We start from the raw sequence: 57,671 nt of genomic DNA, 5'->3' as shown, positions 1-57,671 counted from the left end.
GAATTTTTTTCATTGCACCAATAAGTTTTGCAGGACCTGCCGCATAACCAATACGCCAACCTGTCATCGCATAGGCTTTAGATACACCATTTAGAACAATCGTGCGGTCATACAAATCTGGAGCAACAGTTGCGATATTGTAGAATTCATCTTCCCAACGAATAGGTTCATACATGTCGTCAGATGCAATATAAACTTGTGGGTGTTTACGCAACACATCAGCCAACGCTTCGAGTTCAGCTTTTGTATAAATCATGCCTGTTGGGTTAGAAGGGCTATTGAGTACTAATAAACGTGTATTCGGTGTAATAGCAGCTTCTAATTGTTCAGGTGTAATTTTGAAACGTTGGTCTTCACCACATTTCACAATAACCGGTGTCCCTTCAGCGATAATCACCATATCTGGATAACTTACCCAGTAAGGTGCGGGAATAATCACTTCGTCACCTTTATTTAACAATGCTAATGCAAGGTTGAAAAATGACTGTTTACCGCCACAAGATACTAAAATCTGGTTGGCTTGATAATCAAGATTATTGTCGCGTTTAAATTTTGCAATGATTGCTTTTTTTAGGCCTGGCGTACCATCAACCGCTGTATATTTAGTAAAACCATTATTAATGGCTTCAATAGCAGCATCTTTGATGTGTTGCGGGGTATCAAAATCTGGTTCACCTGCACCCAAACCAATCACATTTTTACCCGCTGCTTTAAGTTCAGCAGCTTTATTGGTAACAGCAAGAGTAGGGGACGGTTTGATAGCATTTACACGATCAGACAGACGTACGTCCACGGCAGCATTCCTTCTTATGGGATTAAAAAAATAAAAGCATACTATCTTAGCCCAAAATCGTTGACACGTGTTTTATTATCAAAACAAATTTATAAAAAACCTAAAATCAATGTCGGTGAAATAATCAAATTGTAAGTTGCAGTGTTATTTTTAAGGGCATCTCGGGACAAAATCATTTAAGATATGCAAAGATCACCCAATTTAAGTGAACATCATGAGTGAACAAAAGCCCAAAGCAAAAAAGGCTGTGGTGAAATTACCTTTTCCAATGCCTAAAGCGACTGATTGCGATGACGAAGATGCCGTGCATAATCAGGTTCGTCCTAAGCCTGAACAGTATGCAGATCGGACTTGGATGCCACCACGTGGTACGCGTAGATCGATGGGAAAACGTTAATTTTATTTGTTTTACCTCAGCTATGAATTGAAAAGCCCCTTTATAAAGTAAGGGGCTTTTTCATAAATAATGCTTATCTTTTGCTTGACTAATTTCTACAAAGTAGTTATTGTTATATTATAACATTATCAATAAATGGGATTATTCTATGCAAGTTCTCTCTTCTCTTAAAAGTGCAAAAAAGCGCTCACCTGATTGTCAAATCGTTCGTCGTCGTGGCAAGCTTTATGTGATTTGTAAATCCAATCCACGTTTTAAAGCAAGACAAGGTTAAAACAGGCTTTTGCCTGTTTTTCAAATTGCTTCTTTATCCTGATAAAAATGTTTTTTGCGCTGATACATTTGCTGATCAGCTCGTTTGAGCATAGATTCGATACTTTCATTTTCAAGCGTGGTTGCAGAACCCAAGGACATGCTAATAGGTTGACTTGAATAATATTGGTTATCGATATTAAACAATTCCTGAATGGTTTGTAACATGACTAAAACGGCTGTTTCATCTGTTCCCGGCATGAGAATGACAAATTCATCACCGCCGATACGTGAAGCTGTATACGTTGTATTTTGAATAGCCTGAGTCAAAACACTACCAACACGGCGTAATAATCCATCGCCCACATCATGCCCGAGTTGATCATTGATTTCTTTCAAGCCATTCATATCCAGAAAAATACAGGATACTGGCCGTAAAATGCTACGTTCAAGCCGATTGAGTTCTTCTGTAAAAAAAGAACGGTTATAAAGTTTGGTGAGCACATCATGCTTACCTAGATATTCCAGATAATTTTCAGCCTTTTTCCGTGCAGTAATATCTGTTAATGCAACCTGTACCAATCCCCAATCTTCTTCATAACCGGGAAAAACGGTAAATTGCAACAGTACATTTCGAATGCTGCCATCTAACGCATAATTTACGGCCTCACGCTGGTGATGAATGTTACCTTTCCATAACTCAATCAGTTGTTCACGGAAGGTACTGAGCATTTCATTGGCAAATACTTTATGAATATTTTTTAGTAGAGTTTGTTTATCTGAGGCCTGAAATAAATCCAATGTGGCCTGATTAATATCAAGTATTAAAATATCCTCGATGCATTGATTAACAAATTCAGGATGTACATCTAGAAAGGTACGAAAATCATCAATTCCCATTTGTTTTAATTGATCGATTCGAACTTTAACCCGGCTGAAATCTTCCACCCAGAGCGAAGCGGGTGAATATACAAATCTTGCTTCTGCCAGTCGACGGTTTTTTTCTTCCTGTCTGCGGGCATTTTGATAAGATGTTACATCCTCAGTCGTCACAAGAACTTGTGCAAAAGACTGTTCGTAACCCGGTAAAATTGCGCCACGTAATTGAATATCAAGACGTTTACCAGATAAGCTGTAATTAACCGCAACACTGGAAAAATGTGTTTTACCCTCCCATAAATCGACTAACTCGTACAGATGCGATTTGAACATATCTTCCTGAAAAATACGATCCAGATTGCCACATAAATGTTCCTGCGAATCAGCTTCAAATAAATTAAGAGTTTGTTGATTGACTGAAATAATTTTTATTCTATGCGCACATTGGCGAACTCGATCAAGATCTTCATTCAAGAAAGTATATAGATCTTGAATGCCCTGAGCACGCCATGCATTAAACTGGTTTTTTATATCGCTATAATCTTCCAGCCACATTGGAATAGGTGCAAGGTCAAAAATAGATGAATCTAAAGTCGGCATTTAGGCAAATTCCAATGAATTATTTAATTTTTAAAGGAGTATAAAACCAACGCTTATACTTGGAAATAGAAAGGTGTAAAAAATAGACAATTTAAGTGAAGTATTTAGAAATACTAGAATATAATTTTAATGCATACCTGATTATTTTGCTCCTTTAGTGGTATAAAAGAGCAAACAGCAAACTATTTTATGATTTTACCCGATTAATGGGGTGCTGGATGGTAATGTCTCCACGCCACAATTTGATAAAGTCTTGTTCATCAATATCATAAAGTTCCATAAGGGCTACGATAACCCCCACAAAAATCATAGCACCTTCGCTATTACCATGAAAATTAAAAATCTTGCCATTTAGCTTACTGAGAATATCTTCAAGTTCACGCTCACGACCACGACCATAGCGGTCACGGGGGTACATTTCTTCATTTAAAACAATTAAGGCGATGGCCTTTTCGGCATCACTTAATGCAGTTTTATTCAATGCTTCTTCAAAAGAGTCACTACCATGATCAAAATAGAAAATTACATCGTCATTAATAAAGGCATGTACTGTGTTTGAAGTTAAATCGGGGAACTGAGAAATAGCATTTTCATCAATATAGGGCTTAAATGATTCAGGTAAAATCACATTGGAATGAATACCTTTAAATAAAGGTGCAATTTCTGAAACTTTATAGCCCGCGATACCACAACCCAAAGCAGTGATGAAATATTTTATTTTGGGATGATGTTGGACATAGGTTTTAAAATCATTCACATAATGCTCAATTTGAGACAAGGGCATTCGTTGTAAATGTTCATTTAAAGTTGGAATAGCAAAACTTTGACCAGCCCAACCACGACCGACATTATTTACGGCACCAAAATGCTGTGCGGCAACACGAGCTGCACCATGTGTATGCTGTCCAGCCATATTACTGCCAAAGACAAAAACCGTATCTTCAGGAAGTTCAGTGACAATGCTTTCGTCGTGATAATGGTATGCCATGTCGTTTCAGTTCTGATCTTGATTTCCTCCATGTTGCAGAGGAAAAGGGGATGGGTCAAGTACAATATGTAGAAATTAAATTTACAGGAAAAGCCTTTAAATTGAGGGGGAATTACCCCATAAAGGGCTTAGTGAAATGAAATTTAGAAAAAGAGAGCGTGTGCGTGAGCGATAAACAACCCTTTGAATTAGTCACTAGTTACCAGCCCGCAGGTGATCAACCACAGGCGATTGAAAAGCTGGTGCATGGTGTTGAAAGTGGTTATCGCAATCAGTTGCTATTGGGGGTCACTGGTTCAGGTAAAACTTATACCATGGCCAATGTGATTGCACAGACTCAGCGACCAACTATTGTTATGGCACACAATAAAACTCTAGCGGCACAGCTTTATGGAGAGTTTAAGGCGTTTTTTCCCAACAACGCAGTAGAATATTTTGTCAGTTATTATGACTATTATCAGCCTGAAGCTTATGTGCCTTCGTCCGATACTTTTATTGAAAAAGATGCCGCGATTAATGATCATATTGACCAGATGCGCTTATCGGCAACTCGTGCTTTATTGGAGCGTCGTGACGCGATTATTGTAGCTTCGGTTTCTGCAATTTATGGTTTGGGTGATCCCGAAGCCTATATGAAAATGTTGCTGCACGTGGTTGAGGGCGATCGGGTTAATCGTGATGACCTGATTCGTCGGTTGGTTGAAATGCAATATACCCGTAATGAACTGGAATTTTTACGCGGTACGTATCGCATTCGTGGTGAAATTTTGGATGTATTTCCTGCCGAATCTGATCAAAATGCAATTCGTATCGAGCTGTTTGATGATGAAGTTGAATCTATTCGCTGGTTTGATCCATTGACTGGTAAAATGTTGCGTAAAGTACCGCGCGTGACGATTTACCCTAAAAGTCATTACGTCACGCCAAAAGACAATTTATCGCGCGCGATTGATACCATTAAGGTTGAGTTACAGGATCAACTTAAATTTTTCCGTGAACATGACAAACTGATCGAAGCACAGCGCATTGAACAACGTACCCGTTATGATCTAGAAATGATGCAGCAATTGGGCTACACCAATGGTATCGAAAACTATTCACGTCACTTGTCTGGTCGTCCATCGGGGGAAGCACCACCGACTCTGTTTGATTACGTACCTGATGATGCGTTACTGATTATTGATGAATCACATGTCACAGTTCCGCAAATTGGTGCAATGTATAAAGGTGATCGTTCGCGCAAGGAAAATCTGGTCAATTATGGTTTCCGTTTACCAAGTGCACTTGATAACCGTCCTATGAAATTTGAAGAATGGGAGCGAATTGTTCCGACTACGATTTATGTCAGTGCAACACCAGCCAAGTACGAACTAGAACGATCAGATCAGATCGTAGAACAAGTGGTACGTCCGACAGGTTTAGTTGATCCCGAAATTGAAATTCGTCCGGTATTGACACAAGTTGATGATGTTCTTTCTGAAATTAATCTTCGTAAAGATCTGGATGAGCGTGTTTTAGTGACCACCTTGACTAAACGTATGGCGGAAGATCTTACCTCTTATTTAAAAGAATATGGGGTGAAAGTAGCCTATCTGCATTCCGATATCGATACTGTCGAACGAGTCAAGATTATTCATGAACTACGCACTGGGGTTCATGATGTGCTGATCGGTATTAACTTGCTGCGTGAAGGTCTAGATATGCCAGAGGTGTCTCTGGTCGCAATTCTGGATGCAGACAAAGAAGGGTTTCTGCGTTCGGAACGTTCACTTATTCAAACCATCGGGCGTGCCGCACGTAATCTAAAAGGTAAAGCAATCTTATATGCAGACCGTATCACGGACTCTATGCAAAAAGCCATAGATGAAACAGAGCGTCGTCGTGCCAAACAGATTGAGTTTAATGAAGAGCATGGCATTACTCCACGTAGTGCGGTACGACAAAAAATCAAGGAAATTGATACCGGTGAAGTTTTTAATGACGATGAGATTGATGCCAAAGTTTCTGCTCAGGCGAAAGCACTTTCAGCAGATGAACGGCACATTCTTGCGGATCCAAAACTCTTTACCAAGCATATTTCTAAACTGGAAAAAGAGATGATCAAGGCATCCAAAGAATTGCAGTTTGAACAAGCTGCACGTTTACGTGATGAAATTGTGCGATTAAAAGCACAGATGCTGCAATAAACTCATAAACTATTTACTCTGTAAATTGCTACATATTTATACATAATTTGCATATAAAACAAGCTAATGTGAGTATTGTTTATAAATTGATGATGAATAAATCAGGCAATTGACAGGGGAATACAAATGTCATTAAAACAGAATCTCCCAAAAGCCAGTTGGAGACTGACCAAAATTGCAGTGGGTGGAATTGTATTGACAGGTTTGGCAGTCGCAACGGTTGCTTATGCACAAAATAAGCCTTTACCTACAGTTGAACGAGTAGAGCTAGATAAGTACTTGGGTGTTTGGTACGAAATTGCGCGTAAACCGATGTTTTTTGAAAACCAATGTGTCAAAGATATTACTGCGACGTATACCTTAAATGAAAATGGTAATGTGGTCGTGGATAATCGTTGCTACAGTAAAGACGGCTTGCTGAAACAATCAATCGGTGAGGCTTTTGTTGAAAACCCACCTTTTAATACCAAACTAAAAGTAAGTTTTTTACCAGAAGCGGTGCGCTGGATTCCTGTGGCCCGTGGAGATTACTGGATACTTAAACTCGATGAAAATTATCAAACTGTGCTAGTGGGTGAACCTTCACGTAAATATCTTTGGGTTTTGTCCAGAACACCAGAACTTTCTGAAGATGTAGTCAATGAATATTTGAACTATGCAAAATCCTTAGGTTATGAACTCAATGATATTATTCGCCCTCAACATACCTTAAAATAAACGTTATCATTGTAATAGAAGGCCATGCTGATGCATGGTTTTTTATTTTTTAATAGATGATTATTCAAGTTTTTCCAATTTTGCAATCACGAGTTCAAGATGTTTAAAGGCATTATACTGTCAGTCATCGCATCGGTTACCTTTGGTGTGCTGTATTTTTATACCAAGCTATTAACTGGTCTGGATAGTGAGCAGACTTTTGGCTGGCGTATGGTGGCGACGTTGCCTTTTCTCACCCTATTGATGTGGCTACTGGGTGATTTAAATCATATTAAAACGATTTATCAGCGAATTATTGCTCAACCTGCATTTTTCTTACTTCTGATTTTATCTTCTATTTTAACATCGGTTCAGCTTTGGCTCTTTTTATGGGGTCCCATGAATGGGCGTGGTTTACAGGTTTCATTGGGTTATTTTTTATTACCACTGGTTTTAGTCTTGAGTGGCAGTTTATTGTATGGTGAAAAGCTTTCTAAATTTCAGATCGCCGCTGTTGTTCTGGCAGTAATAGGTGTCAGTCACGAAATCTTTCGTTTAGGTTCTATCGCGTGGGAAACTGCCTTGGTAGCGTTTGGATATTCGGCCTATTTTTTATTGCGTAAAAAAATTGGTACCGATAATTTAGGCGGTTTTTGGTGGGATATCGTTATTATCTTACCTATTGCGTTGTACTTCATTCAAAGCGGCAAGGGAAGTCTGGTTGTGTTGCAGCAACAGCCCCTTATGTTATTGGTGGTGCTTGGATTAGGGGTATTAAGTGCGATTGGTTTGGGAAGCTATATTCTAGCGAGTCGTTTTTTGCCCATGATTCTTTTTGGTTTGCTTAGTTATTTGGAGCCTATTTTATTAGCACTTGCATCTTTGGCACTGGGTGAAAAAATTACATCAGAAGAATGGTACACCTATATTCCAATTTGGTGTGCGGTATTATTGCTGGTGATTGAAGGAAGTTGGCATCTTTATCAGCAACGTAAAAATAAAGTGGCTTTTGAACGAAATATAGAGGTTTATCAGAAACGTTTGAAAAATGGAGAATGAGTAAAATATCAGCAGGATTTTATAATTCATCCTGTTGAGGAAGCTCGTGGATTGAAATACTTCGATATAAAAGTTAAACATCAACACCCTTTTACTAAAAATTAAAATAAAAAATCATAAGTATTTTATAAATTTATAGTGAATATCACTGAAAATATCATCGACATCAACAGCTTTTGATTCAATCTTGATGATAATTCCTTTACAATTATGGGGTTTTGAAATTCACGCCTAGAAATTATTCATTAGAGGACGTATTTGTGAGCAAAGACACTATCATCGCCCTACACGCGGAACACCAGGGTCGTTGGAAAAACCGCGAAGAAATTGCGGAACATATGATTGCGCTAATTGGCCAGTTATACCGCGAAAAAAATATTGTCGTTTCTGTTTACGGTCGTTCTTTAATCAACCGCTCTGTGATTCAGATTTTAAAAACGCATCGTCGCACTCGTGTAGTGGACGTAGAGCTTTCTGTTGTTAATACTTTTCCGATTTTAGAAGCGTTGGCAAAAGTTGAAAATATTGGCTCAGCTGAAGTTGATATCGGTAAGCTTGCTGTTGAATACAAAGAAAAAGGCGGCGATATCGATGCTTTTGTTGCTCAAGCGGTTGAGTCAATCAAAGGCAATGCAACCTCTGAACAACCTAAAGATGTAGTGTTATACGGTTTTGGTCGTATTGGTCGTATTTTGGCACGTTTGATTATTAGTCAATCTGGTTTGGGTCGTGGTTTAAGCCTTAAAGCAATCGTTGTGCGTAAATCTTCTGATGGCGACTTGGCAAAACGTGCGTCTTTGTTACGTCGTGACTCTATTCACGGTACTTTTGCAGGTACAATCGCTGTTGATGAAGAAAACGAAGCAATTATCGCCAATGGTAATTACATCAAAGTGATTTATGCGTCTAATCCAAGTGAAGTGGATTATACCCAATATGGTATTAACAATGCGCTTTTGATTGATAACACCGGTAAATGGCGTGATGTTGATGGTTTAAGCCAACATCTTAACTGCGCTGGTGTTGCCCGTGTTGTGTTGACTGCACCGGGTAAAGGCGACATGAAAAATGTGGTATTTGGTGTAAACCAAGCTGACATTTTAGATGAAGACAAAATTATTTCTGCTGCAAGCTGTACCACTAATGCAATCACTCCAATCTTAAAAGTATTGGATGAAAAATATCATGTGTTAAATGGTCACGTTGAAACTGTTCACTCATTTACCAATGATCAAAATCTGATTGATAATTATCACAAGGCAGATCGTCGTGGTCGTGCGGCAACCTTGAACATGGTGATTACAGAAACAGGCGCTGCTAAAGCTGTTGCTAAAGCATTGCCACAGTTGAAAGGTAAATTAACAGGTAACTCTGTTCGTGTACCAACGCCAAACGTTTCTCTTGCAATCTTGAATTTGACGTTAGATAAAGAAGTTGATCGTGATGAAGTGAATGAATATATTCGTCAGATTTCAATTAATTCTAACCTGCAAGGTCAAATTGGTTATACCAACTCAACTGAAGTGGTTTCAAGTGATTTTATCGGTTCGCGTACTGCGGGCGTATTTGATGCTCAGGCAACCATTACTTCAGGTAATCGTTTAACTGCGTATGTCTGGTATGACAACGAAGTCGGTTATAGCTGCCAAGTATTGCGTATCGCTGAACAAATGTGTGGCGTAAGTTATCCAAAAGTTCCTGCTGGAACTGATGCATAATTTATTACTTCATGTTTGTTTTAAAAAGCTCAGTTTCGACTGAGCTTTTTTTATGTCGATCTGTTTTATAAAGACTAACAGCATTTCACAGATACAAAATCGATGCTGAATGTTTCTATTAAATCGTAAACACTGTGCTTTCAAAGAAATAAAAGAATTTGTAATTTAAGGATAGAACATTGCAAGTGAGAAATGTGCTGAGTGGATTAGCATTGATTGCATTGGCGACCCTAATAGGTGTTGGCATTGCTATCTGGGTTTTTAAATATTTCAATATTTATATTCCCTTGAAAAATCAAGCGGTGAATATTGATTTACAAGAGCCTTTGCAGGCCAAAGTCAAAATTCAGGATGCACTGGATGTGGATGTTACGGGTCGTGTGAATGCTGCGATTCCTATTCGGGAAAATCTCAATATTCCTTTAACCCAAACTCTGACGCCGCGTGTTTATTTTGATAATCAGGTGCCCATTAAAACGACCATTCCTGTAAAGGAAACGTTGAAGGTTAATCAAAACTTACCCATTGATACGAACGTTCAAGTCAAGGTATTGGGTAAGGATATTACTTTGCCGTTGAAAGGAACTATTCCAATTAAATTGGATGTGCCGATTGATATACAAGTTCCGCTTGAGCAAAACGTCCATTTAAAGTTTGATGCACCAGTGCGCACAGTACTAAAAGAAAATTTAAATATTCCATTAGATACCACCCTAAAAACTAATATTCCTATTAGTGGTCATTTGAATGTTCCCATTGAAACAGCTTTAGCTGCTTCGGTAGATGTGCAAAATACTTTACCGATCAAAATTCAGCAGGGGGAGTTGAAAATTCCATTGTCGAGCATGCGCATTCAAAAAGTGGGTGATTCGCCACCTACTTCGAAAATAGCAACGCCTGTTCCTTCACCACACAAGGAATAGCAATTAATGTGGTTCTTTAGCTCCTTAAAACGTACTTTACTGATTTTTATCAGCATCGTGAGTCTAGTCGCAGTTTTATTTTGGCTTTATTTGAATATTCAGGCATCTGTTTCTGTGTCTTCTCATCATGCTCAAATTCATTTACCCGAATCACTTCCTACAAAAATCCATGTCGGAAATTATTTGCAAACTCGGTCGATAGGTAAACTTGATACCAGCATTGATATTAATCGACAATTAGATTTACCGCTACGTGGTAAATATCTAGCAGAATTGAGTTTTGAGGTGGAAACTCCGATTACAGTGAATATTGATTATTCCACGATGCTAAAAATCGATGAAACTATGCCACTTGAAACCACAACCGATCTGATCTATCAAAATAAGTTATTGCCACAGTTTCCTTTAAAACTGGATATTCCCATCCAGTTGGATGTACCGTTTCAGCTTAAACGCAGTTATACCTTACCTGTCAAAATTTCATTTAGTGGGCCCGTATATTTTGAGTTTAATGAGCCTGTACGCCTTAATGTGCGGCATCAGTTTAATCCCACTCTAAATATCAATGATCCGATGACAATGCGCAAAATTGCGACTTTCAATGCCATTATGTATAACTCCGTACAAACGACTCAGGCAAACCTCGATATGCAGATGAATCTCCCTTTGAAAAATATTCATCCTTAAAAATTGACCTTCATTTTTAATCTTTAAATTCTCAGTTTTTACAGCACCTTTAGGCTTTTTCATGAAACTGGGAATTTGCTTGCATTTTCTATTCGAGAATTTTAGTAAAATATGGCAGAATAGGCGGTTTTTAGAGATTTCAGAGGATTGGCACATGCGCTTTGTTGATGAAGCAGTCATTACCGTAGAGGCTGGCGACGGTGGCAATGGCGTAGCCAGTTTTCGCCGTGAAAAATTTGTACCGTTTGGTGGACCTGATGGCGGCGATGGTGGTCGTGGGGGTAGCGTGTATATTCAGGCTGATGATGATACCGGTACACTGGTCGACTTTCGTTATACTCGAAAATTCCGTGCAGAGCGTGGAAAGAATGGTTCAGGTGCGAACTGCTCAGGCCGTGGCGGTGACGATGTTATTTTAAAGGTTCCCGTAGGTACCACGATTGTCGATACAGATTCAGGCGATATTATTGGCGATCTGGTCAAAGATGGTCAGCGTGTTTTGGTGGCACATGGGGGTGATGGTGGTTTGGGTAACACCCATTTTAAATCATCGACTAACCGTGCACCTCGTAAATTCACTACGGGTGTAAAAGGCGAATTCCGTGAAATTCGTTTAGAGTTAAAAGTACTGGCTGATGTTGGTTTGCTAGGCATGCCAAATGCAGGTAAATCGACCTTTATTCGTGCCGTAAGTGCAGCCAAACCGAAAGTGGCTGATTATCCGTTTACGACTATGGTGCCAAATTTAGGTGTGGTCGATGCCGATCGTCATCGTTCTTTTGTCATGGCCGATATTCCAGGTTTGATTGAAGGCGCAGCAGAAGGGGCTGGGCTCGGCATTCGCTTTCTAAAACACTTGGCACGTACACGTATTTTGTTGCATATCGTGGATGTACAACCGATCGATGGTTCAGACCCTGCGCATAATGCCAGAGCAATTATCGCAGAGTTGGAGAAATTTTCTCCGACACTGGCGAAACTACCGATCGTATTGGTTCTTAATAAACTCGATCAATTGGATGAAGACAGCCGTGATGAATGGTGTCAGCACATTATTGATGAGTTGCAGTGGACAGGGCCGGTCTTTAAAACCTCTGGCTTATTGGAAGAAGGCACTAAACCTGTAGTGTATTACCTCATGGATCAAATTGAGCAACAACGCGAGCGTGAAGTTGAAGATCCAGAGTACGCAGCAGAAGTTAAAGCATTCCGTGAACAGCTTGAGGCTGAAACACGTGAACAAACTATCGCGGCAAAAGAAGCATATCGTGCCATGCGCCGAGCCCAGCGTCTGGAAGGCTTACTGGCTGGTGAAGACGATGATGACTTCGATGACGAAGATGATGATAACGATGTAGAAAGTATCTACGTGCGTGATTAGACTTTTCACAACCCCTTTCATTCCTCCTGTGAGGTGATGTGGCTTCGCAAGATGGAAAGCAATTTGAGGAAAACATGATAGAAGTGGTGGATGGGCAACGTCAGCTCAATGAGTGTAAACGAATCGTTGTTAAAATCGGATCCTCTCTACTCACAGCAAATGGGCAAGGTTTAGATTTAGATGCAATTTCGCATTGGGCAACTCAAATTGCCAATCTACATACTGCTGGACATGAAATTATTTTAGTGTCCTCTGGTGCTGTGGCTGAAGGGATGGTGCGCATGAAGCTGTCGAGTCGACCCACCGATCTACCCAGTCTGCAAGCTTGTGCAGCTATTGGCCAAATGGGCTTGATCCATACGTGGTCGAGTGTGCTGGAAAAACATAGCATTCAAACTGCACAAGTTCTTCTGACTCATGATGATCTGGCAGATCGTCGGCGTTATCTTAACTCTTGTGATGCATTACAAAATTTGATTGACTGGCGTGTGATTCCCGTCATCAATGAAAATGATACGGTTTCAACCGATGAAATTCGTTTTGGTGATAATGATACGTTGGCGGCAATGGTTGCGGGGCAAGTACATGCGGATTTGTTGATTATATTAACGGATCAGCAAGGTATGTTTGATTCTGATCCACGTAGTAACCCTGACGCGAAATTATTGACTGAAGTTCGTGCTTTAGATGATAGTTTGTTCGAAATGGCGGGCGGTGGCGGCGTACTAGGACGAGGAGGCATGGTCACTAAAGTTCGTGCTGCGCGCCTTGCGGCTAAATCGGGCTGTCCAACGCTCATTGCTAGTGGTGAAAGTGATCATGTTTTGTCGCGTTTAATGGCAGGTGAAATGCTCGGCACTTTATTCAGTACGGATAAAGATCGTATGACGGCGCATCAACAGTGGTTAGCGGCACATTTACAAACTGCAGGCCGTTTGATTATTGATGATGGTGCTGTAGACGCAATTAAAGAACGTCATCGTAGTTTATTGCCTGTTGGTGTCAAAACTGTTGAAGGGCATTTTGATCGTGGTGATGTCGTTGAATGTGTCGATAAGTCTGGAAAGCGGATTGCGGTAGGGCGGGTAAATTTTAGTTCGCAATCGGCCGATATTATCAAAGGATTAGCATCTGATAAGGTTTATCAAGTTTTAGGCGAAGCGCGTTCACTGGAAATGATTCATCGCAACCATATGGCGATTTACTAAGGTTAAAAAATAAAAAACTCGCTTAGGCGAGTTTTTTTACATCTGCGAGTCGAGGTAGCTGTTGATCTTCTCCGACCATATAACAGCTATCTGCCAAGCTAAACATTTCTAAATCTTCATAGCTGTTGCCATAAGCGTATACATGGGCGTAATCATTGAGATGATAAGCGTTATGAATTCTGATTTTTTTCTGTTCAGAACTACAGTCGGGTGTAGAATATTCGCCCGTAATTATTCCATTAAGGATCTCAACTTGTGTACAGATCAGATCGATATTGAGAAGTTCACAAACTGGTTTTAAATATAAATCGATCGAAGCAGAAACCAAAACCACTTTATCGCCTTGTGACTGATGCTGTAATAGGCGCTGTAGCAATTGTGAATCTAGGCTTTTAAGCAAAGTCTTGGCATAGTCCTGCCCCAATTGTTGTAATTGTTCTGCTGAATTGCCTTTAAACATCGTGGTAAAAAGCTTGGCGCGCATGGCATCAGCGGGATAAAGTTTTAAATAATAGGCCTGAATCCACGGAAGAATCTTCAGACCCTTACGCATGATATGCCTTTTAGATAAAGTATAAAAAATAAAACCAGTGAAACTATCTTTAGTACAGAGTGTTCCATCAAAATCAAACAGGGCGAGATTTATATTTTTATTCGTTTCGCTCGTTGCATACATGTTTCATATCTTCCATTGACTCGGGAGGCAAACCAGTTGGTGTTGTAATCTCGACTTAATTTTGGTCCAGAAATAATGACTTGCGGCATGATGGCATAAATTGGTTCTTTACCAGTTTTTGCCTTATACAATTTTTTAACCGCTATATAAGTTTGGGTATCTTCAAAAGATTTCTCTTTCTCTTTTTTCAGGTCTGAGCGAATTTGCCGAGGTGTAACTAACACGTTATTTTGCGCAAAGACAGAGATAAGTTCTTTCTCAGATTGACTGAGTACAGCGCGGGGACTACCATCTTTATTGTAAAGCAGTAAATCGCCATCCAAATCCAGTTCTTTTGGTGTTAAATCATTTAGCATACTTTGAAAAGCCGCATTACGGCTAGAATACATACCAGAATTATAATCAGCAAATCGATAAATCGACTTATCATAATCGGCAGGATACATCATCAAACGATGGATACCGTAATATAAACCACCATATTGTGTATATAAATCGTCACGCAATTCATTGGTATTCATACGAGAACGTTTGTGATCCTGTGCGTAAGTAATCAAGACTTGCATAGAACCTAACGTAGTAATTGGATTCATTTTTTCGCCAATATCTTGCCCTACTAATTTGGCCGCTCCAGTTAAAGCACTGACATGATAATGACTCGCCATAAAATCAAAAATTTGACGATAAAGTAAATCCAGATCACGCTCCGTGCGGACTTTACGCATTTGGCTCATATAATTATTATCTGGAGACGGCTGATTTTTAAGGACATCCTCAAAATAACCTGCCACTTGACCGCCAATAGTGGTTCCTAATTTTTCTTCAAACTTTTCATTTAGACGTGTATTGACTTCCTTAACTGCTTTTTCACCTAGCCCAGGAACGACTGGGTCTGCAACGAAATTAGACTCTTGATCAACCACAGCAATAATGCTGCATACATTCTCTTTAGTTTTGGGAATACCTAATTTTCCCATAATATCATCGATATCATTTGCCCATGATTCACGGCCACTCACACGCGTAGGAATCACACGTTTAATTTGCTCAGCTTTAAATTCAGGTTCATCCTTATGCGACCACCAATTACCATCACCACATCCAGCCAACACCAGACTTAATACAATCGTGCTGAATGACTTTAGGTATAAACCAGATTTAAAGGGGGTATTCATGCAAACAAAGCACCCTGATAAAAAGATGAGCAATAAAACAGATGCAGTATACTATGTTGATCGAAAAATGCATGAATATTATGCATGTGGTGTTTTCTGATTTTAAATCAGCATTGTTTACTTTTTGAGTAATTAATTGATTTGAAATAGTTTTATTAAAGTTATTCAAATGCGTTGTTAAGGCTCTTTGTGTTTACATCTTCAATTTTGATCCTATTTAAGCCTTCATTTACTTTATTTAGCAGATGTATGAGCGTTACTGCATCATCAAAAGCAATTCCGTCCATGGCCTGATGATAAAAACTAAAAATTTGTTCCTGCAAATTTTCCCAGTTCTTATGTCCTAATGCGGTAAGTGCTACATTTTTTGCACGTCGATCCTGATGATCAATTAAGCGTTCAACAAAGCCATCACGTTCAAGACGTTTTAAGATAAGCGTCAAATTTTGACGACTTACCCCAAGATATTCAGTTAAATCGGAAAAGGACATTCCTGTTTTAGCATGAGGGCGTGATAAAGCACCGAGTACCGACCAGTGTACCGGCGAAATTCCAAGCTGGTTAAAACATTGTCGATCCAGAGAGTTTCCTACTTGGAATAACCTAAAAAACAATCGGTTATGAATTGAATATAAAGCTGGATCATACATTTTTTCTTGTGTGTTATTCATTCGCATCTCAAAGATCCTTACTTAGAGCATCATACCTGAATTAAAAGTGGGAATTCAAAAGATTCATGTGTGGGGCCTTTAAATCAAATTTTATAGAAAAATACTTACCGTCCGTCAGAGTTTTCCTAGATTTCAGAAACGTCAATTTCATTCCCTCGTAGTCACATGTTTATTTAACTGAATCAGTTGAATCTTATCCAATGGTATTTTTGACTAATCAAAAATATAAGTATTTTGGGATATTATGTAAATATGATGATTTAAAATAATTGATTATAATTTTAAATTCAATATCTTAAAATTTAATATATGTAAATGTATTGACATAAATCCGCCGAATAATTATGCTGAATTTATAACAAGGACAAAGGAAAGAAGATGAAAGGACTAAAAGACAAAGTCATTATCGTGACGGGTGGTGCAGGTGGAATTGGATCTGCTACATGTAAACGTCTTGCGCAGGAAGGTGCAAAAGTTGCGGTATTTGATATGAATTTACAAGTTGCTGAATCTCTAGTGGCAGACATTCAAGCGAACCATGGACAAGCGGTTGCCGTACAGTGTGATATCACGAACCGTGAAGCTGTAGATCAAGCCGTACAAAAGACGCAGACTGAACTGGGTTCAATTGATGGTTTAGTGAATAACGCAGGTTGGGATGTTTTCAAGCCTTTTATCAAAACTAATGCAAATGAATGGGAACGACTGATTCAGATTAATCTGGTGGGTATGTTGAATATGCATCATGCAGTTCTACCCTTCATGATTGAAAAAAATGCAGGCCGTATTGTCAATATTGCATCGGATGCTGCGCGTGTCGGCTCTTCAGGTGAAGCAGTATACGCCGCATGTAAGGGGGGGCTACTGTCTTTCTCCAAAACTCTGGCGAGAGAGCATTCACGTAATAATATTACTATTAATGTGATTTGTCCGGGACCAACAGACACGGCATTGTTGGCTGGTGTTACAGAAGGCGCATCCAATCCAGAAAAATTACGCGAAGCATTTACCCGTGCGATTCCATTAGGTCGTTTAGGGCAGCCTGACGATTTAGCCTCATCCATTGCTTTTTTCTTGAGTGATGATGCGAGCTTTATAACGGGACAAGTATTAAGTGTGTCGGGTGGCCTAACCATGAATGGTTAACACAATCAAGATTTGGATTGAGAAAAATTGAAAAGGAACAAATAAAATGAATTTTGAAGATATTTTATACGAAGTTAAAAATGGCGTGGCATGGATCACGATTAACCGCCCCGAAAAAATGAATGCTTTTCGTGGTCAGACTTGTGATGAAATTATTAAGGCTATGAATCGTGCAGGTTATGATCGAGAAGTGGGAGCTATTGTCTTAACAGGCGCGGGTGAAAAAGCATTTTGTACTGGTGGTGACCAGTCTGCACATGATGGTAACTACGACGGGCGCGGCACTATTGGCCTGCCAATGGAAGAGTTGCATAACTGTATTCGTGATGTTCCTAAACCCGTTATTGCTCGGGTACAAGGCTATGCGATTGGTGGTGGCAATGTATTGGCTACGATTTGTGATTTAACGATTTGTTCTGAAAAAGCAATTTTTGGTCAGGTTGGACCAAAGATGGGTTCGGTTGATCCTGGTTATGGTACGGCATTTCTTGCACGTGTAGTCGGTGAGAAAAAAGCTCGTGAAATCTGGTATATGTGCCGTCGTTATTCAGGTCAGGAAGCCGTTGAAATTGGTCTTGCCAATAAATGTGTTCCTGCCGAGCAATTAGATGCTGAAGTACAGGTGTGGGGCGAAGAACTTTGCCAACGTAGCCCAACTGCGCTAGCGATTGCCAAACGTAGTTTCAATATGGATACCGCACATCAGGCAGGGATTGCGGGTATGGGGATGTACGCGTTGAAATTGTATTACGACACAGAAGAGTCTCGTGAAGGCGTTAATGCGCTAAAAGAAAAGCGTCAACCTGAATTCCGTAAATACTTTAAGTAAGGAGTGAACAAGATGAGTAAAAATCCTTATATTACGGAAGATTTGGAATTTTTGGCTGAAACTGCCGATAAATTTGCTCAAAAGTTTATTGCTCCCGGTTTTTTAGAACGAGATCAAAGCCGTGTGTTTGATCGGGATCTGGTCAAGAAGATGGGTGAAATGGGCTTTATTGCACCTGAATTACCTGAGCAATATGGCGGTCAGGGTATGGGGCGTCTGGCAGCAGGTGTGATTCATGAGGCCATTGCTAAGGCTGATTTAAGCTTCTCTTATGTTAATTTGCTGGCTTCTTTAAATGGTCAGATATTGGCAGAGCATGGAGATCCCGAAGTTGTACGCCCTTGGCTAGAAAAGCTCACTGCAGGTGAAGCGATTTTTGCCATTGGGTTAACTGAACCACGTGGTGGTTCGGATGCAGGAAATCTACGCTTAAAAATTGAACGTGATGGCGATGAATATATTTTGAATGGGGAAAAAACCTCCATCTCTGCAGCCGATCAAGCTGATGCATCTGTCATTTTTGGACGTACAGGTAGTATTGAGTCTGGCGCGCATGGTATCACTGCTTTATTAGTTCCGATGAACTTACCAGGCGTTAGTACGACACGTTTTGATTGTCATGGACAACGTGCGATTGGTCGTGGTTCGATTTTCTTTGATAATGTGCGTGTCCCAGTAAATCACCGTTTAGGCGAAGAAAATAAAGGTTTTGTACAAGTCATGCAAGGCTTTGATTTTTCTCGTGCTTTGATTGGTTTGCAAGTGTTGGCGGTTGCGCGTGTTTCACTGGATGAAGCTTGGGAATATGCTGCACAGCGTGAAGCTTTTGGCAAGCCTTTAACTGCTTTTCAGGGCGTCTCTCATCCTTTAGCTGATTATGAAACGCAGGTCGAAGCGGCCCGTTTACTTTGTCTGCAAACCTTGTGGCTTAAAGATCAGCATTTACCGCATACCTCAGAAGCCGGAATGTGTAAATGGTGGGGGCCAAAACTAGCTTATGACGTGGTACATCAATGTTTACTGACCTTTGGGCATGCTGGATATGACCGTGGTGTGATGGAACAACGTTTGCGTGATGTATTAGGGTTTCAGATTGGTGATGGGACAGCGCAAATCATGAAAACCATTATTGCCCGTCATAAAGCAGGACGCAAAGCCGTTCCAGCATAAGAGAATGATGCAGAATAGATTGTTCAATATTCAGAAGGAATATGTTTAGGTTTTGAATAAAGCTTAAATATATTGATATTGCGCAATCTTTAAAGCTTTAAATAATAACAAAGGATGAGAAGAATGGAGTTCGATACGGTTCTGATCCCGTCACGTCGGGATAAAATGCTAGAAAAAGGTTTTTGGTATAACAAAACAATTCTGGATTCATTGAATGAAGCGGTCAAATCTTTTCCAGATAAAACTGGGTTGATCAGTTTTAAAACAGTTGATCAATCTGAAACCCGTTTTAGCTATCGTGAAATATTGGAAGTTAGTAATAAAATTGCGTTAGGTCTTCAAGCGCTCGGTGTTAAAAAGCAGGATGTTGTCTCATGTCAGTTGCCAAATTGGTGGGAATTTTCATTGCTTTATATTGCTTGTCGACGCATTGGGGCCGTGCTTAATCCTTTAATGCCGATTTTTCGTGAGCGCGAATTGGAATTTATGCTTAAACATGCAGAGTCCAAAGTTTTCGTTGTTCCTCAAAAATTTCGTAATTTTGATCACGAAGCATTAGCCAATCAGCTTCAGAGCAAAATTCCAAGCTTGAAACATATCATCGTTGTAAACGGCGAAAATGCAAATAGTTATGAGAAGTTGCTGGTTAATCATAAGCTTGAAAATAATCAAGAAGCAGTAGAGCAGCTAAACAATATTCAGATTAACGCAGATGACGTTGCCCAGTTAATTTTTACCTCGGGTACAACAGGTGAACCCAAAGGCGTGATGCATACGGCCAATACTTTATTTGCCAATATCATTCCCTATGCACAGCGGTTACATCTGAATGAAAAGGACGTGATTCTCATGGCGTCTCCAATGGCGCATCAAACTGGCTTTATGTATGGTTTAATCATGCCAGTTGAACTGAAGGCAACAGTCGTTTTACAGGATATGTGGGACGTGCAGCAAGCCGCCAGATTAATTGAAAAACATCAAGTGACGTTTACAATGGCTTCTACACCATTCCTAAATGATTTGTCGAATTCAGATACACAGGCACATCGCCAACTACAGTCTCTAAAAACTTTTCTGTGTGCTGGCGCGCCCATTCCGAGTCCATTGGTACAAAAGGCTAGAGAAAGTTTAGGAGTCAAAGTTATTTCTGCATGGGGAATGACTGAATGCGGCGCGGTTACCATGACCCGCCCAGAAGATGATGATGAGCGCTCTTTTAATACGGATGGTTTACCACTGTCTGGAGTTGAAGTCAAAATTCTCGATGAGGATGGGATACAAAAACAAGCAAATGAAGCAGGACGTCTGGTCATTCGTAGTTGTTCAGGTTTTGCAGGCTATCTCAAACGTCCGCACTTGAATGATACAGATGCACAAGGCTGGTTTGAAACAGGCGATCTAGCCTATCAGGATGAGAAAGGGTATATCCGTATTTGTGGACGTAATAAAGACGTGATTATCCGCGGCGGAGAAAATATTCCGGTCGCAGAAATAGAATCTTTATTATATCAACATCCTGATATTGCTGTAGTCGCCTTGGTGGCTTATGCCGATGATCGGCTAGGTGAGCGTGCTTGTGCCGTCATTAAGCTCAAAGAGCATCGGACATCCATCGAGTTAAAAGAAGTCAGTGATTTTTTGAAACAGCATAATCTGGCAATTCAATATATCCCTGAGCGTCTTGAAGTCTGGAATGAAATTCCAACCACACCTTCTGGAAAAATCCAGAAATTTAAACTGAGGGAAATGATTGCCACACAGGCACCGTCATTGAACTAATTTTTTTAAAATTTCCTGAGTCTCTTATTAGGAAAATAAATACGGATTAAATCGGCACAGTTTTAAAACAAAAAGTTTTGAGATTGACGTATTTCTGTGCCTTAAAAATGGAGTTTGCTATGAAAAAGTCACGTAGTTTGATCTATCAGCATATAATTGGTTTAGGGTTGGTCATGATTGCATTCCCTAGCCATGCCAAAAGTATGGAAGAACAACTGGCTGAATTGAAACAACAGATTCAGGCGTTGGAACTCAAAATGGAGCAACAAGCGCAACAACAAGAAAGTAAGGAAAATCAAACAAAATCAGCGCCATTGGATCTAAAACATATGGTGACCAAAGGTGGTGCAGAATTAGAATTATATGGAAATGTACGGGCAGATGGGACTTATCAAATGAAAGGCCCTAATACCATGTATAACTATATTAGCTCTGTGCCTTTGAAAGGATCTGAAAATGAAGGACATAACTCGGATAAGTTTCTAAGCACTTTAAATGCGACGCGTTTCGGATTCAATTTTACCACTCCAAATCTGGGCGCCCATCGCTTAGGTGGAAAAGTTGAGATGGATTTTTTTGGCGGGACAGGGCGAGATACTTTCCGTATCCGACATGCCTATTTAACGTATGACAAATGGTTAGTTGGTCAAACATGGTCAAACTTTAATGCAGTAGAATATTTTCCTGAAACTGTAGATGCATCTTTATCGGTGGGCGGTTCGCTGACACGTGTTTCACAAATTAAATATAGTTATCCTATTGATAAAAATATGAATCTGGCGGTAAGCCTAGAAGATCCAAAAGCTGAAACAGTGACTACATCTGGGACACAGGACTTTAAAACTGATCCAAATGCAAAATTAAAAATGCCTTCTGCTGTAGGTCGTTTAAATTATAAATTTGAGAATGGTTCTATAATTTCTGGGCGTGTATTTCTCACTCAAAAGGCAACTACTTTTGGCAATGGCGATGATTTTTTATCGTGGGGCGCGGCTTTAGGGGGGAAATATCAAATCACCGCGGATACATTACTTCGCTTTGACTATAATCATATTAAAGGTGATACCAAAAATGTGTTGTGGTCAAACTATGCGTATGTTTTTGATGCCAATGAAAAAATGAAACCAAATGAATTTGATACGCTTACTGTAGGACTTACTCACCAATTTACTCCAAAAATCCGTTCAACACTTGGTTTTGGTTATATGCTGGCAAATGATGACAATAGTTTCGCACAATTGGTACGCAATGACTCTACGCAAAATAAAGAACTAAAAGAAGGATGGATCAATATTTTTTACAACCCTGTAAAACCTGTCAATTTTGGACTTGAATATATGTATGGGGAACGTAAAACTTTTGCAGATCAAAAAGGGATAGATAACCGTGTGAATGTCACTGCAATTTATGATTTCTAAAATAAAAAGATGATATTGAATTAGTTTTTACAGGCAAAATGTTCAATATTTTATCCGATATCAGATTTAATCTTAAATAAAAACACAGTGTTAAATACTGTGTTTTTATTTTAATAAAACGCATTAAAAATGATGTTCGAGGTCAGGCGTTTTATTGATCATCTAAATTGGTTTTTTTCTCGATTAAAGTAAACCTTCAACAATACTAATCATGACTTCGGCGCAACCTTGACGTGCAGCTCTGGCTTTGGTGTATTCTTCCGAATGATAACAAGCTTGTGCAGTGGCCATATCGACAAACTCAATCACTACTTGTCGTTGGTAAACTGGCCCTTCCAAAATGATGGATTCGCCACCGCGAGCAAGAAATTTAGCGCCATACTTTTCAAAGGCTAAAGGAGCCAAAGCCATATATTGTTTATATTGTTCTAAATCATGGATGGTGACATGGGCAATCCAGTAAGCAGACATTGGTTTCCTTCCTTCGTGTAAAGTGGCTCGTAAATTTTTATTTAACAGGGAATTAACTGTTTAGAATCTTTTTCGCAACTGCCGCAGCTTCGGCAATATGCTCAGCGACTGCTTGTTTTGCTTTTTCAGGATCCTTATATAAATAAATTGCTTCACACATATTTTTAATGCGTTGATAACCTGAAATTTCACGTTGAGTTGATTTCATTGTCATCGCTCGAAGCCGGCTAATTCGACCATTCAAACGTTGTACTACCTCCCAGGCAATCTGGTGTTTAGCCGTTGTAAAAATAGTTTCGTACAATTTTGCCGAGGTTGAAATAATCAAATTAATATCATCATGAGCAAAAGCTTGCTCAAGTTCTGACAGCAATTCTTTAAGGGTATTACTGGTTTGTTCGGTGAGATTTTTGGTGCAATCTGCAACGGCACTTTGCTCTAATAAGAGTCGAATCTCGTAGATTTGAGACGCAATTTCCCAATTAAGTAGGGAAACAATTGGGCCTTTATTCGGTAAAATTTCCACCAACCCTTCTGCTTCAAGATAGCGAATTACTTCACGCACTACAGAGCGACTAACTCCTAGTTCTTCACATAGCGTTCTTTCAACCAGCCTTTTGCCTGAAGGAAAGTAACCCGTAATAATGGCATTTCGGACTTTCCCTAAGCAGAGTTCGCGTAGGGTAACGGGCGGATTTTCAATTTTAAGATTCATAAATAACTAATTCATTCCCAATTTCATTATGCAATTTTTGTTACATCTCTTTTATCTAAAAAGAGCATAGCAAACTCTTGCTTTTTTTTCATTATGTATTATGGTATACCATAATACAAGTTGAAGATAAATTCACCCGCAAGGAAATGCCATGAATCTAATCCGTAAAACAGTACTTCACGTTGAAACGACTTATGTCGATGGCGGTAAAGAAGCATCAAAACCTTTAAAAATGGTCGCAGCAGCTGCGGTTATTAAAAACCCGTGGGCAGGTCAGGGGTATGTTGAAAACTTGACTCCTGAAATCCGTCGTATTGCACCTATTTTAAGTGAGCATTTAACCAAACTGATTATTGATGAAATTGGTTCAGGTGAGGCCGTTGAAGCATTTGGTAAATGTGCAGTGGTCGGTTTGGATGGTGAACTTGAACATGCCTCTGCATTAATTCACACCTTACATTTTGGTAATACCTACCGCAGTGCAGTGGGTGCGAAATCTTATCTGGCCTTTAATAATACGCGCGGCCCTGCGAATGCACCGATTTTTATTCCAATGATGGATAAAAATGACGAAGGACGTCGTTCTCATTATTTAACCTTACAGTTTGCAATTCCAGATGCACCTGCGGCAGATGAGCTAGTGGTGGTGATTGGTGCAGCAACTGGTGGTCGTCCTCATCATCGTATTGGTGACCGTTATCAGGATTTAAAGGAATTAGGTCATGATCTCGAAAACCCAGCAGCTGTCAAATAATCGTATCGCTCATTATTTTGAGCAGGGTAACGGCGAACCGTTAGTGCTGATTCATGGTGTGGGTATGCAGGCGGAAGCATGGTATCCACAAATTGAATATTTCTCCAAACATTACCGGGTGATTTCTGTCGATATGCCAGGTCATGGGCAAAGTACTAAACTGGCTGACGATGCTCAATTACAGGATTTTGTAAACTGGGCAATTGAATTCATTACTGCCCTAAATATAGGGGCTGTAAATTTGGCAGGCCATTCTATGGGGTCGCTAATTACCACGGGTGTCAGTGCTACTCGTCCAGATTTGGTCAAAAGAATGGCGGTGCTCAATGGTGTGTATAAACGTACCTCAGAGGCCAAAGATGCAGTCATTCAAAGAGCTGAAGAGTTAAAAACAGGTCATATTGATATTGAAACACCATTACAACGCTGGTTTGGTGACCGTGAGATTGAACGTCAGGCTGCACTTAAAGTGAAGTCATGGTTAGAAAATGTTGACATGTCTGGTTATGCAACAGCTTATTCAGCCTTTGCAAAAGGTGATGCAATTTATGCAGATGAATGGGCCAGAATCGCCTGTCCAGCCCTAATCTTAACAGGGACAGGAGATCCGAACTCTACTGCTGAAATGGCGGTTAAAATGGCAAATCAGGCTCTCCATGGTAAAGCAGTCGTGATTGAAAATGAGCGACATATGGTGAATTTGACTGCACCCGATCAAGTAAATCGTGCCATGCAAGCGTGGTTAGAAACCAGCATTTAGATGGTTACACATTCATTGATGAAGGAATATGAAAATGAGCGAAATGGAAAGTGTCAATAAAATACGTGAACTACGTGATGCCTTTGGATCATTTATGACAGGCGTAACGGTAGTCACTACGTGTAAAGATGATGGAACACCATTAGGTTTTACAGCCAACTCTTTTGCTTCGGTGTCTTTGGACCCAGCCTTGCTTCTGGTAAGCATTGCCAAGACATCAAGCAATTATGACAATTTTGCCCATGCGTCACACTTTGCGATTAACATTTTGGCGGAAGAGCAAAAAGATGTTTCCAATACTTTTGCTCGACCAAGTGATGACCGCTTTGCCAATTTTGCATGGTCGAAAAGTGAAAATCAGAATCCGTTAATTGATGGTGTGAGCGCATGGTTTGATTGCACTACTTATCAAATAGTTGATGCGGGTGACCATGCGATTCTAATTGGAAAAGTAGAAAATTTTGCTTCAGCAGGTTTTGCGGGTCTGGGGTATTACCGTGGCGCATATTTTACACCAGCAAAATCATCTACCGATGTCATTTCAAGTATGAAAGTCATGATGATGACGCTTATTGGGCACGAAAATCAGATTTTGCTTGAACAGACTTCAGATCAAAAATGGACTCTACCACATTTGGTTGTAGATAAAGATGGTGCAGAAAAAGCGCTGGAAAAAATCTTTGCTGCTTATCAACCTGAAGCTTCGCCGAGCTTTATTTATTCCGTCTATGATGATGTGACCACTCAACAACAATATATCGCATTCTTATGTAACACCCCTGTTCCAACCGCACATAAAGGTCAATTTGTCGATTTAAATGATCTTGAAAAGCTTACGTTTGTTGATAGCGCTTTGCAAAGCATGTTAATGCGTTATCGTAAAGAAAATTATCTAAAAACCTATGGTGTTTATTACGGTAATCAAACCAGCGGTACGGTTCGTCAAATTGTTAAAGAGGAAGTTTAACCATGCGTTTTTCATTATTTGTACACATGGAACGTGTTTCTGATCAGCAAACGCAGAAACAGCTTTATGATGAAATGATCGAGCTTTGTCAGATTGCCGACCGTGGCGGTATGCATGCAATCTGGACAGGTGAGCATCATGCTATGAATTTTACCATTGCACCTAATCCATTTATTAATTTGGTTGATATTGCCAACAAAACTCAACATGTGCGTTTGGGTACTGGAACAGTAGTTGCACCTTTTTGGCATCCGATCAAATTGGCTGGTGAAGCAGCCATGACAGATATTATTACCAATGGCCGTCTGGATATTGGGATTGCACGTGGTGCGTACTCATTTGAATATGAACGCATGGTTCCGGGCATGGATGCTTGGAGTGCGGGACAGCGTTTACGTGAAATGATTCCAGCCATTAAAAATTTGTGGAAAGGTGATTACGAACATAACGGTGAGTTTTGGCAATTTCCCAAAACGACCTCTGCACCGCAACCTCTACAACAACCGTATCCTCCAATCTGGGTCGCGGCACGTGATCCAAACAGCCATGAATTTGCAGTACAAAATGGCTGTAATGTACAGGTTACTCCATTGCATTTTGGTGATGACGAAGTTGAAAAATTGATGGGACATTTTAATGCGGCGTGTGAGAAGTTTGCTGATGTGCCACGTCCTGAAATCATGTTACTGCGTCATACTTATGTTGCGGATAGTGAAGAAGATGCCCAATTGGCTGCTGACGAAATAAATGTGTTCTACAATTATTTCGGAGCATGGTTTAAAAACGAGCGCGAAATTAGTCAGGGTTTAATTGCACCGTTAAGCGAAGATGAAATTGCCGCACATCCATTTTATAGCGCAGAAGCTATGCGTAAAAATAATGTAATCGGGCAGTCGCAGGAAGTTATAGATCGCTTAAAAGCATATGAAGCAATGGGTTATAACGAATATTCATTCTGGATTGATACAGGCATGAGCTTTGAACGTAAAAAAGCCTCATTAGAACGTATGATCAATGAAGTGATGCCCGCATTTGCATAGGAGAGAAGACATGACTTCTCAATTCCAGTTGTACATTAATGGTCAGTTTGAAGATGGTGCTGCACAATTTGACAGTATCAATCCAGCAACAGGCCAAGTTTGGGCAAAAATGCCCGAAGCACGTAGAGATGAAGTAAATCGTGCTGTAAATGCCGCTTCACAAGCAATGCAAAATGCTGCATGGGCTGGTTTAACTGCGTCTCAACGGGGTAAATTGCTGTATAAACTCGCAGATTTAATCGAAAAAGCTGCACCAGAACTGGCTCAGTATGAAACCAGTGATACGGGCAAAATCATTCGTGAAACTTCCAGTCAAATTGCGTATGTGGCGGAATACTATCGCTATTATGCAGGAATTGCAGATAAGCTTGAAGGAAGTTATTTACCGATCGACAAGCCAGATATGCAAGCATGGACCATCCGTGAACCTGTAGGTGTCGTTGCGGCGATTGTTCCTTGGAACAGTCAATTATTTTTGTCTGCGGTCAAAGTTGGGCCGGCACTCGCTGCGGGTTGTAGCGTGGTCCTAAAAGCTTCGGAAGAAGGCCCAGCTCCTTTACTTGCCTTTGCTCGTCTGGTACATCAAGCTGGTTTTCCTGCCGGTGTCGTGAATGTCATCACTGGTTTTGGTCCAGAATGTGGCGCGGTGCTGAGTAGTCATCCAGATGTAGCGCATGTGGCATTTACAGGTGGCCCTGAAACTGCACGTCATATCGTACGTAATTCAGCAAATAATCTTGCCAAAGTGTCGCTTGAACTAGGTGGAAAGTCTCCATTTATCGTATTTGCAGATGCAGACCTACAAAGCGCCGTCAATGCACAGGTCGCTGCAATCTTTGCAGCCACTGGACAAAGTTGTGTCGCGGGTTCGCGTTTATTGATTGAAGCGAGTATCAAAGATGAGTTTGTGCAGCGTTTAGTTGAACGAGTACAAAGCATTAAGATTGGTTTACCTGATGATATGTCAACTGAATATGGCCCCCTATGTACATTACGCCAACGCGAAAAAATTGAACAGGTGGTGGCAAATTCTATTCAGCAAGGTGCAAAACTGCTTACAGGTGGTAAATCACTAGATCGACAAGGCTATTACTATCCGCCAACGATTCTGGACTGTAGTGAGGTGCCTCATGCGGACTGCGTCATGACCGAATTATTTGGACCAGTGCTGTCAGTCGTAAGTTTTGAAACTGAAGCCGAAGCGATCGAGAAAGCCAATAACACTCCTTATGGGCTTGCTGCTGGCGTATTTACCAATAATTTAAGTCGCGCGCATCGTATGACCCAAGCGATTCAGTCAGGGATTGTTTGGTTAAATACTTACCGCGCGGTGTCACCACTTGCACCTTTTGGTGGTCATGGTTTGTCTGGTCATGGTCGTGAGGGCGGAGCGGATGCGGTGCTGGACTATACCACTACCAAAACGGTGTGGTTACGTACTTCAGATCAACCGATTGATGATCCCTTTGTGATGCGATAACGCATCGTGAAGGAAAAGGAACTCTGGTTTTAAGTTCAGGGATGAATCTATAAAGATATTGAATTTTAGCATTCTATAAATTGAATCGTGGTTTAAAAAGATGGTTATTGTTGGGCCTTTAAAATGCACCGACCATATTCACTTTATCTTTTTTTGCCATTTCTTTCCCGAAATTGCTAAAAGCCAGTGTGTAAGAGTTAAAAAATAGAGATCAGGTCATCTGGATATGGCGCTGATCGGGCAGGTTGCGAGACCTAAGTTTACTCTCACTAATACTGATATTGAGGAAAATGAATTCCTCAAAGAGAGATTAAGGATATGAGCCAAAATGAAAAAAATGCTTTCGCCATAGAAAGTCATTCAATTGATTATGTTGATCCAACAGAACGTCATGGGAAAGTGCGGGATCTATTTACCCTCTGGTTCTGTACCAACATTGCGCCACTCGCTGTAATTACAGGTGCGATGTCGATGTTGACCTTTAATTTAAGTCTGATCAGTGCTTTAGTGGCTATTTGCTGCGGGCATTTCTTTGGTGCGGCTATTCTGGCCCTGACGTCTGCACAAGGGCCACAAGTGGGCATTCCACAAATGATACAAAGTCGCGCACAGTTTGGGCGTTACGGTGCATTATTGGTGGTGTTGTTTACTACTCTGATTTACCTCGGTTTCTTTATTTCTAATATTATTTTGTCTGGCAAAACACTGCATACAGTGGTTCCCGCTATTCCTGTTCCCACTGCTACCGTGATTGGAGCTATTGCAGCAACCACCATTGGTATTGTTGGTTATCACCTGATTCATAAGTTTAACAAGATTGGCACGTGGTTTATGGGAGGCTCCTTGCTGATCGGATTGATGATCATGATTCCACATATCAATGCTGATGTTTTGGCAAAAGGCTCTTTCAATCTGAAAGGTTGGTTTGCCATGTTTGGCCTATGTGCAGTATGGCAAATTAGTTTCTCACCTTATACCTCTGATTATTCTAGATATTTGCCAAAAAGCATTGGGATTTATAAGCCTTTTATTTATACCTATTTGGGTGCATCACTTGGAACTATCTTCGCGATGAGTTTCGGTACGGTGGCGGTAAGTATTGGATCTAGCACAGATGCAATGGAAGCTGTTAAATCAGGTACAGGCGTATTTGGTTATATCCTGATGATTTTATTTTTATGCAACATCATTGGTCATAATGCCATGAATCTGTATGGTGCGGTTTTATCCTGTATTACCTCGATTCAGACGTTTGCTGGAAAATGGATGCCAAGTAAAAATGTGCGCATTACGCTGTCTATTGTTGTATTAATTCTTGCGACATTTACTGCGCTTTGGGCTTCAAGCAATTTCATTAGCTTTTTCCTAAATGTCATTTTCGCCTTATTGTTTATTTTGGTGCCTTGGGTGTCTATTAATCTTTTAGATTTCTATGTCGTTAATAAGAAATCTTATGATATTCAATCCATTTTTGCTCAGGATGGCGGTATTTATGGAAAATTTAATGCTAAAGCACTCATCGCTTATTTTATTGGAATTGTGGTGCAAATCCCATTTCTAACCAATGCATTTTTCACTGGGCCTTTCGCCAATATGATTCCAGATGTGGATATTTCATGGGTGATCGGTTTGGTGGTAAGTTTTGTTGTGTACTACCTCTTTAATTTAGGAAAGATTAAATGTAGCTCTCCAGCATTAAATACCAATGCACAACTTTAAACATGACAAGAAAGGATTCAGTTCATGAATAGAAGTAATTTACAACTTACACTCGCTTCAATATTTATGGCGATTAATACACCTAGTTTTGCCGGGATTAGTTTTGGTGATAGCAACAGTGACTCGGGTCAATTAACTGTATCCGGCTATGTTCGAGGAAATTACCAGCTTAAGCATTATGGCGAAGATGCGGATGATCAGAAAATTCGTTTTGATGCGGCGCAACTCAAACTCGATTATGCACGGGGTGATTTATTTGGTCATGCAGAATACCGTTGTTACCAATATGAAAAGCTATGTGATTTTTCCTCTATGATTGATGCTTATATGGGCTACCATCTGAATAAAACAGATCAGGTTGTAGTAGGCATGCAGCCTATTCCATTTGGTCCTGGACGATTTTGGGGAAATAGCTTATATGGCAGCATGAATACCACTGCTGGTCTGGAAGATGTACATAATCTTGGTGTCAACTATCATGCTGAATTAGCGACTGCAACCAAATTTGATATTGGATATTTTGCGATTGATGGGGGACATTATTCAGGTCAGTATACCCCTGATTCGGGACGTTACACAGCTAACTATGTTCGCTCTGATGATCCAACTCAAACGGATCTGGAAGAAAAGAATATGTGGGTTGGGCGTATTGCACAGGATATTCCACTTGGTGTCGATGGATTAAATACGCAAATCGGTGCTTCTTACTGGATATCAGATATTGACAATAAAATCACAGATGAAACAGGTCGACGTAAGGCATGGGCCGTGTTTGCTAAAGCCAATTATGATCAATTCAATGTGACCTTTACGGGCGGTAAAAATCAGGTCGATAACAAAGATCTAAGACATCCCGAAGCGTCTTTAATGGGTTCTTATGATAGTGAATATCAAGTCGCCAATGATGCTAATTACTACACCATAGATGCGGGTTACACATTTAAGAATATCGGCAAGATTGGTAATATTACCCCTTATATCATGCATAGTCGTTATAACAAAGACATGGATGGAGCAAAGGATTCTACGCGTAATATTTTAGGTGTCAGTATTGACCATAAGCAACTGTCATTGGTGGCTGAATATATTATGGGTAAAAATGATCCGTTTATTGGTGGAACCTCAACGTCTTTGGCACAAGGTGATGATGGTAAATGGAACAAATTACTGAATTTAACTTTGTTCTATTACTTCTAAAAGCGTTTTATAACATTCGGAAACCGAAAATTTTTTTCAGTAATTTTTTGGTATGCCATAATACAAAGAGTTTAGCCATTGCTGAGAAAATGGCTAAATCAGATCAAAAATTACATCATCAATCATTTTGAAATGACAAAAATGGTTGTATCTGTACACAAAGGTGATTTATGCAACTCAATCAAATGCCCCTATTTCACCAGCAAGCCTTCGTTGCTGGACAATGGTGTAATGCCGATAATCAACAAACTTCTGATATTTATAATCCAGCAACACAAGAAATCATTGGCACTGTACCCAATATGGGAAAAGCCGAAGCGCAACGCGCAATTCAGGCCGCAGTTCATGGCTGGGATGCATGGAAAAATAAAACTGCTAAAGATCGCTCTATTATTTTAAAAAAATGGTTTGATCTGATGGTACAGCATGCAGATGAATTGGCATTTATTCTCACCAGTGAACAGGGTAAACCACTTGCTGAGGCGAGAGGGGAAATTCTCTATGCAGCCAGTTTTATTGAATGGTTTGCTGAAGAAGCCAAGCGTGTTTATGGTGATGTTATTCCGAGTCCTTATCCAGATGCGCGGATCATGGTCACTAAACAACCCATTGGCGTGGTTGCTGCAATTACGCCATGGAATTTCCCTGCGGCTATGATTACACGTAAAGTGGGGCCTGCATTGGCAGCAGGTTGTCCATGTATTGTGAAGCCTGCACCTGAAACTCCATTTACTGCTTTGGCATTGGTTGATCTAGCAGTACAGGCGGGGATGCCCGCAGAAATTTTTAGTGTGATTACAGGGGATGCCATCAGCATTGGTGATGCCATTTTTGAAAGTGACGATGTGCGTAAATTTACCTTTACTGGTTCTACACCTGTAGGCAAATTATTGTATCAACGTTCCGCGCAAACCCTAAAAAAGGTTTCTCTGGAATTAGGTGGTAATGCACCATTTATTGTGTTTGATGATGCGGATTTAGACGCTGCAATAGATGGGGCATTAATTGCGAAATATCGAAATGCAGGACAAACCTGTGTTTGTGTCAACCGATTTTTGGTTCAGGCAGGTATCTACGAGAAATTTATAACTGCATTAAAAGAAAAAGTAGCGGCATTTACTATTGGTAATGGCTTGGAGCAGGGCAATGAGATTGGCCCATTGATTAATGAAAATGCAGTGAAAAAAGTTGAGGCACATGTGGCCGATGCGTTAACAAAATCCGCACGTTTGATCACAGGTGGTCAGCGCCATACCGCTGGAGATCTATTTTATCAACCTACGATTATTGCTGATGTTACTTCAGAAATGGATGTTGCCACGCAAGAAACATTTGGCCCTTTAGCTGCGATTTTCAAATTTGACACTGAACAACAAGCGATTGAAATGGCGAATGCAACTGAATTTGGTTTGGCTGCTTATTGTTACACACAAGATTTAGGGCGTGCTTGGCGCATGAGCGAACAACTGGAATACGGTATGGTCGGGATCAATAAAGGTTTAATTTCCAATGAAGTTGCTCCATTTGGTGGGATCAAATCTTCAGGTTTGGGGCGTGAAGGTTCAAAATACGGTATAGAGGATTATCTAGAAATTAAATACACCTTATTTGGAGGCATTTAAATGAACAACGAAAAATTTGAAAAAGGTCTAGCGATTCGCAAGCAAGTGCTGGGTGAGGAATACGTCAATAATTCCATTAACAATGCCGATGACTTTAATTTGCCTTTGCAGGAACTGGTGACGGAATATTGTTGGGGGGCAGTTTGGGGGCGTGAAGAGTTGAGTAAGCCTGAACGCAGTTTGATTAATCTTGCCATGATTTCTGCTCTTAATCGCCCACATGAACTTAAATTGCATGTTAAAGGTGCATTACGTAACGGCGTGCCTAAAGAAAAAATTCGTGAAGTATTATTACAAGTTGCGATTTACTGCGGCGTACCGGCGGCAGTTGATAGCTTTCGTATTGCCAAGGAAGCGATCAAAGAATATGAGCAAGAAAATATCGAATAGCGGGTTATCGTTTGGACCCATGCGATATTTAACTATATATTCAGTATGTGCAATGATATCTATCGTTTCTATGCATGATTGAGTTTGCTATATTTCTTTACCCACAAATAGCCTGAAAGTTTGTGGGTAAAGCTAACTCCATATTCAGATTAAATAGATTTTTAAACTGATTAGCCATCGTGTTTATTACCTATGGCCGCATTTCTATTAAGCCATTCAATATATAAAAATTATTATATTTTATACATCAATATCTTATGTTTATTTGGTCTTACAATATCGCTTTGGCTATTGGGAAATTTATCTTCAGCTTCATCAGTCTATTATTGAATCAAATTTTTAAGATTTCTTGAGACCTATTGAGTAGATCGGTTTAGAAGCCGAGGATTTGTTGCAAATTTTTTAGTGTGAGGCATTTGGATGAATGTTTTATACTTAAGCAAATACTGATGTCGCTTATCTTAGATCCTGATTTGTGCTCCCTCATGGGTTTTACCGACAGCATTGGTATAAGGTGTAATTGCTCGTATAATATTTGCACCCACCAAAAAAATGGGTGCAGATATAGCTTCTTAAACCCATAAGACTAGTCAATGCCCTGTGAAAGTATGACTGAAGATGGAAAAGTGAAAATTGAGTAAAAACCCAGTAATTACAGAATTATTTGATTCATCAAAACGTACTCAAATCTGGGTCGCTCCAATGGCGGGCGTCACTGACCGTCCATTTAGAACGCTATGTAAATACTTTGGCGCTGGCCATGCAGTTAGCGAAATGATGACAGCAGACAAAACGCTGCGAATGACTAAAAAAAGCCTATACCGCGCTAATTTTGATGGAGAACTTGCACCCATTTCGGCACAAATTGCAGGGTCTGACCCTGAGCAGCTTGCTGAAGCGGCCCGTTATCAGGTCGAAAATGGTGCACAAATCGTTGATATTAATATGGGATGCCCCGCTAAGAAAGTCTGTAATAAACTTGCAGGTTCAGCATTATTGCAAGACGAAGATCTGGTGGCCCGTATTTTAGATACCGTGGTGGCCGCAGTCGATGTTCCTGTGACGCTAAAAACACGACTTGGTTTTTTAAATGGTCATGAAAACATTCTAAAAGTTGCTGAACGCGCTGAACAAGCGGGTATTGCAGCATTGGCTTTGCATGGTCGAACTCGTGAAGATATGTATTTAAATACAGCACGTTATGATTTAATTAAAGAAGTAAAAGGGCTTTTAAGCATTCCTGTGATTGCCAATGGCGATATTGATTGCCCAGAAAAGGCTAAATTTGTGCTGGATTATACAGGTGCTGATGCCATTATGATTGGCCGTGCAGCGCAGGGCCGTCCATGGATTTTCCGGGAAATTGCACACTATTTAAAAACAGGTGAACATATGTTTGCCCCTGATATTGCGGAAGTGAAACAGGTGTTGTTAGGTCATTTGAATGAACTCTATCAATTTTATGGAGAATATTCAGGTTGTCGCATTGCACGTAAACATATTGCCTGGTACACCAAAGGCTTACGTTCAAGTAACGAGTTTCGGCAAAATATGTATAAAGTCGAAAGTACACATGAACAGGCTCAGGTGGTTGAAGCCTTTTTTAATCAATTGCTTGATCAAGGACAGTTGATGAGTGATGTACAAGTTGAACATGTGGATTTATTAGCGATTAACTAGGGCTTAGCTTACTCACACATTTCCAAAACCAGTTGATTGATCAAGTCTCTTGCTTCTATTTCACGAATTTGCGCGACATTACTGCCTGCCCAAAATGCCCCAAATCCATGATCGCCCATTTGATTCGCAACCGCATGTAACTGTTTTGCAAGGTCGTAAGTATAGGGGTAGGCAGGTACAGATGGACGTTCAGGATGGTCAATCTGTGTGTGCCAATGATTAATAATGCCGCGTGCAGGTCTGCCAGAAATACTCGACGTAATTTGAGTAAGTGGCTGATTCAAAAGTGCCTGACGATAAGCTGCATTCGCATTTGATGTTTTACATTGCACAAAAGCTGTGCCTAATTGAACAGCCTGTGCGCCCAAATTCATAAGTTGTCTAGCTTGGCGACCATTCATAATACCGCCAGCTGCGATCACAGGCTTTTTACAATGCTGATTAATGAGTTGCACAAGATCAGCCGTTCTCACTGCGCCATCCATATCAGCATTAAATATTCCACGATGCCCACCTGCTTCGATGCCCTGTGCAATAATTATGTCAATTCCCGCAGCTTCAATCGCTTTGGCTTCGGTCAAATTAGTGGCTGAAACTAAAGTTATGATTCCGCTATTTTTTAAGGCTTGTATCTGATGTGTAGATGGAATACCAAAATGAAAGCTGGCTGCTTTAGGTTGAGTTTCTAATATCAGATTTAAAAAATCATCATTATCCAAGAAGCTTGGATAAATACAATCAAGTGCTTGAGGTGGCGTTGCATTAAAACGCTCGAATTCTGGTTTTAGATAGTTGATCCAGCATTGGGCTTCTTGCTCATTTAAAACTTGAGGTTGGTGGCAAAAGAAATTCACCTGAAATGGAGCGTCTGTAAGTGCTTGTGTCTGGAGTATTTGTTCTCTAGCAGAGCTCAAGTTACTTGCTCCTAAACCCAAAGAACCTAATCCACCAGAGTTAGATACTTCGGCTGCGAGTTCAGGGGTGGAGACACCGGCCATGGGTGCTAATAGAATAGGATGTTTAATTTCAAGTTGCTGTAAAATTGACATATTCTCATGAACCCGATGTTTTTTATCACCATAGCCTGAATTGTTGAAAAGATGCAAATAATGTTGGTTATTTAGTTGTTAAATACAGGATGTACAATTGAATTACATTTACCACGACATATCATGTCGTTTTAATCTGGGTAAATATTCAGTCAGACCTATATTTTTTATACTATATTTTGTATAGCTAAACTAAGGTGAGGTCGATACTCATGTCTGATCGTATCCGCGAAAAACTGCAAATTTTAGCTGATGCTGCCAAATATGATGTGTCGTGTTCATCTAGTGGTAGTAATCGGCAAAATAAAGACAAAGGGCTGGGCAATACGGGTTCAGGGATTTGTCATTCCTATACCGAAGATGGTCGCTGCGTTTCTTTACTTAAAATTTTATTCAGTAATGTCTGTATTTTTGATTGTGCTTACTGTGTTTCGCGCCGTTCTAATGACATTCAGCGTGCCGCATTTACGGTACAGGAAGTGGTTGATCTGACCATTAATTTTTATCGACGCAACTATATTGAAGGTTTGTTTTTAAGCTCAGGTATTTTTAAATCCGCTGACCATACCATGGAGCGTATGTTGCAAGTGGTGAAAAAACTACGTCTGGAAGAAAATTTTAATGGTTATATTCATTTAAAAACGATTCCAGGAGCCTCGCCTGAATTGATTACTGAGGCAGGTTTATATGCTGATCGTATGAGTATTAATCTGGAAATGCCTACAGAAGCAGGATTAAAACGTTTTGCCCCCGAAAAGACACATGCTGAAGTGCAAAAAGATTTGGGAATTGTTCGAGATCGTTTGATACAGTTTAAGGATGAACGCAAATTGATTCGTACTGTACCCAAGTTTGTCCCAGCAGGACAAACAACGCAAATGGTGGTCGGTGCAGCCAGCGAAACTGATTATGAGGTGATGATGATGGCGGATCATCATTACAAGGAATTTAAACTCAAACGTGTCTATTATTCGGGTTATATTCCAATCAATGAACAAGAAAAAGCTTTACCTGCCATTGGTTCAGCGCCCCCATTACTGCGTGAAAATCGGTTGTATCAGTCCGACTGGTTAATGCGTTTTTATGATTTTGCTGCCGATGAAATTGTAAATCCACAGCACCCCAATCTCGATTTGGACATTGATCCCAAACTGAGCTGGGCACTTCGTCATCCAGAACAATTTCCTGTCGATTTAAATCAGGCAGATTATAAAATGATTTTGCGTGTCCCTGGTATTGGTGTGAAATCAGCCAAAAAGATTGTACAAGCGCGACGCTTTGGGGCATTACGAATCGATCAATTGAAACGCATGGGCGTGGCTTATAGTCGAGCTCAGCATTTTATTCGTTGTGTTGACACGCCACAATTTCAACGAGATCTACAACCCCATCAAGTTCGCCAGCAAATTTTACAATCAGGACAATCTAAATATACGAAACAGATTTCACCACAATTAGGTTTTGGCTTTTAGCATGATGATTTTTAATGTATTGATGCAATGATCATTTATCAGTTTGATGGGAGTATGACAGGACTCTTAAGTTGTATTTTTAGGGCATTCCAATTTAAAGAGTTTGAGGTGCAATTGGCGCTTGAGCATCAGGCGCAGGATTCGCTTTTTGCAGAAAGTATTGTGGTTTCAAATCATGAGCAGCAAGCGCTGAGGGTGTGGACGGGCTTGAGTCAAAAGCTTTCACCAGAAGGGCTAAAGCGTTTTTATTATACGTTTTTATCTGAACAATTAATTGCGTTTCAGCATTTGTTTAATTTTGCTGTGTATGTATTCCAAAGTTCATTTTCCGTTGAAAAAAATTATGGACATGCTGACGTACTTGCTGTTTCTCAATGGACAAAGCAAGTGGGACGTGAAAAACATCGTATGGAAGCCTTTGTTCGTTTTAAGAAAACACAGGAAGGTTTGTTTATTAGCTTGGTACGTCCAGATTTTAATGTATTACCGTTGATTGAAAGACATTTTAAGGCACGTTATCAGGATCAAAAATGGCTGATTTATGATGAAAAACGCCATTATGGTATTTTTTATGATTTAAACCAAACGCATCAGATTGAACTGGATGCCTCTTATATTGATAGAAATATCAATAATGGTTTTAGTCAGGAGTTTTGTCTGGCATTGGATGAAAACGAAGCTTTGTATGACCAACTGTGGAAAGACTATTTTAAAAGTGTCAATATCGATGCGCGTAACAATATTAAATTGCATATTCAATATGTTCCGAAACGCTATTGGCGTTATATGAATGAAAAAATCCTGTAATTGGTTTAACCGGTTTTGACTTAACGAAAACATTCTCCAAACGATCCTTTCTGCAATAGAATTCTCCATGAAGAGCTTGTTTATAAAAAATACAAGAACCTAGTTTGCAACCCAATATTATAGTCTGACTAAATACTATATGGGGCCGACATGGAACAGTGAGCCAATCCAAGTCGAAAAAGCCATTGCCAAAATACCCCACACTGTAATCCGTAGGCTACCTTTCCAAAGAGAAGTACCAGCAAAATAACTAGATAATGCTCCCATTAAACTCAAGGAAATAATTCCTACAATAAGCACAATTTTTGATACAAGTTGTTCAGGGCTAAACAAGATCGCGAGCATGGGACATAACGCACCCAGTGAAAATGATAACGCTGAGGATAATGCAGCCTGTATAGGTCTGGCAGCAGTTTGTTCGGTTATTCCAATTTCATCACGGGCATGTGCTTCCAAGGCATCTTTTTCAGTAAGCTGAAGGGCGACTTCTTTGGCCAGTTCAGGCGATAACCCACGACGAATGTAAATGATCGTAAGTTCTTCCAATTCTAAATGTGGGTGTTGTTCAAGTAAATTTGCTTCAAACTTTAAATCTGCATGTTCAATATCTTTTTGGGACTGTACTGAAACATATTCACCCGCAGCCATTGAGGTTGCACCTGAAATCAAGCCTGCCAAACAAGCAATAAATAAAGTATGCGTACTTGCACCACTGGCAGCCATCCCCATCACCAGACTAGTGACGGAAATAATGCCATCATTAGCGCCTAAAACAGACGCACGAAGCCAGCCAGTACGTTGAATAAAATGGGGTTCATCATGATGGGAATACGACATAAATCGCCTAAAAGTATACTTTTATATTTTGCCAACAAGCATGCTGAATTGACAGGAAAAAAGCAAGAAAATCATTGAGCGCCTTGTATATTTAATAGTGAGAAACGTAGAGTCGAGTGATGGGATTCAGATTAAAATACTTCATTTTCAAAAAATGATTTTTAGTGATTTTAAAGTTTAGCTATTTTTTAGATGTTTATTTAAAGATCAATATTGCTGCATAATTCTTGTAGTCCCATTTATTAACTTGAATGCATTTTAAATAAGTTAAATCTTTTACCTTTAAAAACTTGTTTTTACAATAAACTCGTATTCCAACAACATAAATTAAAAAAAATGCAGTCTTTTCGTTTTAGAGTAGATAGAGCTTTTTATAACAATATTACAGGAATAATTATGTCTCTCGAAAAAGTAGTCTATCGTGCCAAAGCTAAGGCAACAGGTGGTCGAGATGGTCAAGTGGTTTCTTCAGACGGTGTTCTCAATGTAAAGCTCGGCGTTCCCAAAGAGATGGGTGGAGCAGGGGGTGCAGTAACCAATCCAGAGCAACTCTTTGCGGGTGGTTATTCTGCTTGTTTTCTAGGCGCGTTAAAGTTCGTTGCTCATCGCGATAAAATAACGATTCCAGCAGATGCTTATATCGAAGGTGAAGTGGGCATCGGACCTATTCCTACAGGTTTCGGCATTGAAGCTAAATTGAATATTCATTTAGAAGGAATGGATGAAGAAGAGGCAAAAAAACTGGTGGATGCAGCACATATTGTATGCCCGTATTCAAACGCGACGCGTGGAAATATTGATGTTGATCTAAATGTTATTGTCTAGTCAGACTATATATTTTGATTAGAATCACAATTTGTTGCTTGGCAATGGTTATTCATACACACATAAACAATTAAAAATAAAATATTTAATAGATAGATAGATCGGCTAAATATAAATATTAATTATTCTAATGATTAGGCGTTCCTAATTCAGATTGGGGATGCTACAAAACACAAAATCAGTAACTCTTAAACTTAATAATAAAGAAAGTGAGAGGTTAAAATAATGGAATGGCTACAAAGTGTATTAAAACATAGTCCAGAGATACTCCTATTTCTATCTCTCGCGATTGGATTCTGGATTGGCAAATTCCAGATAGGAAAATTCCAGCTGGGTGGCGTTGCAGGCTCTTTGCTGGTTGCAGTGGTGCTGAGCCTAGTCGGTGTATCTGTTGATAATGGTGTAAAATCTATCCTTTTCGCATTATTTATATATGCAGTCGGTTTTGAAAGCGGTCCACAATTTTTCAAATCACTAGGTCTGGAATCTATTAAGGAAATACTACTGGCAGGGTTCATGGCAATCTGCGGATTAGTCACTGTTCTGATCATGGCCAAAATTTTCCATTTAGATAAAGGTTTGGCCGCTGGTCTGGCTGCAGGTGGCATGACTCAATCAGCAATTATTGGTACAGCCGGTGATGCATTATCTCGACTTGATTTACCTGTAGATGAAATTTCCCGATTACAAGCAAATGTGGCCATCGGTTATGCGGTAACTTACATTTTTGGCTCACTAGGGGCAATTATTGTTTGTTCTAATATTTTGCCTAAATTTATGGGTAAAGAAATTCGCGATGACGCAATCAAAGCTCAGTCCGAGTTGCTTAAAGGAGCGATTGAATTAGCTCCTGGTCAGGAAATGGCGATGCCAGAGATTGTGGGTCGTATTTATAAAGTAGAACACGCTTCGGGTAAATCCATTGCTTCTCTTGAGGCTGAGGCTGGAAGTATTACGATTGAAAAGCTAAAACGTAAAGATCAATTAATTGATGCTAGCCCAGAAACTGTTCTTCAGATAGATGATATCGTATTGGTTGTAGGTCGTCGTCCGGCGGTTGTGGCTATGTCAACTGAGATTGGTTCAGAACTTCAGTCATCGACGGGTATGGAAATGGTGATGGATACGACTGATATCATCCTGAAGCATTCTAAATATATCAATCGTACTCTGGCCGACTTAAAGGCAAATACACCACCTTATCTTAAACACGGCATTTATATTATTTCGATTAAGCGAAATGGTGAAAAAATTGTATTAACTGACGATGTCATTTTTCAACGTGGCGATATTGTAACCGTGTACGGTACTCAAAGTGATCTTGCGCGAGTGATTAAAGAAGCAGGTCAGGCTTTACCAGAAAGTCTGAAAACCGATTGGGTTTTTCACGGCGCTGGTATTGCAGTAGGTTTAATCATTGGATTAATCGTGGTTCGTCTTGGTGGTATTCCATTGACATTGGGTGCAGGCGGCGGCGCTTTGCTTTCAGGTCTGGCTTTTGGTTGGTTGCGTAGTCGAAATGAGTTACATGGAAATATGCCACTTGCAGCTTCTCAACTTCTTCGTGATTTAGGCTTGGCAGGTTTTGTTGCGGCTGTCGGTTTGCAATCTGGCTTACAAGCAATTCAAACCATTAAAGAAAGTGGTTTATCTTTGTTCCTGATCGGTGTCGTAGTCACGATAGTCCCTCTCATACTAACGATGCTGTTTGGACGTTACATTCTTAAATATAACAATGTCGCAGTATTTGCTGGTGCGCTTTCAGGTGCTCGTAGTGCCAATCCTGCGTTTGGTGAGGTTTTGGATAAAGCCGGTAACTCAATTCCAACCGTTCCCTTTGCGATTACATATGCCTTAGCCAATGTATTTTTAACGTTATTAGGGCCTTTGATTGTGGGACTGGCGTAGAAATTAATTCATCAATTTTCTAATTTACAATAAATAAGGAGTTTGCTCTCATGGCAAATATCGACTATTCAAAATATGCAAAACTCAGTCCATTTGAATTAAAAGATGAATTGATCTCTTTAGCACAAAGTAAAACAGATCGCATGATGCTCAATGCGGGTCGCGGAAATCCCAACTTTTTAGCGACCATTCCACGTCGTGCTTTTTTTCAGTTAGGTTTGTTTTCTGCCACTGAATCTGAGTTTTCTTTTTCTTATATGCCAGAAGGGTTAGGCGGTTTTCCTCGTCCAGAGGGATTACAACAACGCTTTGATCATTTCGTGCTTGAAAATCGTGATAAGCCAGGCGTGGTTTTCTTAGGAAAAGCCGTTTCCTATGTGCGTGATCAGTTAGGTTTAGATCCTGATAAATTTTTGCTGGAAATGGTAGAGGGAATTTTAGGTTGTAATTATCCTGTTCCAGATCGTATGTTGCGTATCAGTGAGTCTATCGTAAAGGAATATATCCTGCGTGAAATGGGCGTTAAAGGAATGCCAAAAGAATCACTGGATCTTTTTGCAGTGGAGGGCGGAACTGCTGCAATGGCGTATATTTTTAATTCTTTAAAAGAAAATAAGCTCATCGATTATGGCGACAAAATTGCCATTGGTGTACCTGTTTTTACGCCTTATCTTGAAATTCCTGAATTGAATGACTACCAATTGGAAGAAGTGTTGATTCATGCTGATCCGAATATGGGATGGCAATACCCTGAATCAGAGCTGCGTAAGCTTGAAGATCCAGCAATTAAAGCCTTTTTCTTGGTCAATCCAAGTAATCCACCTTCCGTGAAAATGAGTGATGAAGGTTTAGCTATTCTGGCAGATATTGTAAAAAAACGTCCTGATTTAATTCTTTTGACAGATGACGTGTACGGTACATTTGCGGATAATTTCAAATCTTTATTTGCTGTTTGTCCTGAAAATACCATTTTAGTGTATTCATACTCCAAGTATTTTGGTGCAACAGGTTGGCGCTTGGGGGTTATTGCAACAGCGAAAGAAAATATTCTCGATAAAAAAATTGCAGCTTTATCGAAAAAAGATAAGGCTGACTTGGAAAAACGTTATGGATCATTGACCACCGATCCTGCCAGCATCAAATTTATTGATCGTTTAGTTGCGGACAGTCGTAATGTTGCCTTGAATCACACTGCAGGTCTTTCAACGCCACAGCAAGTTCAAATGGTGTTATTTTCACTGTTTAACATGATGGACTCTCGTCAAAACTACAAAAAAGCAGTCAAATCTGTGGTTCGTGAACGTGATGCTGCTTTATATCGTCAATTGGGTGTGGATGTCCCACAAGATCCAAATGCGGTAGATTATTACACCTTGGTCAATCTGGAAAATACTTCACGTCAACTTTATGGTGATGATTTCGCGGATTGGGTCATGAAAACCAAAAACCCGACCGAATTGTTATTCCGTGTCGCAGATGAAACGGGTGTGGTGTTATTGCCAGGTTCTGGTTTTGGTGTTCAACATCCATCTGCACGTGCATCTTTGGCAAACTTAAATGAATTCCAATATGCTGCGATTGGTGACTCACTACGCCGTTTTGCAGAAGAGTCCTATCAGGAATATTTAAAAACGCGCAAGAAAAAATAAGCGACTATAAAAATACGTCCTGTCCCTGATATATGAAAATGTATCAGGGTTTTTATTTTTTAATGCATCAGGAATGCTTTAATTTATTTGATATTTCACAAAGCAAGTGTATTTTTAAGGAAGATCTGACTATAAAGTTCTCAACTGTAGAACAATAAACGATGATTTTTGGTGTAAAAATTATTAGCATCTTGAAGTTTAACGATAGAACAACAACATCGAAAAGGAAGTAAAAATGCTAGCTTATGATGCTGATCTGGAATTATTTCGCGATAATTTTAAACGTTATATGAATGAGCAGATTGCTCCGCATTATGATCAATGGGAGCGTGAAGGTATCATGCCGCGTTCAGTATGGTCATCGCTGGGTGAAAATGGTTTTTTATGTGTCGATGTACCTGAAGCTTATGGTGGCTATGGCGTACCTACACACTACTCTTTAATGTTGGTTGAAGAATCTGCCCGTGCAGGTTACGGAGCTTTATCAACAGCAATTTCATGTCATTCAGAAATTGCTGCGCCTTATATTCTGCACATTGCCAATGAAGAACAAAAGCAATATTGGCTGCCTAAAATGGTGAGTGGTGAAGTGGTTGGTGCGATTGGTATGACGGAACCAGGAGCTGGTTCTGATTTACAAGCGATGCGTACCAGTGCGATTTTGCAAGATGATCATTATATTCTCAATGGTTCTAAAACGTTTATCTCAAACGGTCAACATGCAGACTTGGTTGTACTTGCAGTCAAAACAGATCCGCAGGCACGTGCTAAAGGTGTATCTCTGTTACTCGTCGATACTCATCTGGACGGTTTTAAAAAAGGCACGAATCTCGATAAAATCGGGCTGCACTCACAGGATACCTCTGAACTTTTCTTTGACAATGTCAACGTTCCAAAAGATCAGTTATTAGGGCAGCCTGGACAAGGTTTTGCTTATCTGATGCAGGAATTACCACGTGAACGAACTGCCATTGCAGCTACAGCTTTAGGTGCAATTCGTGGTGCGATTGATGTCACCATCAAATATGTTAAAGAGCGTCAGGCTTTTGGTCAGCCCATTGCAAATTTTCAAAATACACGTTTTGTTTTGGCGCAGGCAAAAATTGATGAGCTAGCAACAGCAGCCTTTTATAATCAAAACCTTGCTTTGTATCAAGACGCAAAACTGGATGTAGAGACGGCAGCAGCTCTGAAAAGCTTTAGTACCGATATGCAAATGAAAGTTGCTGACAATTTACTGCAACTGTTTGGTGGTTATGGTTATATGACTGAATATCCAATTTCACGTTTCTTTGTTGATGCTCGTATTCAACGTATTTATGGGGGAACCAATGAAATTATGAAAGAAATTGTAGCGCGTGGCATTATTGGAAAAGCATAAAAGTCATGTAAAAATATTAAAAAACGGTAGATCATCATCTACCGTTTTTTTGTAATAAGTACTATAACCGCAATACTTTCAAAGTCTCATCGACAAATTGGGGAAATAACTCTGGACTACGTGAAGAGATATATAAGTTATTATCATTGACTACATCTTGATCCAGACAAACCGCGCCTGCATTTTCCAGCTCATCTAAAATGGTTTGAATCGCACAAATACGTCGTCCTTTAACCACTCCGGCATGCATTAATAGTTGTGGTGCATAACAGCAAATAAAAATGGGTTTTTGTAGATTGGCAAAGCGTCTTACAAAAAAAACAAAACGTTCATCATTTCTCAGGGCTTCTGGGGATTCACCGCCCGGAATAAGCAGCGCATCAAAATGATGAACATTACTATCATCGATTCCTAAATCAATAGTTGTTGAGGTTTTACGTTGAATGCCATAAACAATATTACCTTCATGATGTTCAATATTAATAACTCGATGACCGGCAGCACGATAAGCATGGACGGTTTCACAATATTCAAGATCTTCAAAATCATGAGTGACTAAAGCGGCAATTGTTTTTGACATTTTTATTCTCCCTTTTTTTCAGGAAGGTTTTTATAGGAACTTAATACAATACGGCTTGAATGAAAAAACAACATTGACGCTTTGTATTTAAAGCGTCATGAATTGTAATTCTAAAATAAAAAGTAAGGATAATGAATGACTTAATTTTCATTAAATAATTTGTTGCAATTTTCAGAGCTATTACAGGCAGCAAATAAAATGGCTTTAGGTAGGCTTGCATACATATTGGTAATGTGTTGCTCAGCTGGATGCTTAAAATGCCAATATTTAAGTTGGTCTGATTTTAAAGCTTCAAAATCTTCAAAGAAATTGGAACTGGTATTGGCAGGCTGAGAACCTCTCGGCGGGCGTCCACGTCCTTCTGCTGTGCCTACGGTTGTCATCACTAAAATCGGTGTTTTAAAATCAGTCTTTTTTTGCTTGAATTGTTGCAGTTCTTTGGTTAACACACTTTGATCAAACCATAAAGAGGGACTAGCTGCAATATAACGATTAAAGCTTTGCGGGTGCTTGAAAAAGGTATCGAGCGTAAACAATCCACCAAATGAATGACCAAATAAAGTTTGTTGTTGAGTATTAATCTGAATACCTTGCTGGATTCGGGGTTTCAATTCATTTTGGATGAATTTTAAAAAATTATCTGCACCACCGTATTGGTATCGTTCATCCTTTTGGGGATCACTTTTAGGTAAGGGAGTATAGTCAAGCGCACGTTGCTGACCAGAGAACTGGGTTTCACTCGGATAGCCAATCGTTACAATCACCACTGGATCAAGTCCCATTTTTTCAGAACCACCGCCAAGCGACTGGGCAATGCTACTGGCACTATTAAATACTGCATTACCATCCAGCATATATAGAACTGGATATCCTGTTTTAGGAGCTGGTGTATAAGGAATATAAACCTGAATAAAATATTCGTTTGGCGTATATTTTGACTTCATTGTGAATTGCTGAGTTGTACCTTTACGCTGTAAGTCCAAACGCGGGCCTTCAGATTGAGAGGTTTTGGGAGCAATTGTGGCGCTGGTTTGTGAATAAGACACTGAGCTTACCCCCCAAAGTGATAGGCTAAGCAAGGTACAAACGAAAGGTTTTAGCATAATAGATCATTAAATGAGATTGATTCTTAATAATTTGTATTAAAGCATAAAAAAGAAAGATGTGAAGGTAAAAATAGGATTTTATCGATTTGACTGATCCTGATGCTATAGCAAACATGACAAGTCTTGATATACTGTCGAAAACCATTTGCAGGGGCTGCATTCCAATGATCCATGATGATCAGAACTCGTCAACTTCTCTCGATTTACAACAAATTCGCAATGATATTGATTCTGTAGATCAGCAGATTCAGGAACTCATTAATCGTCGTGCTAGTCTGGCTGAAGCTGTCGCTAAAGCAAAATTTGCTGCCGAAGAGAATCCGTTGTTTTATCGACCAGAACGTGAGGCACAAGTTCTGCGCAAAGTCATGGAACGCAATAAAGGGCCCTTATCCGACACTACAATGGCACGTTTATTTCGTGAAATTATGTCGGCTTGTCTGGCATTGGAAGCACCACAAAGTATTGCATTTTTAGGTCCAGAAGGGACTTTTACCCAGTCTGCAGTACTCAAACATTTTGGTAAAGATGCGATCGTGCGTCCATTACCGACGATTGATGAAGTATTTCGTGAAGTTGAAGCGGGTAGTGCGCATTATGGTGTGGTTCCTGTTGAAAATTCATCTGAAGGAATTGTCAACCATACCTTGGACTGTTTTAAAACGTCACAGCTTAATGTGATAGGTGAAGTGGAACTCCGCATTCATCACCAATTTCTAGTTTCCGAAAATACACGCAAAGACAGCATTAAACAAATTTATGCACATCAACAAACATTGGCTCAATGCCGCCAGTGGCTAGACGCACATTATCCGGGTGTTGAACGTGTGGCATTAAACTCAAATGCTGAAGCTGCGCGCCGTATTCGTAACGAATGGCATTCTGCCGCGATTGCTTCTGACATTGCAGCTTCACTTTATAATCTCGAAATTTTACATAGCAATATTGAAGATAATCCAGAAAATACTACGCGTTTTCTGGTAATTGGCCGTGAAAAAATTCCGCAAAGTGGCAATGATAAAACCTCACTTTTAATTTCTGCCCATGACCGAGCTGGTGCATTACTCGATATTCTGGCGCCATTTGCCAAACATGGCATTAGTTTAACCAGTATTGAAACACGTCCAGCTTTACCTGAAAAATGGGCCTATGTATTTTTTATCGATTTGGAAGGGCATATTGATCAGGAAAATGTTGCGGCAGCTTTAAACGACATACGCCCAACAGTCAAAGAGTTACGTGTATTGGGTTCTTATCCAGCAGCTGTATTATAATTTTGTCATTACAAAGTAATGACGTTATTCTTTTAAATATTGCTCTACGGGATAAGATAAACACATGATGCCTGAACCTTTATTTCATAAAGTCGCATTTATCGGACTGGGTCTGATTGGTTCGAGTCTGGCACGAGTCATACAGGCTGAACATTTAGCCACGTCAGTCGTGGCTGCAACTCGTTCCAAAAAAACTCTGGAAGATGCCAAAGCGCTGGGTTTGATTGATACGGGTTATGAAAGTCCTGTTGAGGCAGTGCAAGATGCAGATTTAGTTATATTGGCTTTGCCTGTTCGCGCGACGCAAAAAATTCTTGAACAGATCAGACCTTACTTAAATGAGCATGCAATTTTAACGGATGTGGGAAGTACCAAAGGGAATGTGGTTGCCGCAGCTAAAGCCGTTTATGGCGAGTATTTACCAGCAGGTTTTGTGCCGGGACATCCTATTGCAGGAAGTGAACATACGGGTGTCCACGCAGGTAAAGTAGATTTATTTGCTCACCATAAAGTGATTTTAACGCCGCTTCCAAGCAGTGCAGATTGGGCAGTTGAAAAATTAGTCCAGCTTTGGTCTGCTGCCAAGGCCGAAGTGATTTGTATGGATGTGGAAAAGCACGACGAGGTTTTGGCACACACTAGTCATTTACCACATTTAATGGCCTTTAATCTGGTTGAGCAATTGGCGAATCGTGAAGATAATCTCGACATTTTTCGTTATGCGGCAGGTGGTTTTCGTGATTTCTCTCGGATAGCCGCAAGTGATCCGCAAATGTGGCATGATATCTTCTTTGCCAATAAAACGGCAATCCTTAAAGCAGTTGATGGTTTTGAACAACAGCTTGCTGAGCTTCGACAACTGATCGAAGATGAAGACTCGCATGCGCTCATGGGGCTGCTTGGGCATGCTCAGGCTGCACGTCAACATTTTAATCATATGTTAGCTCAGAAACCCTTCATGGAGAAAAATAAGGTGACACAGCAATTTAGTATTCTACCGGGAAAAAAATCATTTCAAGGTAAATTTACCGTACCGGGTGACAAATCTGTGTCACATCGTTCCATTATGTTTGGTGCGATTGCAGAAGGAACTACGCACGTAACGGGCTTCCTTGAAGGTGAAGATGCTCTGGCGACTTTACAGGCGTTTCGTGATATGGGCGTTAGTATTGAAGGACCTAAAAATGGTGAAGTCACTATTCACGGGGTAGGCATGCAGGGCTTAAAAGCTCCTGTGGGCGCCTTATATATGGGTAACTCAGGCACCAGTATGCGTTTGTTGTCTGGAATGTTGTCGGCACAAAAGTTTGATTCGGTGATGACTGGCGATGCTTCACTTTCAAAGCGTCCAATGGAACGTATTGCCAAGCCACTTCGCTTAATGGGTGCTCAGATTCAGACTACAGGTGAAAAAGGAACGCCACCTGTGAGTATTACGGGGGCTCAAAAGTTAAAAGGTATTCATTATGATTTACCGATGGCTTCTGCCCAAGTCAAATCAGGTATTTTGTTGGCAGGATTATGGGCTGAAGGTGAAACTTCAGTGACTGAACCTGAACCAACGCGTGATCATACCGAGCGTATGCTGCGTGCCTTTGGTTATGAAGTGAAAACTGAAGGTAATAGGATTTCACTGGATGGCGGTGGTAAATTAATGGGGACGGATATTCAGGTTCCATCTGATATTTCATCTGCCGCATTTTTCATGGTTGGTGCTGCAATTACTGAAGGTTCAGACGTGACTTTAGAGGCAGTGGGGATTAACCCAACTCGTACGGGTGTAATTGAGATTTTAAAACAGATGGGTGCCGACCTGACTGTGGAAAATGAACGTATTGCTGGCGGTGAACCGATTGCAGATATTCGTATTCGTGGTACACGTACATTGAAAGGTATTCATATGCCTGAAGACCAAGTACCACTTGCCATTGATGAGTTTCCTGCATTATTTATTGCGGCGGCATGTGCGGAAGGTCAAACTATTTTAACTGGTGCGGCAGAATTACGTGTTAAAGAGTCAGATCGTATTCAGGTGATGGCAGATGGCTTGAAAATTATGGGAATCGATTGCAGGCCAACCGATGATGGTATTGTCATCGAAGGCAAAGGAAAATCAGGCGATTGGTCATTTATTTTTACTGGCGGTGAAATTGAATCGCATCATGACCATCGTATTGCCATGAGTTTTAGCATGGCAGGTTTACGTGCCTCTCAAGAAATTAAAATCTTGGGTACCGAAACTGTTGCAACGAGTTTCCCGACCTTTACTGAATTGGCTAATCGTGCGGGCTTAACCATTCAAGTCAGCCAATAATTTAAAAAGCATCCTCAGCTATACTGCTTAACATAAAAGCGACACAGCAGCAAAGTTTCGGCTTGGCTGCTGTTTGTTTATTGATTTATGCTAAATAGCAGTCATAACTATAAATGCAGGGTGCAGCATGAGAAAACTACAATTTATTGCGAATTGTCCTAATCACTATGATGGACATGAGGTCAATGAATGCCGTATTACTCAGGAATATGTGGCCGCACTTTTATTTAAGCAACTTGGTGAGTATGGTTTTGATGCGCAGCACATTGCGCATGAACATCAAAAAGTTGAAGTCAATATTGAAAACCATCAACTTCCTTTATCAGTAACTTGTACGCAAAAAAACAAGGATGGACAGTTGATGTGTGAGATCACTGCAAATCCAAGAGCAGAACAAGATTGGTTTGAAAAAATAGAAACTCAGAGTGTAATACGTCAATTGGCACAGGCAGTTGAAAATAGCTTAAAGTCAGATCAGACTTTTACAGCTTTTGAATGGAAAAATTAATACCACAATAAATGCTATTCGCCTGACAAACAGAGGTGTATATTTTCATGTATCTATAGATGTTTTAGAGTTATAACTACATGCAACCTTTCGATTTTTCTCAGCTTTCTCCGCCATTGGTTTGGAAACATTTTCAGACGTTATGCAATATTCCGCGACCCTCTAAACAAGAACAAAAACTGCGTGATCATCTTCAAACATGGGCAAAACAACGTGGTTTGGAAACTTATATTGATCAGATAGGTAATCTCATTATTCGTAAATCTGCGACTCAAGGCAAAGAGCAGGTCACTGGTGTTGTTTTGCAGGGACATCTGGACATGGTGACGCAGGCCAATTCAGGTACTATCCATGATTTTAATAAAGATCCAATTCAACCTGTGCTGGAACAGGGCTGGTTGATTGCTAAAGATACAACACTAGGCGCTGATAATGGTATTGGTGTGGCTTTGGCCTTAGCTGTTCTGGAATCTGATGATATTTCACATGGTCCAATTGAAGTTCTGCTCACTATAGATGAAGAAGCAGGCATGAGCGGTGCTCGTTTATTGGAAAGTGGTATTTTAAAAAGTAAATGGTTATTTAATATTGATACCGAAGAGTGGGGGGAGCTCTATTTAGGTTGTGCAGGTAGTCAGGATGTTGAAGCTCAACAGAAATTGACTTATATCGCAACACCTCGATCTGGACTGAAAACGATTGAAATTTCGGTTTCTGGCCTCAAAGGTGGGCATTCTGGAGTAGACATTCATCTGGGACGAGGCAATGCCAATGTCATTCTCATTCAATTGTTACATCAGCATTTATTTGAGTTAGGTGGGTATCTGGTTGAGTTTAGTGGCGGAAGTGCACGGAATGCCATTCCGCGTGAAGCAACTGCTTCGATCGTGATTGATGAAAGTCAAATAGAAACCTTACAAAACTATGTGCAAGGTTATGAAAAACAATATTTGGAAAAATTAAAAGGAATTGATGATCTTCTAAAAATTAAAATGGAACTTAAAGATCAATCCGTAACGGAAGTGATTCATCCCCAGCAACAAACTTCGTGGTTAAGTGCTTTAGCGACGTGTCCTTATGGCGTGGCAAAAATGAGCGAAGTATTGGAAAATGTGGTTGAAACTTCAAATAATATTGGAGTGATTCAACTCAATCAACAACACGCCAAAGCCTTAATTATGGTGCGCTCAATGTTGAATAGCGAAGCGACTCGTTTTTCTGAAGAGATTGCAGCGCATTTTAGCAAATTAGGTATAACATCTGAGCTTGCACCTTTAGTATCGGGGTGGACACCTAATCCTGAATCTGCGGCTTTAAAATGTTTACAGCAAGCTTATCGGACTACTTTTAATATTGAGCCACATTTAAAAGTGATTCATGCGGGTTTGGAATGTGGCATCATTGCTGAACATTATCCTGACTTACAAATGGTGTCATTTGGCCCTGATATTCAAGGAGCGCATGCGCCAGGTGAACGAGTCAAAGTCGATACTGTAGAAAAGTGCTGGAAATTATTGGTCGCTGCTTTGGAAAGTGTAAAATAGAAAATGAAAGAATACGATTCTGGATTGAGACAATTCATTTTTGATCCAGAGTCATTTCATTATGATCATCTAGATTTTTTGCGAAAATTGATATTTAGATAAACGATAATCACAAACAAAATCCCAAATTAGCTTTCATATTGAAAGTGTTATAGTCTAACGTATTATTCATTTATACGTTTATTGAGGTTTTTATGCTTTCAGTCATTTCTCCAGCCAAGACTTTAGACTACGAAACTACATTACCAACAGATAAACATACTTTACCAAGATTATTGGATCAATCCGAGCAATTGATTGAGGTTTGCCGTGAATTATCAGCTTCACAAATTGCCAGTCTAATGAGTGTCAGTGAAAAGATCGCGAATCTGAATACAGATCGTTTTCGTGATTGGACACCTGATTTATCGCTTGCAAATGCACGACAAGCCATTTATGCCTTTAAGGGTGATGTATATACAGGTCTGGATGCATACAGTCTAAAGCAGGCAGACATTGAATTTGCCCAGACTCATTTGCGCATGTTATCTGGCTTATATGGGCTGTTGCGTCCACTCGATTTGATGATGCCGTATCGTTTGGAAATGGGAACTAAATTGCAAAATTTACGTGGACATAATCTGTATGAATTTTGGGCTAATCAAATTACTCAATTAATTATCAAGGATCTTGAACATACCAAAACAGATATTCTGGTTAACATCGCTTCCGATGAATACTATAAATCGGTCAATGAAAAATTAATTGATGCACAAATTATTAAGCCAGTTTTTCTAGATCAGAAAAATGGTAAATATAAAGTCATCAGTTTTTATGCGAAAAAAGCTAGAGGTTTAATGGCACGATTTATTATTGAAAATAAATTAGAAAAAGCTCAGGATTTGAAAGCATTTAATAGTGACGGTTATTATTTTGATGCTGATAATTCCACTGAGCTTGAACTGGTGTTCAAACGCGATGAACAAGCTTAATCGTTAATGATAAAAGGAGTGGGTGATGTGGGATGAGATACTTCATCGCTCATGGTGGCGTTTAGAGCAAACTTATCATTTTAATACTAGTCAGAATCGTCTGGGCTTATTAAAAAAGGCTTATTCCGAACCACAGCGTGCCTATCATACCTTACAGCATTTAAGTGAGTGTTTGCTTAATTTGGAACAAGTGCAGAGTTCGCTTGATGATCCATTTGCGGTTGAATTAGCCCTGTGGTTTCATGACGCTGTTTATGATCCTCAAGCTTCAGATAATGAAACGTGCAGTTCGCAATTATTTCGAGATTCATTAAAAAGTGATTTAGCTCCAGAACTTTTAGTCAAAATCTCTCAATGGATTATCGCGACCAAGCAACATCTTCCCAGTGATGATCATGATTTAAATATGTTATTAGATATTGATTTAGCAATTCTGGGAGCAAAGCCTGAACGGTTCATTGAATATGAACAATAGGTTCAAGATGAATATCGCTGAGTTAAACCAGAAATTTACCGAGTCAAACGTAAGCAGGTTTTAGACTATTTTTATGGCCAACAGCCTTTATATCAAACTCATTTCTTTCAACAAAATTTTGAAAAACAGGCAAAAGAAAATCTTAAATTTGCTTTGAAATAAAAAAGTCCTCCATAACACGGAGGACTTTTTTAATTTTACTCAATTAATTTTTTGCATCTTGTTTGACATCTTTTGCTGTGTTTTCAACAGAAGTAGCAGCATCGTGAGCAGCTTCACGTGTTGCAGCTTCTGCTTTATCAGCAGCGTGTTCTGTTGAAGCCGCAGCGTGATCGGCAGCAGCGTCAATTTTTGCAACTGCATTGTCAGTAGCAGCATCAATTTTTGCAGCAGCGTCAGAAGTCGCATGTTCAACATCATGGCTAGCTTGAGTTGCTGCATTTTCAAGATGTTCGCCTGTAGTTGCCCCAGTTTCTGGTGCTTTTTGTTTATTACAGCCGACAAGGGCAACAGTTGCAGCAAGACCAATAATCATCGCTAACTTATTCATTGTGTATTTCCTTTTTAATTGTGGCATCCAGAAAAGTTTGGATTGTTAAATTGTAAGCGTAATAACTTTGTGATAACGATTTTTATTTGTAAACAAAATGTTAAAAAATGCAATAAAAAAAAAGGCTTATCCTTCGAGGAGGGATAGGCCTATAAACCAGATCAGGTTTTAAAAAGAAGTTGCTTTAACCATTCCGGATAAGATAATCAAACGCAGAGAGAGAAGCCTTTGCACCTTCACCCTAAGCGTGGAACGAGAAAAATCCATAAAAAGTCCGATCTGGTAGGATTGGACTGATTATAATTAGATAAGTAATTGATTTGAATAAAATTAATAAAATAATTTCGCATAAGGCGTATTATGTTAATTATATAGTTCATTAAGAGTTTTATTCTTCTTTATCTAAATAAATAAATCCTAAGTCAATTTTTTTATAATGCCTAAAATCTTTCTTATCGACAGGTATTCTTTTATATTTTTCTTCAGAATAATCAACGTCTTTTACTTTAAATCCATCAATGCTAATGTAAATTAGTGAAGGTATTTTGTAATAGTTATTCATATCAGGGCGAAAAAAATAATATTTTTTTATAATTGGCTTTAATGTAAAACTACCATCGCTGTTTAAAGCTATATTAGGAGCATTATTAGGAGTCAAACCATTAAACCCAATTAAACCTTTTTTTCCACTGAGAGGTTTATTTGTAATACTACTATAAATATATCCTGTTACTTCTGGTGTGACATAAATTTCTTTTTGTACACAAGAGGTTAGAAAAAATGTAATTAAAAAAATCAATATAATGCTAGCTTTCTTATTCATTTTTTTGAAATTCCTGAAATAATTAGTAACCCAGTCACGTCCTTTTTATTTGCAACCATATTTTTATCCCAGTTCGGAATTCCTGTTAAATTTCCTTCAGCATACTTCATTAGATCTATCTCTCCTGAAGTTGGATAACTAGTTCCTGATTTAGGAACTTGCCAAACTTCTGATGAACCATGATGCGTTATAGAATCCATAACACCACCATAAGCTTCTACAATTGCATGGCCAGTTTCGTGAGCAATAGTCTCTTTAAATGACTTATCAGAAACTGCTTCTGGATAGAACCCCCATGTTGTTCTATCAAAATGTAAATATCCAGTCATGTAAGCAGTTTTCCTTGAAAGAATGGAATTTGAACTTCTAAACATAGGATCATTTGGGTCAACATTAGTTATGTATGTTAGCTTCATTTCTGGCATTGCATTTGTTTTTGAATTTATTATTTTTATAAAAACTTCATAGTCTTTACCGTTTAAAAAATATTTTTGCCCGTAGGATGTGTTTGATTTCTACTCCAATAATAATTAATACCATCTAGTGATAATTGTAGAAGTTGAGAAAAGTTTTTAGTTTGTACTGAATATGGTTGGACTGTACGCTTTTTAATTTCTGTAACAGGAACTAATTGACCATTATAAAGACCTTTGGCTCCTCCATCTAGAAGATTTACTCTAAGATTAATATTAATTTTTAAAGTCTTTCTATTAATATTTACATCCATCCAATCTTTATTAAAATACTTAAAATTAAAAGTCTTTTCATCTAGAGCTATAGCGTTTCTACCATTAATACCCTGAACTCTGAATATAACACCGTTTGTACCTGTCATGAATTTACTATCATATATATCCTGAATAAAACCATCCCATTCTATTTTAAAGTCTTTACTCCCCACGAGGGCTTGGTTGATTCTTTTAACTTGTATAAATTTTCCATCTTTTTAAACTTCTAAAATAATTGCTTCAAATATTGCATTAACAGTTGAACCTTGAAAAGTAAGAATTCCATTACTAAGAGAACCATTTGACTTAGGGATACCTAAAGGGACAAATGGCTTAACCATTACCTCTTTTAAAATAATTTCATTTTTCTTTATTGAATCATCTATAAAATGGTTATTTTGTGGATGATTATTAATCGGCTGAAAACCAGAAGCCATAGTCTGTCGGATTCGACTACCACTATTGCCAACCACATGACTCTGCTGAGGTTGAATTGTAGCCCCACAAGTTAACTTATCTCCTGCATAAGCAACTGCTTTACCATCCATGATGATGTGATCATGGCTTTTGATAACTTCTGACCAACATTTACATTTAGGGCAAAAATGCCCATCTCCAGCACGTACAAATAAATTCCCTTGTTGTGAACTTCTTACTTGGGTTGAAGGAATAAATCCACCGTGATCAGTTGGTGCATTATGAATCGCAAAACCCTTAGCCATGATTAATACCTTCTTGTTTTACTAAAAAACCTTCAGGAGCTTTATCACCTTTAAAAATATTAATGGCTACGGATTTATTAGGGCTATCTATAATCTCATCCCCATTTTCTAAATGACTGCCAACGAATGCAGCTGACTTCCCCTCTACAATACAAGCAACAATTCCAGCGCCTGAATTAATTTTAATGGCAAGGTAATAAATCGTTGTGGGTATATGCTGAAAATAAAGCTGTTCCGATTTGATTGTCGGGTCTATATCTTCTTGAAACATTTGTTGTAATTGTTCTATAGATAATTCATGTAAGAAAATTGGACATGCCATATATAAATTCACACAATAATTTTATTATCTAATAAATATACTGCTTTTCAAAATAAAATAAAAAAGTATCACATGGTAAATAATTTATCATTTAAAACGAATGTAAGTGTGATTCTTGATTATCATACAATTAAATGGATTATCCATGTTTCTAAAAATATTTACACTCTCTTGTAAAAAACAAAGCAGCCCAAACTACTTTGTTTCTGTGATTGAACAAATGAGCGATTAACCATTCCGGATAAGATAATCAAACGCAGAGAGGGAAGCCTTTGCACCTTCACCGGTAGCAATAATAATCTGCTTATAAGGTACAGTGGTACAGTCACCTGCTGCAAATACACCGGCTACATTAGTTTCATTTCGCTCGTTAATGATGATCTCACCACGTCCACTTAAC

At 39.5% G+C, this 57,671-nt stretch carries 55 protein-coding genes and 1 pseudogene (1 of these 56 running past the window's edge); 37 read left to right on the top strand and 19 right to left on the bottom strand.

Translation table 11 applies throughout. The features are described 5' to 3' along the window. Nucleotides 1-793 carry the 5' portion of a pyridoxal phosphate-dependent aminotransferase gene (locus IAE19_RS07575; RefSeq protein ID WP_200460340.1) on the bottom strand. The gene continues 440 nt to the left of window position 1, outside the view, so the window shows 793 of its 1,233 coding nt (coding positions 1-793); the start codon lies at nt 791-793; the stop codon falls past the left edge of the window. A gap of 214 nt (nt 794-1,007) precedes the next feature. On the opposite strand from IAE19_RS07575, the gene IAE19_RS07570 reads away from it, so the two are divergent. Together IAE19_RS07570 and ykgO are read left to right on the top strand one after the other, a co-directional pair. After that, nucleotides 1,008-1,190: a hypothetical protein gene (locus tag IAE19_RS07570; protein WP_200460339.1), complete on the top strand. Its 183-nt coding sequence runs from the start codon at nt 1,008-1,010 to the stop codon at nt 1,188-1,190. Nucleotides 1,191-1,338: 148 nt separating this feature from the next. Next, on the top strand, nt 1,339-1,464 hold the full coding sequence (gene ykgO / locus IAE19_RS07565) for a type B 50S ribosomal protein L36 (protein ID WP_010588981.1): 126 nt from the start codon (nt 1,339-1,341) through the stop codon (nt 1,462-1,464). Between the two features lie 20 nt (nt 1,465-1,484). Here ykgO and IAE19_RS07560 read toward each other — a convergent pair whose 3' ends face one another. Together IAE19_RS07560 and IAE19_RS07555 are read right to left on the bottom strand one after the other, a co-directional pair. Further along, the gene (locus IAE19_RS07560) at nt 1,485-2,921 is read right to left on the bottom strand and encodes a sensor domain-containing diguanylate cyclase (protein WP_200460338.1); all 1,437 of its coding nucleotides are present in this window, start codon (nt 2,919-2,921) and stop codon (nt 1,485-1,487) included. A gap of 187 nt (nt 2,922-3,108) precedes the next feature. Further along, nucleotides 3,109-3,909 carry a hypothetical protein gene (locus IAE19_RS07555; RefSeq protein WP_200460337.1) on the bottom strand — a complete coding sequence of 267 codons (801 nt, stop codon included), beginning with the start codon at nt 3,907-3,909 and terminating at the stop codon, nt 3,109-3,111. Nucleotides 3,910-4,073: 164 nt separating this feature from the next. Between IAE19_RS07555 and uvrB the strand changes: the two genes are divergently transcribed. The 8 genes from uvrB to proB all read left to right on the top strand — a co-directional run bounded on the left by uvrB (nt 4,074) and on the right by proB (nt 13,767). Beyond that, the gene (gene uvrB / locus IAE19_RS07550; RefSeq protein ID WP_200460336.1) at nt 4,074-6,095 is read left to right on the top strand and encodes an excinuclease ABC subunit UvrB; all 2,022 of its coding nucleotides are present in this window, start codon (nt 4,074-4,076) and stop codon (nt 6,093-6,095) included. Between the two features lie 126 nt (nt 6,096-6,221). Beyond that, the gene (locus IAE19_RS07545) at nt 6,222-6,812 is read left to right on the top strand and encodes a lipocalin family protein (RefSeq protein WP_200460335.1); all 591 of its coding nucleotides are present in this window, start codon (nt 6,222-6,224) and stop codon (nt 6,810-6,812) included. 99 nt (nt 6,813-6,911) lie between these two features. Continuing rightward, nucleotides 6,912-7,850, top strand: a complete 939-nt coding sequence (gene rarD, locus IAE19_RS07540) for an EamA family transporter RarD (RefSeq protein ID WP_200460334.1) — start codon at nt 6,912-6,914, stop codon at nt 7,848-7,850. A gap of 260 nt (nt 7,851-8,110) precedes the next feature. Then, a complete protein-coding gene (locus tag IAE19_RS07535) occupies nt 8,111-9,568 on the top strand; it encodes a glyceraldehyde-3-phosphate dehydrogenase (protein ID WP_200460333.1) in 1,458 nt (485 codons plus the stop codon). Nucleotides 9,569-9,747: 179 nt separating this feature from the next. Further along, nucleotides 9,748-10,491 carry an MFS transporter gene (locus IAE19_RS07530; protein ID WP_200460332.1) on the top strand — a complete coding sequence of 248 codons (744 nt, stop codon included), beginning with the start codon at nt 9,748-9,750 and terminating at the stop codon, nt 10,489-10,491. Between the two features lie 6 nt (nt 10,492-10,497). Beyond that, nucleotides 10,498-11,178: a hypothetical protein gene (locus IAE19_RS07525; RefSeq protein ID WP_200460331.1), complete on the top strand. Its 681-nt coding sequence runs from the start codon at nt 10,498-10,500 to the stop codon at nt 11,176-11,178. A gap of 154 nt (nt 11,179-11,332) precedes the next feature. Next, entirely contained in the window at nt 11,333-12,559 is a 1,227-nt protein-coding gene (cgtA, locus tag IAE19_RS07520) for an Obg family GTPase CgtA (protein WP_200460330.1), read from the top strand. Nucleotides 12,560-12,633: 74 nt separating this feature from the next. Then, nucleotides 12,634-13,767 (top strand): glutamate 5-kinase, encoded by a 1,134-nt coding sequence (gene proB / locus IAE19_RS07515; protein ID WP_200460493.1) that lies wholly within the window; start codon nt 12,634-12,636, stop codon nt 13,765-13,767. A 22-nt stretch (nt 13,768-13,789) separates the two neighbouring features. Here proB and IAE19_RS07510 read toward each other — a convergent pair whose 3' ends face one another. From IAE19_RS07510 to IAE19_RS07500, 3 genes are all read right to left on the bottom strand, one after another. Further along, entirely contained in the window at nt 13,790-14,443 is a 654-nt protein-coding gene (locus IAE19_RS07510) for an HAD-IB family hydrolase (protein WP_200460329.1), read from the bottom strand. Continuing rightward, nucleotides 14,410-15,618, bottom strand: coding sequence for a DUF1615 domain-containing protein (locus tag IAE19_RS07505; RefSeq protein ID WP_200460328.1), 1,209 nt, complete (start codon nt 15,616-15,618; stop codon nt 14,410-14,412). Before IAE19_RS07505 ends, IAE19_RS07510 begins: the two co-directional genes overlap by 34 nt. Before the next feature lie 161 nt (nt 15,619-15,779). After that, the gene (locus IAE19_RS07500) at nt 15,780-16,289 is read right to left on the bottom strand and encodes a MarR family winged helix-turn-helix transcriptional regulator (protein ID WP_200460492.1); all 510 of its coding nucleotides are present in this window, start codon (nt 16,287-16,289) and stop codon (nt 15,780-15,782) included. A 378-nt stretch (nt 16,290-16,667) separates the two neighbouring features. On the opposite strand from IAE19_RS07500, the gene IAE19_RS07495 reads away from it, so the two are divergent. From IAE19_RS07495 to IAE19_RS07475, 5 genes are all read left to right on the top strand, one after another. Continuing rightward, nucleotides 16,668-17,435: a glucose 1-dehydrogenase gene (locus IAE19_RS07495; protein WP_200460327.1), complete on the top strand. Its 768-nt coding sequence runs from the start codon at nt 16,668-16,670 to the stop codon at nt 17,433-17,435. A gap of 46 nt (nt 17,436-17,481) precedes the next feature. Continuing rightward, nucleotides 17,482-18,264, top strand: a complete 783-nt coding sequence (gene badI / locus IAE19_RS07490; RefSeq protein WP_200460326.1) for a 2-ketocyclohexanecarboxyl-CoA hydrolase — start codon at nt 17,482-17,484, stop codon at nt 18,262-18,264. Nucleotides 18,265-18,276: 12 nt separating this feature from the next. Further along, nucleotides 18,277-19,434, top strand: coding sequence for a cyclohexanecarboxyl-CoA dehydrogenase (aliB, locus tag IAE19_RS07485; RefSeq protein WP_200460325.1), 1,158 nt, complete (start codon nt 18,277-18,279; stop codon nt 19,432-19,434). 123 nt (nt 19,435-19,557) lie between these two features. After that, nucleotides 19,558-21,213 carry a cyclohexanecarboxylate-CoA ligase gene (gene aliA, locus IAE19_RS07480; RefSeq protein ID WP_200460324.1) on the top strand — a complete coding sequence of 552 codons (1,656 nt, stop codon included), beginning with the start codon at nt 19,558-19,560 and terminating at the stop codon, nt 21,211-21,213. 119 nt (nt 21,214-21,332) lie between these two features. Beyond that, nucleotides 21,333-22,631 carry a DcaP family trimeric outer membrane transporter gene (locus IAE19_RS07475; protein ID WP_200460323.1) on the top strand — a complete coding sequence of 433 codons (1,299 nt, stop codon included), beginning with the start codon at nt 21,333-21,335 and terminating at the stop codon, nt 22,629-22,631. Nucleotides 22,632-22,814: 183 nt separating this feature from the next. Here IAE19_RS07475 and IAE19_RS07470 read toward each other — a convergent pair whose 3' ends face one another. Both IAE19_RS07470 and IAE19_RS07465 read right to left on the bottom strand, forming a co-directional pair. Further along, nucleotides 22,815-23,102, bottom strand: coding sequence for a DUF1330 domain-containing protein (locus IAE19_RS07470; RefSeq protein ID WP_200460322.1), 288 nt, complete (start codon nt 23,100-23,102; stop codon nt 22,815-22,817). 52 nt (nt 23,103-23,154) lie between these two features. Next, nucleotides 23,155-23,817, bottom strand: a complete 663-nt coding sequence (locus tag IAE19_RS07465) for a GntR family transcriptional regulator (RefSeq protein ID WP_200460321.1) — start codon at nt 23,815-23,817, stop codon at nt 23,155-23,157. 151 nt (nt 23,818-23,968) lie between these two features. Between IAE19_RS07465 and IAE19_RS07460 the strand changes: the two genes are divergently transcribed. The 10 genes from IAE19_RS07460 (at nt 23,969) to dusB (ending at nt 35,426) form a co-directional block, all read left to right on the top strand. Continuing rightward, complete coding sequence (locus IAE19_RS07460) at nt 23,969-24,571, top strand: amino acid synthesis family protein (RefSeq protein ID WP_200460320.1); 603 nt, start codon at nt 23,969-23,971, stop codon at nt 24,569-24,571. After that, nucleotides 24,540-25,331 carry an alpha/beta fold hydrolase gene (locus tag IAE19_RS07455; RefSeq protein WP_200460319.1) on the top strand — a complete coding sequence of 264 codons (792 nt, stop codon included), beginning with the start codon at nt 24,540-24,542 and terminating at the stop codon, nt 25,329-25,331. Before IAE19_RS07460 ends, IAE19_RS07455 begins: the two co-directional genes overlap by 32 nt. Nucleotides 25,332-25,365: 34 nt before the next feature. Next, nucleotides 25,366-26,298: a flavin-dependent trigonelline monooxygenase reductase component gene (gene tgnA, locus IAE19_RS07450; protein WP_200460318.1), complete on the top strand. Its 933-nt coding sequence runs from the start codon at nt 25,366-25,368 to the stop codon at nt 26,296-26,298. 2 nt (nt 26,299-26,300) lie between these two features. Next, entirely contained in the window at nt 26,301-27,338 is a 1,038-nt protein-coding gene (gene tgnB, locus IAE19_RS07445; protein ID WP_200460317.1) for a flavin-dependent trigonelline monooxygenase oxygenase component, read from the top strand. A 10-nt stretch (nt 27,339-27,348) separates the two neighbouring features. Continuing rightward, a complete protein-coding gene (tgnC, locus tag IAE19_RS07440) occupies nt 27,349-28,818 on the top strand; it encodes a (Z)-2-((N-methylformamido)methylene)-5-hydroxybutyrolactone dehydrogenase (protein WP_200460316.1) in 1,470 nt (489 codons plus the stop codon). Between the two features lie 318 nt (nt 28,819-29,136). Next, nucleotides 29,137-30,537 (top strand): purine-cytosine permease family protein, encoded by a 1,401-nt coding sequence (locus IAE19_RS07435; protein ID WP_200460315.1) that lies wholly within the window; start codon nt 29,137-29,139, stop codon nt 30,535-30,537. A 24-nt stretch (nt 30,538-30,561) separates the two neighbouring features. Beyond that, entirely contained in the window at nt 30,562-31,734 is a 1,173-nt protein-coding gene (locus tag IAE19_RS07430; RefSeq protein WP_200460314.1) for a hypothetical protein, read from the top strand. Between the two features lie 170 nt (nt 31,735-31,904). Next, nucleotides 31,905-33,356 carry an NAD-dependent succinate-semialdehyde dehydrogenase gene (locus tag IAE19_RS07425; RefSeq protein WP_200460313.1) on the top strand — a complete coding sequence of 484 codons (1,452 nt, stop codon included), beginning with the start codon at nt 31,905-31,907 and terminating at the stop codon, nt 33,354-33,356. Further along, a complete protein-coding gene (locus tag IAE19_RS07420; protein WP_200460312.1) occupies nt 33,357-33,746 on the top strand; it encodes a carboxymuconolactone decarboxylase family protein in 390 nt (129 codons plus the stop codon). It begins immediately after the preceding gene. Between the two features lie 687 nt (nt 33,747-34,433). Beyond that, a complete protein-coding gene (dusB, locus tag IAE19_RS07415) occupies nt 34,434-35,426 on the top strand; it encodes a tRNA dihydrouridine synthase DusB (protein WP_320159413.1) in 993 nt (330 codons plus the stop codon). An 8-nt stretch (nt 35,427-35,434) separates the two neighbouring features. Here dusB and IAE19_RS07410 read toward each other — a convergent pair whose 3' ends face one another. Continuing rightward, entirely contained in the window at nt 35,435-36,532 is a 1,098-nt protein-coding gene (locus IAE19_RS07410; protein ID WP_413784514.1) for an NAD(P)H-dependent flavin oxidoreductase, read from the bottom strand. Nucleotides 36,533-36,687: 155 nt separating this feature from the next. Between IAE19_RS07410 and IAE19_RS07405 the strand changes: the two genes are divergently transcribed. Continuing rightward, a complete protein-coding gene (locus IAE19_RS07405; protein ID WP_200460309.1) occupies nt 36,688-37,947 on the top strand; it encodes a putative DNA modification/repair radical SAM protein in 1,260 nt (419 codons plus the stop codon). Nucleotides 37,948-37,974: 27 nt separating this feature from the next. After that, entirely contained in the window at nt 37,975-38,754 is a 780-nt protein-coding gene (locus IAE19_RS07400; protein ID WP_200460308.1) for a TIGR03915 family putative DNA repair protein, read from the top strand. 135 nt (nt 38,755-38,889) lie between these two features. Here IAE19_RS07400 and IAE19_RS07395 read toward each other — a convergent pair whose 3' ends face one another. After that, on the bottom strand, nt 38,890-39,591 hold the full coding sequence (locus IAE19_RS07395) for a VIT family protein (RefSeq protein ID WP_200460307.1): 702 nt from the start codon (nt 39,589-39,591) through the stop codon (nt 38,890-38,892). Between the two features lie 396 nt (nt 39,592-39,987). On the opposite strand from IAE19_RS07395, the gene IAE19_RS07390 reads away from it, so the two are divergent. The 4 genes from IAE19_RS07390 (at nt 39,988) to IAE19_RS07375 (ending at nt 45,354) form a co-directional block, all read left to right on the top strand. Next, complete coding sequence (locus IAE19_RS07390) at nt 39,988-40,416, top strand: organic hydroperoxide resistance protein (protein ID WP_200460306.1); 429 nt, start codon at nt 39,988-39,990, stop codon at nt 40,414-40,416. Nucleotides 40,417-40,638: 222 nt separating this feature from the next. Continuing rightward, nucleotides 40,639-42,324 (top strand): aspartate-alanine antiporter, encoded by a 1,686-nt coding sequence (aspT, locus tag IAE19_RS07385; RefSeq protein ID WP_200460491.1) that lies wholly within the window; start codon nt 40,639-40,641, stop codon nt 42,322-42,324. Between the two features lie 50 nt (nt 42,325-42,374). After that, nucleotides 42,375-43,973 carry a bifunctional aspartate transaminase/aspartate 4-decarboxylase gene (locus IAE19_RS07380; RefSeq protein ID WP_200460305.1) on the top strand — a complete coding sequence of 533 codons (1,599 nt, stop codon included), beginning with the start codon at nt 42,375-42,377 and terminating at the stop codon, nt 43,971-43,973. 235 nt (nt 43,974-44,208) lie between these two features. Continuing rightward, nucleotides 44,209-45,354: an acyl-CoA dehydrogenase family protein gene (locus tag IAE19_RS07375; protein ID WP_200460304.1), complete on the top strand. Its 1,146-nt coding sequence runs from the start codon at nt 44,209-44,211 to the stop codon at nt 45,352-45,354. Nucleotides 45,355-45,415: 61 nt separating this feature from the next. On the opposite strand, the gene IAE19_RS07370 is transcribed toward IAE19_RS07375, so the two are convergent. Both IAE19_RS07370 and IAE19_RS07365 read right to left on the bottom strand, forming a co-directional pair. Next, nucleotides 45,416-45,934 carry a DJ-1/PfpI family protein gene (locus IAE19_RS07370; RefSeq protein WP_200460303.1) on the bottom strand — a complete coding sequence of 173 codons (519 nt, stop codon included), beginning with the start codon at nt 45,932-45,934 and terminating at the stop codon, nt 45,416-45,418. A gap of 140 nt (nt 45,935-46,074) precedes the next feature. Then, on the bottom strand, nt 46,075-47,037 hold the full coding sequence (locus IAE19_RS07365) for an alpha/beta hydrolase (RefSeq protein WP_200460302.1): 963 nt from the start codon (nt 47,035-47,037) through the stop codon (nt 46,075-46,077). 167 nt (nt 47,038-47,204) lie between these two features. Here IAE19_RS07365 and pheA point away from each other — a divergent pair, with 167 nt between their 5' ends. The 6 genes and pseudogenes from pheA to IAE19_RS07335 all read left to right on the top strand — a co-directional run bounded on the left by pheA (nt 47,205) and on the right by IAE19_RS07335 (nt 54,288). Then, complete coding sequence (gene pheA, locus IAE19_RS07360) at nt 47,205-48,314, top strand: prephenate dehydratase (protein WP_200460301.1); 1,110 nt, start codon at nt 47,205-47,207, stop codon at nt 48,312-48,314. Between the two features lie 67 nt (nt 48,315-48,381). Then, nucleotides 48,382-50,628: a bifunctional prephenate dehydrogenase/3-phosphoshikimate 1-carboxyvinyltransferase gene (locus tag IAE19_RS07355; RefSeq protein WP_200460490.1), complete on the top strand. Its 2,247-nt coding sequence runs from the start codon at nt 48,382-48,384 to the stop codon at nt 50,626-50,628. 127 nt (nt 50,629-50,755) lie between these two features. Beyond that, on the top strand, nt 50,756-51,136 hold the full coding sequence (locus IAE19_RS07350; RefSeq protein ID WP_200460300.1) for a hypothetical protein: 381 nt from the start codon (nt 50,756-50,758) through the stop codon (nt 51,134-51,136). Between the two features lie 80 nt (nt 51,137-51,216). Next, a complete protein-coding gene (locus tag IAE19_RS07345; protein WP_200460299.1) occupies nt 51,217-52,680 on the top strand; it encodes an aminoacyl-histidine dipeptidase in 1,464 nt (487 codons plus the stop codon). 194 nt (nt 52,681-52,874) lie between these two features. Further along, entirely contained in the window at nt 52,875-53,651 is a 777-nt protein-coding gene (yaaA, locus tag IAE19_RS07340; protein ID WP_200460298.1) for a peroxide stress protein YaaA, read from the top strand. Between the two features lie 25 nt (nt 53,652-53,676). Beyond that, nucleotides 53,677-54,288, top strand: a pseudogene (locus tag IAE19_RS07335) (metal-dependent hydrolase). Between the two features lie 43 nt (nt 54,289-54,331). Here the strand turns inward: IAE19_RS07335 and IAE19_RS07330 are convergent. The 7 genes from IAE19_RS07330 to IAE19_RS07300 form a co-directional block, all read right to left on the bottom strand. After that, nucleotides 54,332-54,676, bottom strand: a complete 345-nt coding sequence (locus IAE19_RS07330) for a hypothetical protein (protein ID WP_200460297.1) — start codon at nt 54,674-54,676, stop codon at nt 54,332-54,334. A gap of 388 nt (nt 54,677-55,064) precedes the next feature. Next, the gene (locus tag IAE19_RS07325; RefSeq protein ID WP_200460296.1) at nt 55,065-55,499 is read right to left on the bottom strand and encodes a hypothetical protein; all 435 of its coding nucleotides are present in this window, start codon (nt 55,497-55,499) and stop codon (nt 55,065-55,067) included. After that, nucleotides 55,496-55,828, bottom strand: a complete 333-nt coding sequence (locus IAE19_RS07320; protein WP_200460295.1) for a hypothetical protein — start codon at nt 55,826-55,828, stop codon at nt 55,496-55,498. Before IAE19_RS07320 ends, IAE19_RS07325 begins: the two co-directional genes overlap by 4 nt. A 149-nt stretch (nt 55,829-55,977) precedes the next feature. Next, nucleotides 55,978-56,334, bottom strand: a complete 357-nt coding sequence (locus IAE19_RS07315; RefSeq protein ID WP_200460294.1) for a hypothetical protein — start codon at nt 56,332-56,334, stop codon at nt 55,978-55,980. Nucleotides 56,335-56,445: 111 nt separating this feature from the next. Beyond that, on the bottom strand, nt 56,446-56,949 hold the full coding sequence (locus IAE19_RS16585; protein ID WP_227612209.1) for a PAAR domain-containing protein: 504 nt from the start codon (nt 56,947-56,949) through the stop codon (nt 56,446-56,448). After that, complete coding sequence (locus IAE19_RS07305) at nt 56,942-57,271, bottom strand: hypothetical protein (protein ID WP_200460293.1); 330 nt, start codon at nt 57,269-57,271, stop codon at nt 56,942-56,944. The genes IAE19_RS16585 and IAE19_RS07305 overlap by 8 nt, the downstream gene beginning before the upstream one ends. 228 nt (nt 57,272-57,499) lie before the next feature. Continuing rightward, a partial coding sequence (locus IAE19_RS07300; protein ID WP_413784517.1) for an FAD-dependent oxidoreductase occupies nt 57,500-57,671 on the bottom strand: 172 nt, incomplete at its 5' end.

The sequence above is a fragment of the Acinetobacter sp. S40 genome (assembly GCF_016624705.1).
Lineage (GTDB): Bacteria > Pseudomonadota > Gammaproteobacteria > Pseudomonadales > Moraxellaceae > Acinetobacter.
This window is presented reverse-complemented; position numbering and strand designations above follow the sequence as displayed.

What these genes read in the sequence shown, in the direction of transcription:
- IAE19_RS07570 (WP_200460339.1), top strand. Translation starts at nt 1,008, where the DNA reads ATGAGTGAACAAAAGCCCAAAGCAAAAAAGGCTGTGGTGAAATTACCT.
- ykgO (WP_010588981.1), top strand. Translation starts at nt 1,339, where the DNA reads ATGCAAGTTCTCTCTTCTCTTAAAAGTGCAAAAAAGCGCTCACCTGAT.
- IAE19_RS07560 (WP_200460338.1), bottom strand. Translation starts at nt 2,921, where the DNA reads ATGCCGACTTTAGATTCATCTATTTTTGACCTTGCACCTATTCCAATG.
- IAE19_RS07555 (WP_200460337.1), bottom strand. Translation starts at nt 3,909, where the DNA reads ATGGCATACCATTATCACGACGAAAGCATTGTCACTGAACTTCCTGAA.
- IAE19_RS07545 (WP_200460335.1), top strand. Translation starts at nt 6,222, where the DNA reads ATGTCATTAAAACAGAATCTCCCAAAAGCCAGTTGGAGACTGACCAAA.
- rarD (WP_200460334.1), top strand. Translation starts at nt 6,912, where the DNA reads ATGTTTAAAGGCATTATACTGTCAGTCATCGCATCGGTTACCTTTGGT.
- IAE19_RS07525 (WP_200460331.1), top strand. Translation starts at nt 10,498, where the DNA reads ATGTGGTTCTTTAGCTCCTTAAAACGTACTTTACTGATTTTTATCAGC.
- cgtA (WP_200460330.1), top strand. Translation starts at nt 11,333, where the DNA reads ATGCGCTTTGTTGATGAAGCAGTCATTACCGTAGAGGCTGGCGACGGT.
- proB (WP_200460493.1), top strand. Translation starts at nt 12,634, where the DNA reads ATGATAGAAGTGGTGGATGGGCAACGTCAGCTCAATGAGTGTAAACGA.
- IAE19_RS07510 (WP_200460329.1), bottom strand. Translation starts at nt 14,443, where the DNA reads ATGTATGCAACGAGCGAAACGAATAAAAATATAAATCTCGCCCTGTTT.
- IAE19_RS07505 (WP_200460328.1), bottom strand. Translation starts at nt 15,618, where the DNA reads ATGAATACCCCCTTTAAATCTGGTTTATACCTAAAGTCATTCAGCACG.
- IAE19_RS07500 (WP_200460492.1), bottom strand. Translation starts at nt 16,289, where the DNA reads ATGAATAACACACAAGAAAAAATGTATGATCCAGCTTTATATTCAATT.
- IAE19_RS07495 (WP_200460327.1), top strand. Translation starts at nt 16,668, where the DNA reads ATGAAAGGACTAAAAGACAAAGTCATTATCGTGACGGGTGGTGCAGGT.
- badI (WP_200460326.1), top strand. Translation starts at nt 17,482, where the DNA reads ATGAATTTTGAAGATATTTTATACGAAGTTAAAAATGGCGTGGCATGG.
- aliB (WP_200460325.1), top strand. Translation starts at nt 18,277, where the DNA reads ATGAGTAAAAATCCTTATATTACGGAAGATTTGGAATTTTTGGCTGAA.
- aliA (WP_200460324.1), top strand. Translation starts at nt 19,558, where the DNA reads ATGGAGTTCGATACGGTTCTGATCCCGTCACGTCGGGATAAAATGCTA.
- IAE19_RS07475 (WP_200460323.1), top strand. Translation starts at nt 21,333, where the DNA reads ATGAAAAAGTCACGTAGTTTGATCTATCAGCATATAATTGGTTTAGGG.
- IAE19_RS07470 (WP_200460322.1), bottom strand. Translation starts at nt 23,102, where the DNA reads ATGTCTGCTTACTGGATTGCCCATGTCACCATCCATGATTTAGAACAA.
- IAE19_RS07465 (WP_200460321.1), bottom strand. Translation starts at nt 23,817, where the DNA reads ATGAATCTTAAAATTGAAAATCCGCCCGTTACCCTACGCGAACTCTGC.
- IAE19_RS07460 (WP_200460320.1), top strand. Translation starts at nt 23,969, where the DNA reads ATGAATCTAATCCGTAAAACAGTACTTCACGTTGAAACGACTTATGTC.
- IAE19_RS07455 (WP_200460319.1), top strand. Translation starts at nt 24,540, where the DNA reads ATGATCTCGAAAACCCAGCAGCTGTCAAATAATCGTATCGCTCATTAT.
- tgnA (WP_200460318.1), top strand. Translation starts at nt 25,366, where the DNA reads ATGAGCGAAATGGAAAGTGTCAATAAAATACGTGAACTACGTGATGCC.
- tgnB (WP_200460317.1), top strand. Translation starts at nt 26,301, where the DNA reads ATGCGTTTTTCATTATTTGTACACATGGAACGTGTTTCTGATCAGCAA.
- tgnC (WP_200460316.1), top strand. Translation starts at nt 27,349, where the DNA reads ATGACTTCTCAATTCCAGTTGTACATTAATGGTCAGTTTGAAGATGGT.
- IAE19_RS07435 (WP_200460315.1), top strand. Translation starts at nt 29,137, where the DNA reads ATGAGCCAAAATGAAAAAAATGCTTTCGCCATAGAAAGTCATTCAATT.
- IAE19_RS07430 (WP_200460314.1), top strand. Translation starts at nt 30,562, where the DNA reads ATGAATAGAAGTAATTTACAACTTACACTCGCTTCAATATTTATGGCG.
- IAE19_RS07425 (WP_200460313.1), top strand. Translation starts at nt 31,905, where the DNA reads ATGCAACTCAATCAAATGCCCCTATTTCACCAGCAAGCCTTCGTTGCT.
- IAE19_RS07420 (WP_200460312.1), top strand. Translation starts at nt 33,357, where the DNA reads ATGAACAACGAAAAATTTGAAAAAGGTCTAGCGATTCGCAAGCAAGTG.
- IAE19_RS07405 (WP_200460309.1), top strand. Translation starts at nt 36,688, where the DNA reads ATGTCTGATCGTATCCGCGAAAAACTGCAAATTTTAGCTGATGCTGCC.
- IAE19_RS07400 (WP_200460308.1), top strand. Translation starts at nt 37,975, where the DNA reads ATGATCATTTATCAGTTTGATGGGAGTATGACAGGACTCTTAAGTTGT.
- IAE19_RS07395 (WP_200460307.1), bottom strand. Translation starts at nt 39,591, where the DNA reads ATGTCGTATTCCCATCATGATGAACCCCATTTTATTCAACGTACTGGC.
- IAE19_RS07390 (WP_200460306.1), top strand. Translation starts at nt 39,988, where the DNA reads ATGTCTCTCGAAAAAGTAGTCTATCGTGCCAAAGCTAAGGCAACAGGT.
- IAE19_RS07380 (WP_200460305.1), top strand. Translation starts at nt 42,375, where the DNA reads ATGGCAAATATCGACTATTCAAAATATGCAAAACTCAGTCCATTTGAA.
- IAE19_RS07375 (WP_200460304.1), top strand. Translation starts at nt 44,209, where the DNA reads ATGCTAGCTTATGATGCTGATCTGGAATTATTTCGCGATAATTTTAAA.
- IAE19_RS07370 (WP_200460303.1), bottom strand. Translation starts at nt 45,934, where the DNA reads ATGTCAAAAACAATTGCCGCTTTAGTCACTCATGATTTTGAAGATCTT.
- IAE19_RS07365 (WP_200460302.1), bottom strand. Translation starts at nt 47,037, where the DNA reads ATGCTAAAACCTTTCGTTTGTACCTTGCTTAGCCTATCACTTTGGGGG.
- pheA (WP_200460301.1), top strand. Translation starts at nt 47,205, where the DNA reads ATGATCCATGATGATCAGAACTCGTCAACTTCTCTCGATTTACAACAA.
- IAE19_RS07355 (WP_200460490.1), top strand. Translation starts at nt 48,382, where the DNA reads ATGCCTGAACCTTTATTTCATAAAGTCGCATTTATCGGACTGGGTCTG.
- IAE19_RS07350 (WP_200460300.1), top strand. Translation starts at nt 50,756, where the DNA reads ATGAGAAAACTACAATTTATTGCGAATTGTCCTAATCACTATGATGGA.
- IAE19_RS07345 (WP_200460299.1), top strand. Translation starts at nt 51,217, where the DNA reads ATGCAACCTTTCGATTTTTCTCAGCTTTCTCCGCCATTGGTTTGGAAA.
- yaaA (WP_200460298.1), top strand. Translation starts at nt 52,875, where the DNA reads ATGCTTTCAGTCATTTCTCCAGCCAAGACTTTAGACTACGAAACTACA.
- IAE19_RS07330 (WP_200460297.1), bottom strand. Translation starts at nt 54,676, where the DNA reads ATGAATAAGTTAGCGATGATTATTGGTCTTGCTGCAACTGTTGCCCTT.
- IAE19_RS07325 (WP_200460296.1), bottom strand. Translation starts at nt 55,499, where the DNA reads ATGAATAAGAAAGCTAGCATTATATTGATTTTTTTAATTACATTTTTT.
- IAE19_RS07320 (WP_200460295.1), bottom strand. Translation starts at nt 55,828, where the DNA reads ATGACTGGATATTTACATTTTGATAGAACAACATGGGGGTTCTATCCA.
- IAE19_RS07315 (WP_200460294.1), bottom strand. Translation starts at nt 56,334, where the DNA reads ATGACAGGTACAAACGGTGTTATATTCAGAGTTCAGGGTATTAATGGT.
- IAE19_RS16585 (WP_227612209.1), bottom strand. Translation starts at nt 56,949, where the DNA reads ATGGCTAAGGGTTTTGCGATTCATAATGCACCAACTGATCACGGTGGA.
- IAE19_RS07305 (WP_200460293.1), bottom strand. Translation starts at nt 57,271, where the DNA reads ATGGCATGTCCAATTTTCTTACATGAATTATCTATAGAACAATTACAA.